The following is a 48898-nucleotide window of genomic DNA, read 5'->3' on the forward strand; positions in this document are numbered from 1 at the left end:
CCGCTTTGCATCAACACAGGTAGCGCATGGCGAACCTGTTGTGCGGCCTAATGTATCTGAAAAATTGGATTTTGAAGGCGAATTGGCGGTAATTATCGGGCAGGGTGGCCGGCATATAAGACGTGATGATGCTTATCAGCATGTCGCCGGTTATGCCTGTTATAACGATGCCAGTATTCGAGACTGGCAGATGCATACCGGACAGTTTACTCCGGGCAAGAACTTTGATAATAGCGGCGCTTTTGGCCCGTGGATGGTAACACCTGATGAAATGACTGATCTTGAATCCCATACGGTGACAACACGTCTGAATGGCGAGCAAGTTCAGCATGCTCCTTTCTCTGATTTGATTTTTGATATACCGGCGTTAATCGAATATATATCGACTTTTTGCACGCTGGTGGCAGGTGATGTCATCGTTACCGGCACTCCGGGCGGCGTGGGCGTTAAACGTAAGCCACGGCTCTATATGAAGCCTGGTGACGTGATTGAAGTCGAAATTACTGGGGTCGGGGTGTTGCGGAACCCGGTGGTTCAGGAGCAGTAATTAGTTCAGGAATGATTGTTGCGGTTATTATAAAAGCTGATAAAACCTCATAAAAAAGGCCATTGAATCTGCATTCAATGGCCTTTTGCAGCTATCTAGCCGCTGCTTTTATTGCGTTAAAACTTATACAGCAAAGTTTTCGTTAGCGAAGTCCCAGTTTACCAAAGCCCAGTAGCCTTTCAGGTAATCAGGACGTACGTTACGGTAATCGATGTAGTAAGCGTGTTCCCACAGGTCGCATGTCAAAACAGCGCGTTGGCTATTTGTCATTGGCGTGCCTGCGTTGCTGGTGTTAACGATTTCCAGAGAGAAGTCATCGTTTTTAACTAACCACGTCCAGCTAGAACCGAAGTTGTTAACTGCTTTGTCGTTGAACGCTTCCTGGAATGCCGCGAAAGAACCCCATTTAGCCTTGATCGCATCAGCGATTGGGCCAGTAGGCTCGCCACCACCGTTTGGAGACAGGCTGTTCCAGTAAAAAGTGTGGTTCCAGATCTGAGCAGCGTTGTTGAAAACGCCGCCAGCAGGTGCAGACAGGATAATCTCTTCCAGAGATTTACCTTCAAATTCAGTACCAGGAACCAAACCGTTCAGTTTAGTAACGTAAGTGTTGTGGTGCTTGCCGTGGTGGAAGTCCAGCGTTTCAGCAGAAATGTGTGGTTCCAGGGCATCCTTTGCAAAAGGCAGTGCAGGTAGTTCAAAGCTCATATCGATTCACCTTCTTGTCGGCACGTTCAGCATAACTGTTGTTATGGACATCTTTTGTTATATGGACATAGGCCAGATGGCCTACGACTTATTAGTGCATTAGATGATATCACCCTTGGATTGTCTTTTCATGACACAATTTGTGTGGGAATAGGTGGGCTTACGACTAAAGTTGGCTGCAATTTAGCGGGTCTCACCCTAAAATAACGGGCCTTCAGTTTCGCTGAAGCTCCATTAACGAAAATAAGAACAGATAATTTATTATGGCTAAAGTGTTTCTTTGGATCTCAGCAGTGATGTTGGCGATCTTTGTAATCAAAACTCAGTATTTGACGTCAAAAACATACGAGCCATTCATTGCCGGCTGTGTCGCATCGGGCAATGCGACACCGGAGCAATGCACGTGTTTGTCTGATTACGTACATAAGCGTTACAGCGATAATGAAGTGCAGGCGGTTATGGATAACCGGCTGGGTGATGCTCTCTCACAAAGAAAGGTTGAGCAGGATATTCTCCGCGGATCACAGCTTTGCGCTAACGAACAGTAATCACGCCGCTGGCTAGTGTGGCAAAGCACAGGAAAGTCGCTCCTCTATTGAGATACAGGAAGCGACTCTCTTTTTTACTTTCTTAGCCCAGACTTTTGTTCAAGCATTTTTACAAGAGTCTCGTTCAAACTTCTTTTTCCAGAAAGCTGCGTGTCATATATAACGCAGCGATAGCACGGCCTTCTGTAAAGTCTGGGAGTGCTACCAACTCATCAATCCGTGACATTGGCCAGCGAGTGACTTCCATTGGTTCTGGTTCGTCGCCTTCCAGTTTGCAGGGATAAAGGTCACGGGCAATAATAGCCTTGATGCGGTGACCCATGTAGTTGGGTGCGGAAGTCATCTCTTTCAGAAAATCAAGACGCCTGGCGCCAAAACCTGCTTCTTCTTTGAGCTCGCGGTCGGCAGCGATTTCGGGTGTTTCGCCAGGGTCGATCAGCCCCTTGGGTAATGTCAGCGTATAATCGTCTATTCCACCGGCGTATTCACGAATCAGGATGACATTATCTTCTGCATCAACGGCGATGATCATTACCGCGCCATTACCACGCGTTGCTAAGCGCTCATATGTCCGTTCGACCCCGTTACTGAATCTTAATTGCAACTCTTCAACGGCGAAAAGACGACTGCTGGCGGTTTGAGTAACCTTCAAAATTTCGGGTTTCACGGGCATACTGTTAACCATTCTGTTTGGATTAATAAAAAAGGCATTGACGTGATTGTACCTGCTACGCTTGATTGGTCCAGTATTGATACTGTTTTGTTAGATATGGATGGCACATTACTGGATCTGCATTTTGATTCTTACTTTTGGCTGGAGCATCTGCCGGTTCGATACGCGGATATTCACCAGATGGATGCGAAGGCAGCACGGGAGTGGTTGCATCAGCGCATTATGCAGGAGCAGGGGACGTTAAATTGGTATTGTTTAGACTATTGGTCGCGTGAGCTGAATGTTGATATCGTCGCCTTAAAAGCAGAAGTAGCTGATCGCATTGCTTTCAGGCCCCATGTTCAGGGCTTTCTTCAGCAAGTAAGAGAGGCCGGACTGCGGTCAGTGATCGTGACCAACGCGCATAGAGGAAGCCTGTCTTTGAAGTTGGCGAGGACAGATCTGGCGGATCGGGTTGACGCTATTGTTTGTTCTCATGATTTTGGTGTGCCGAAAGAAGAGCAGATTTTCTGGTCAACACTGCAAGAAGTTGAACCTTTTAACCCTCAACGAACTCTGTTGATAGATGATAGTTTGGCAGTGCTCGCGTCGGCGAAACAGTATGGTATCCGCTATTTGTTAGCGATTAGGCAGCCTGACAGCCAGAGCCCAATCAGAGATATTAACGAATTTGGGGCAGTGGATCAGTTTAATGAGCTTGTGCCCAGAGGTTTAAAAGATGTCTGAATCGACAAAAACACGTCTGGATAAGTGGTTATGGGCAGCGCGTTTTTATAAAACCCGTGCTGTTGCAAAGCAGATGGTTGAAGGTGGCAAGGTGCATTACGAAGGGCAGCGGGCAAAGTGCAGCAAAGTAGTTGAACTGGGCGCTACGTTGCAAATTCGACAGGGCTTTGAACAGCGTGTGGTGATCGTTAAAGCGTTATCTGAACAGCGACAGGGTGCGGCTCAGGCCCAGTTGTTGTATGAAGAAACGGCAGATAGTGTGGAGCGTCGGGAAAAAGAAGCGCTGCAACGAAAAGCTCAGAAAGGGGTGGAGTTAAGCCCCGGGCATAAGCCTGACAAACGCAGTCGCCGTCAGTTAATGAATGTAAAAGAACTGCAGCGAGGGTGAGTGTACGCGTGTGTAGTAAAGGCGGTGATACCGTAACCCATGAACGTTTGTTGTAAATGATTTATGGTAAAGTTTGTCGTAAACGCTTGTGGTAAAATACCGCGCAATGATTTCGTTATCATCTCTATTTTTAAGTGAGAAACTGGCTATATGAGTAACCCTGATCAAATCCAGCGTATTTTATTTGATAATCTTGATATCCGGGGAGTGTTGGTTGGGTTGGAAAAGACCTATCAGGATATCCTGGATCTGCATCAATATCCGCCCGCTATTCGCAATGCGTTGGGTGAAATGCTCGCCGCCGCCGTACTCATGAGTACCACTTTGAAGTTTGATGGGCGTCTGTTATTACAGGCTCAGGGTAGTGGTAATGTGAGTGCATTGATGGCAGAAGTTAATAATAAGCAGGAATGTCGTGGTATCGCCCGATATGAAGGCGACATTGATGACGATGCCAGTATTATTGATTTAATTGGTGACGGGCACTTAGTGATTACTATCGAACCGGAAGTCGGACAGCGTTATCAGGGTATTGTACCTTTAGAAAAAGAGACACTGGCCGGTTGTCTGACAGATTATTTTTTGAGATCCGAACAGTTGTCTACGCAGATACATTTGGTTGCTGATGAACATCGCGCTGCCGGCTTCCTGTTGCAGGTGATGCCCGCCGCAGGTACTGCCGAAAACGATTGGGAGCACATCGCGACAATCGGTTCGACGCTGAGCGGGGGCGAGTTATTGACGCTGGATAATGATGCATTACTCTTTCGTCTATTTCATCAGGAGGAATGTCGTCTTTATGATCCTGACCCTGTGATCTTTAAATGCGATTGCTCGCGTGAACGTAGCGCTAATACGCTCCAGTTCATGACCCAGGATGAACTTCTTGAATTGATTGAAAAACAAGGAGTTATTGATGTTGGTTGCCAGTTTTGTCATGCCAATTATCAGTTTGATGAAACCGATATTCGTGCCATGTTCTCTGATTCGGCACATGTGACTCAATCGGATCAGCTGCATTGAGCCTATAATAATTGGTGATGAAGCGTGCGTGTAGTGTTTTGCGCATGGCATAAATCACAACTTTTTGTAATAATATGCGTCCCCAAATAATTACTCATTGTCGCTTATACGCAGAATAAAGGGGCTTTTTGCTTTTTAGGTAACGTTTTTTGGCGCTGAGCCAAGGGAATCCAGTAATGACCAAAGAAACTGAGAATACCGTACACTTTAATCTGAGCCGTGCTGAGCTCGTTGAGCAGGCCGTTCGTCGTGGTGAAGGTACGTTGGCAGATAGCGGCGCTCTGGTCGTCACTACAGGGACGCGCACAGGCCGCTCTCCGATGGATCGTTTCATCGTAGAAGAGCCGAGTACAGCTGATGCAATTGAATGGGGTGGTGTAAATCGTCCATTCAATGCAGACAAATTTGATGCATTATGGAATCGTGTAGAAGAGTACCTGACAAGTAAAGAGCACTTTGTTGCTAATGTTCATGTGGGCTCGGATCCTAATCAGTACTTGCCGGTAAAAATGTCCACAGAGACCGCCTGGCAGAACCTTTTTGGTCAGAATCTGTTTATCCATCCGCACGCGTACAATCCTAAAGCAAAAGAAGAGTGGCAGATTATTAATGCCGTTGATTTTGAATGCGTCCCTGAACGCGACGGTACTAACAGTGAAGGCTGTGTCATTCTTAACTTTGCAAAACGTAAAGTCCTGTTGGCAGGTATGCGTTATGCCGGTGAGATGAAAAAAGCGATGTTTTCTGTACAGAACTTTTTACTGCCGGAAAAAGATGTTTTACCTATGCATTGCTCTGCAAACATCGATGAAGAGGGCAATACGACGTTGTTTTTCGGTTTGTCCGGTACCGGTAAAACTACCTTGTCTGCTGACCCTACCTGTTATCTGATTGGCGATGATGAACACGGCTGGGGAAAAGGTGTTGTTTTTAATCTGGAAGGTGGTTGTTATGCGAAAACCATTAACCTGAGCAAGAAAAACGAGCCTATCATTTGGGATGCTATTCGTTTTGGCGCTATTGTTGAAAACGTTACTCTGGATGAAAACCGTACAGCTGACTATGATGATACGTCGTTAACTGAAAATGGCCGTTGCGCTTACCCGCTTGAACATGTTGAAAAACGTTCAGAAACTAATATGGGTGGCGAGCCTAAGGCTGCGATTTTCCTGACGTGCGATCTTACAGGCGTATTGCCTCCGGTTTCTATCCTGAGCAAAGAAGCCGCTGCCTATCACTTCTTGTCGGGCTATACGGCGCTTGTCGGTTCAACAGAAATGGGTTCGGGTGAGGGTATTAAGTCTACTTTCTCGACATGCTTCGGTGCACCGTTTTTCCCGCGTCCTGCACGCGTGTACGCTGAGTTGCTGATAAAGCGTGTAGAAGAGTTCGGTTCACAAGTCTATCTGGTTAATACGGGTTGGACGGGTGGTTCTTACGGTACAGGCAAACGTTTCAGTATTCCTACCACACGTGCCGTGATTGCCGCCATCCAGAGTGGGGCGTTGAAAGATGTTGAGACTCAGCAGTTGCCTGGCATCAATTTAACCGTTCCTACGTCAGTGCCTGGTGTTGATTCAGTGTTATTGAATCCTCGCGATACATGGGCTGATAAAGATGCGTACGATGCAGCTGCGCGTACTTTGATTTCTCAGTTTGTTAATAACTTTACTAAGTTTGAAGGTGTTTCTGCTGATATTATTGAAGCAGGTCCACATCTTTAATCGATTATTGTATTAACATAGAGTACTAAAAAATCGTTAAAAAATGCCCCGGCTTTTTTGAAAAAGCCGGGGCATTTTTATTGGCGTTATGAGCACATAAAATCGTGTTAGTTAATGCTTAGTTTTATATCCGCATTTTTCAAATATTCTATTTCTTGCTCAAGATCAGCCTGCGTTAATGGGTAGTTTGTAAGGACGCCTTCTTCAAAACAGAGTTCGAGTTTTTTCCCCTCTGCTTTTAAAGTAAAAGCGGGTAGGTCTGTACTGCTGCGGCTGCGGTGAAAAATCACGGAGAGTCTTAATAGTACGCAGAGCCGTTTATAGGCTTCTTTACTGCTTTCAGGTAGTTGTTTGTATTCTTCTTTAGGAAACTTACGACGGTTGCCACGTGCAAGAAAGGCTAGCAGTAACTGTTCTGGATTTGTGAAGCCGGCAAGATCAGAATGTTGCAGTAAGTAGGCGCTGTGTTTATGAAACTGGTTGTGTGCAATCGTTAAACCTATTTCATGCGTGCGAGCGGCCCAGCTTAACATTTCATGATAATCCGGATGCTTCAGCCCCCAGGTATGCTTCACTTGATCAAGCGCGGATAGCGCGGTCTGCTCAATACGTTGAGCGTGCGCTTCATTAACATGATAACGTTGGATTAATGCTGAAATAGAGCGCTCACGAACATCTTCGTGGCGTAAGCGGCCTGCCATGTCATACAGTAATCCTTCACGTAGTGCGCCTTCTGAGAAAGTCATCTCAGTAATATTAAGTGAGTTAAAAAGCGCTGTTAATATTGCCAAACCTGCAGGCAGAATAGCGGCTCTTTCCTGTTTTACACCTGCTATGTCTACCTCAGAAAGGTTGTTAAAACTCAGTACTTTCTCTTTTAGTTGGTGTAATGCGTCCCGGGTAATGTTTTCTTCGCTAAAGCCGCTGGCTATGCAGGCGTTTTTGATCGCTTTAATGGTACCCGAAGATCCAACGCTACTTGTCCAACCTAGTTTTTTGTAAGTTTCACGGATAGACAGTAATTCGCGCATCGCTGCATATTCGGCTTGGCGGAAGTTCTTTTCACTAATAATGCCGTCGACAAAGAAAAGCTGTGTATACGAGACGCAGCCCATATGCAGGCTTTCTAATTCGATTGGTTCGAAATGTTCACCGATAATGCATTCGGTACTACCGCCGCCGATATCTATGACTAATCTGGCACCCTGGGTATTAGCCAGCGTGTGGGATACGCCGAGATAAATCAGGCGGGCTTCTTCGCGTCCGGCAATAATCTCAATAGGCACGCCGAGAATTTTTTCAGCTCGCTCTGTAAATACGCGTCGATTAACAGCTTCGCGAAGTGCGTTGGTAGCCACGATCTTAACAGCGTCAGGAGGGTAGTCGTTCAGTGGTTGAGCAAAGCGGCTTAAGCAGGTAAGTCCTCGTTCCATCGCTTCTGAAGACAGTCGCTTGTCTGGGCCAATGCCCGCAGCGAGTTGGACTTTTTCTGACATCATATCAACGGTAGAGAGTTCTCCCTGGGAAAGCCTGGCCACTACCATGTGGAAGCTGTTTGATCCAAGATCAATAGCGGCGAGTAACGAGTCTTCACGTGTAGGATCAGCAGGGTATTCTGGATTTAGCATCGAGCCATCTTCTATTTAGCTGCAGAAAAGTTTTAAGGGTAGCAGAAGAAGATGACAGAATCAGTGATTTACAGCATTGCTTGAAGAGAGTTCACATTTTTCTCTCGCTGATGGTATCATTAATTTTTGTTTTTAGAGCACGCGGCGTTTCTGGTGCGTTTGGAGAGGTTAAATGAGCGAAAATATCGTTAATGTTACTGATGCATCTTTTGATGAAGATGTAGTAAAAGCAGAAGGCGCGGTGCTGGTCGATTATTGGGCTGAATGGTGTGGTCCTTGCAAAATGATTGCCCCCGTTCTGGAAGAGATCGCCAAAGAATACGAAGGCCGTCTCAAAATTTGTAAATTAAACATTGATGAAAATAGCGAGACCCCTCCTAAATTTGGTATTCGCGGTATTCCAACCTTGATGCTATTTAAAGGTGGTAATGTTGAAGCGACCAAAGTAGGTGCTTTATCAAAATCTCAGCTCTCCGCTTTTATCGATGCAAATTTGTAAGCTAGCCGTCTGTCGGATTTGATGGGTCGTAGCGAGGGAAAGATCGATTTTAGACAGTTTTTGAACTATTTAGAGGCGAATAGTGGTTTTATTCAACGAGAAATGGGACCAGAAATTGCCAAAATTGGCTTCTCCGCACGACTGCATGGATGCAGGAGGTAGCGCAGCGCAGGAGCAGTTGCTGAGTAATCAGCATTAAGTCCGACAGTCTGCCAGACAAAAACGGGGAAGAAATTGTCGTTTTAGGCATTATCTTTTCCGTTTTACTAGACACTCGCTGTACAACCTTCTATATTTGTTCTGTCTGGCGCTTATAATCAGTTTTTAAGCGTTTCAGTTCGTAGTATTTATTCTTTGTACTTATCCCCTTTTTGATTTTTCATCCTACTCAGCCACTCACCTCAAAATATATGAATCTTACCGAATTAAAAACTAAAAGCGTTCCTGATCTTCTCGATATCGCACAGGAAATGGGCCTCGACAATCTTGCCCGCTCTCGTAAACAAGATGTCATTTTTGCCATTCTGAAAAAACATTCTAAGAGCGGCGAAGATATTCATGGTGATGGTGTGCTGGAAATTCTCCAGGACGGCTTCGGTTTCTTACGCTCTGCTGACTGCTCATATCTGGCTGGACCCGATGATATTTATGTTTCGCCTAGTCAGATCAGACGTTTTAATTTACGTACCGGCGATACTATTTCCGGTAAAATTCGCCCTCCTAAAGACAGCGAGCGTTATTTTGCGCTTCTCAAAGTTAATGAAATTAACTTTGATCGTCCGGAAAATGCGAAAAATAAAATTCTGTTTGAAAACCTAACACCTTTATTTGCGCAAAAGCGTTTGCGTATGGAGCTGGGTAACGGCAGTACAGAAGACATTACTGCGCGCATTCTCGATTTAGTTAGCCCGATGGGTAAAGGTCAGCGTGCTCTGATCGTATCGCCGCCAAAAGCGGGTAAGACCTTAATGCTGCAGAATATTGCAAACAGCATTACGCGTAACAACCCTGAGTGTCATTTGATCGTTCTGTTGATTGATGAACGCCCAGAGGAAGTAACTGAAATGCAGCGTACCGTGCGCGGCGAAGTGGTTGCTTCTACTTTTGATGAGCCACCAGCACGTCACGTGCAGGTCGCTGAGATGGTTATCGAGAAGGCTAAGCGTCTGACTGAGCACAAGAAGGATGTTGTCATTCTGCTTGACTCTATTACGCGTTTGGCTCGTGCTTACAACACAGTGATTCCTTCTTCTGGTAAAGTCTTAACTGGTGGTGTGGATGCACATGCACTGGAACGTCCTAAGCGTTTCTTTGGTGCTGCCCGTAACATCGAAGAAGGTGGCAGTTTAACGATTATTGCAACGGCTCTGGTCGATACTGGTTCGAAGATGGATGAAGTTATCTTTGAAGAGTTTAAAGGTACAGGTAACTCTGAAGTGCATCTGGACCGTAAAACTGCAGAGAAGCGTATCTATCCTGCCATTAACATCCGTCGTTCAGGTACGCGTCGTGAAGACTTGCTGACCTCTGAAGATGAATTGCAACGTATGTGGATCTTACGTAAGTTGCTGGATTCAATGGATGATTCGTCGGCCACTGAGTTTGTCATTGATAAACTGAAAGACTTTAAGACCAATGATGAATTCTTCCAGTCGATGCGTCGTAAATAAATTTACGAACCATTTATAGAGTCATTAAAAGGGTGAGCTTGTGCTTGCCCTTTTTTATGGGCAACGTAGTAAGTTATTTTCTACATAGCGCTTAACTGGTTGTATACAAAGGTTGCGACCGGCCGTAAAACGTTGTGGTTGGTTGTAAAAAAAGAGTGTGGCCGATGTCGAATCTCAAATATAAAGACCTGCGTGATTTTATCTCTGTGTTGGAAGCCAGAGGTGAGCTCAAGCGAATTAAACAAGAGATTGATCCGAATCTCGAAATGACTGAAATTTGCGATCGTACCTTGCGTGCGGGTGGTCCTGCATTGCTGTTTGAGAATCCCAAAGGTTACGATTATCCGGTATTAGCTAACCTGTTTGGTACACCTGAGCGTGTTGCTTTAGGTATGGGTGAAGAAAGTGTCAGTGCGCTTCGCGAAGTCGGTAAATTGCTGGCTATGTTGAAAGAGCCCGAACCACCCAAAAGCATGAAAGATGCCTGGGATAAGTTACCAATTTTCAAGCAAGTATTGAATATGGGGCCGAAGGTCGTTAAAAAAGCGGCGTGTCAGACTCATGTGCTTGAAGGTGATGCCGTTGATCTGTACAAATTACCTATCCAGACCTGTTGGCCAGGCGATGCCGGGCCATTGATTACCTGGCCTTTGGTTATCACGCGCGGTCCTAATAAAGAACGTCAAAACCTGGGTATTTATCGTCAGCAGGTTATCGGCAAAAATAAACTGATTATGCGTTGGTTAGCTCATCGGGGTGGTGCCCTGGATTTTAGAGAGTGGCAAAAACAGCATCCCGGTGAGAACTTTCCGGTGGCTGTTGCGCTCGGCGCAGATCCTGCGACTATTCTGGGAGCCGTAACGCCAGTACCAGACACCTTGTCGGAGTACGCATTTGCGGGCTTATTACGCGGCGGAAAAACCGAAGTGACGGCGTGTATTGGTAGTGATCTGCAAGTACCGGCCAGTGCTGAGTTTATTCTTGAAGGTTACATTGCACCTGATGAGATGGCAGAAGAAGGCCCGTTCGGTGACCACACCGGTTACTACAACGAAGTAGATAGCTTTCCTGTGTTTACGGTAGAGCGCATAACGCATCGTGACCGGCCTATTTATCACAGCACTTATACGGGTCGTCCACCTGATGAACCGGCCATTCTGGGCGTTGCTCTGAATGAAGTCTTTGTGCCTATTTTGCAGAAACAATTTCCTGAAATTGTAGATTTTTATCTGCCGCCAGAAGGCTGCTCCTATCGCATGGCCGTTGTGACCATGAAAAAACAGTATCCGGGGCATGCTAAGCGCGTCATGTTGGGCGTTTGGTCTTACTTACGCCAGTTTATGTATACTAAGTTCGTGATTGTTTGCGATGATGATATTAATGCGCGTGACTGGAACGATGTGATCTGGGCCATTACTACACGTATGGATCCATCACGTGATACGGTATTAATTGATAACACGCCGATTGATTATCTGGATTTTGCATCACCGGTTTCGGGTCTGGGCTCTAAAATGGGTATGGATGCGACGAATAAGTGGCCTGGTGAAACAACGCGAGAATGGGGTGAGCCTATTCAAATGTCGGATGATGTTAAGCAACGTATAGACGACATCTGGGATGAATTAGGCATTATGCCTGATGTCAGCTAACGTGAAGTGTATACGCTTGAATGATATGGCTGAGCTATTATCATGCAACCCCGACGAAACGCTACTTCAGGTAGTGGAGCGATATGGGTATCGTATGCCTCGTAGTTGCCAAAATGGTGTGTGTCAGATATGTGAATATCAATTGTTGTCGGGTGAAGTCAGGCAACACTATCCGCAAAAGTACCTTACGGCTAAGATTGGCGACAGCGGAAATAACCAAAAGACGCCATTGCTGGGCTTGGCATGTACATCTATCCCTGTGAGTGATTGCCGGATAAATATTAAAGGGCTGAAAAGTCCCGGAGAGCAAGAAGTGAAACGTTTGAATTGTGATATTGCACAGATAGAGAAGCTCAACAAGGATGTATATCGGGTATCGCTGGTGCTGCCTGCCACGGCATCGCAGTCGGTTGAGTATTATGCCGGCCAGTATCTTGAAATTGTTATGCCGGACGGTCAGCAAGCGGCGTTCTCTATCGGTAGTGCGCCTGAAGCAGGGCGTAATATTGAGTTGCATGTAAGACATGCGCCTGACAGCGTCTTGTCGACGGCTATTCTGGCGCATTTGCAAAGTTCAAAAACGGTTACCGTAGAACTGCCGCAAGGCGATTGTTATCTTCGCGCAGGCAACGTGGTTGCTGGTCAAACGATTATTTTAGCGGCAGCCAGTACCGGATTTTCTCAGATCAAAAGTATGATGGAGCATCTGCTGGCGCAGCATGTGAAAAATCCAATACATCTCTATTGGGGCGCACGGGTGGCGGCAGATTTGTATCTCTCTGAACTGCCAAAGCAGTGGGCAGCAGAAAACGATAATGTTACTTACCATCCCGTCGTGAGTGAGCCTGGTGATAGCTGTGGCTGGACAGGAAGGGTTGATTTACTACCGCGAGCTATTCAGAGCGACTTTGATAGCCTGGCGGATGTTGAGGTATACACCAGTGGCTCACCTGCAATGGTTTATGCATTACTGGATGCGTGTGAAGAAAAAGGGCTAAAGCAGGCACAAATGCATTCAGATGTATTTGCGTATGCACCTCGCCCAGAAAAATAGTGACTGATTGATATGTTAGTGTTTCCAAAACGCCGGTCATTTGATCGGCGTTTTTATGTGACTAAATTGGTAAAGGGTTTGTAGAAGATGCCCGCTAGTATGAACTTTTGTATCTAAGTGTCTGTCGAATTTAAAGTCCTGATCTATAGGGCTCAATTATCAGCTAGCTGTTTATTGAAAACATTCATCAAAAAATAGGTATCAGATAATTTCCTATCTCTAAAAAACAAAAAAGGATTTAATATGCGTATTATCTTATTAGGCATTCTGTCAATTTTTGCACTTTCTTCACCGGTATTTGCTGATAATGGCCTTGTTAATGTGAAGAGTGCTCACGATGTGAAAATGACGGCTGATCGACTTGAAGCAGTACTGGTAGAAAAAGGAATGACGGTTTTTGCGCGTATTGACCACGCCGCGGGTGCTGAGAAAGCCGGGATGCAGTTACGCCCAACAGAGTTGGTGATTTTTGGTAATCCCAAAGTTGGCACGCCACTAATGCTGTGTGATCAAAATGCCGCGATTGATCTTCCACAAAAAGCGTTAATTCATGAAGATGCAGCAGGGCAGGTCTGGTTGAGCTATAACAGTCCCGCCTACCTGGCTGAACGTCATCAGTTGAAAGAGTGCTCAGCTGTTCTGATGAAAGTTGAGAATGCGCTTAGCAACTTTGCTAAGGCTGCCACTCAGTCTTAAACTCTGGATCCTAAATAAAAATTTATGGACAATAAAAAACCGGAACAGAATTCCGGTTTTTTTATATTCAAAAAAGCAGTAGGCTTATATGCTGCTTGCAGCTTTTTCTGTGTTTTGTTCTTTATTTTGTGCTTCGGTTGAGGTTGGCAGAGGCGAGAGGTTCTCTCCCGTCAGCGCTAACCCATCTTGCATCACTTTGAGTGAACGTTCAGTTTCACCCAAGTGTTGCAGTAAGCGACTCAACTCGTTATAGGTCTCTGACGATTTTTCAAGAGTCAGGCTTTCCTCAAAATAGTCCGCTGCTTTTCCCCATTGCTCGTTGCGCATGGCCAGTCGGCCAAGGGTGAGTTTGAGTGCCGCACTATCGGGGTTCTTTTTCAGCCAGCCTTTGGCTACCTCAAGCTGTTTATGTGCATTTTCACCCTTAATGCGACCATAAAGCTTAACCAGTTCTTCATCCCATTGATGTTTGATCTGATCTCGTAAAAAGCTTTCTGCTTTATCTTCTGAATCAGCGGTAATCAGCTGTTCAATATACTGTCGAACCATAGAGGTGTCATGTGACAATCTGGAAGGAATACTCTGCCACTCTTTTGTGAGTGCTTTCAGGCGGGTGTTGTTATCTGCTTCTACAGGCAAATTGGTGAGAGTGCTGTTGAGCAGGCTTGAATAGCAGGCTTGTTCCAGTTCAGAAATCTCTTCTTCTTTCAGTACTTTCAGTTTGCGCAGTTCAGGAATCAGATTGGTCAGCCCGTGCCAGTCCTGCAGTCGCAGATATACATCTTTGAGCAGGCGCAGCACATAAGTATGTTTCGGCGCTAAGCGACGTAAGCGCAGCAGGGTTGCGAGGCAAGGTTCAAGCTGACCGCGTTCCAGCTGAATTTGCACTTGAGCGATACCAATAGCAACTTCAGCCTGAGGAACACAGCTAAGTGCTTTTTGCAGCAGGTCATCGGCGGCCTGATCTTCGCCTTGTTCATGAGCGGCGCGGGCGGCAGCGATGTAGTTAATCAGCGGTTGGGCGGAGTTCTCAGCTGATTGACTGAGTAATCGCTGAGCTTTCGACCAGCGGCCTTCCGACAATGCCAGCAGGCCTTTGAGGGTTTTCCCCTGAGCATGGCTAGCATCACGGCGCTCGCGCCATGCGCGGAATTTACCGGTGGGAAGACGAGCTTTGAAGAACAGGTTCACTGCCCAGTGTATTGCTACAAAGCCAATAAAGAGAATAACCAGCAAAACCCACAGACTGGTTTCAATAGTGCTTTCATTATAAGCAACCAGAACATAGCCGGGATCCTGAACCATTTTTTCGCCGATCCAGGCGCCAGCCGCCAAAATGAGCAGCAGCAGCAAAAGTAATCTTTTCATTATGCTGCTCCTTCTTCCTTAAGTTTTGTGACCTGTTGAAGATAGCTCTTCAGGGCGTTCAATGATCCACTGATGTCTGGCATCACGGGTGCAATTTTCAGCTCTCTTAGTTCGGTGATCCCACGGAGCAGTGCTTGTGTAGTCGCATCCTTCGCTTCAAAATAAGTACTAAGCCATTCTTCTGCTCTGGAAAGGCTGTAATCAAAAGCGGTTTGGTTTTTCTGCAATAATGCTAATTGAGCTTGTTCCAGCATTAAGTGAAGGTTCTGTTGAAGGTAGTAATTCTGTGCGGGTGAGAGCAGCGGTTCTATTGCCTCATCACGATGCTGAATCACGACCAGTTGTTCTACTTTATCAACGGCTTTTGCCCAAGACTCTTTTAGACCACTGGTCCAGGTGCTGCTCATGGATTCAGGTGTGATCTCTTCGATTAGAGACGGTAATTGATTTTTATCTGTGAGTGGTATTAGCCGTAGGTGTCCCACTTGCTCATTGAGTGCGGCTAGTTTCAGATAAGAGCCTTCAATATCATAGGTCGGTACTGATTCAAGGGCAGCAATATCAGTGGCAAGCGATTTGCGAACAGCATAGATGGACACATCATCGGTTTCTTTCAGTATTTTGTCTGCCGACTTCAGCAGTGTGAGTGCGCCGTTCGATGTGTTCTCCATCAATATACGTTGGTTCGCTAGTCTTAACAGGTATTCAACTTCAGCCAATAGCCAATCTTTGCGTGAATTGCTCTGTTTAGCGGTAACTTGCTGGATGCTTTGGGTCAGGCGTTGCTGTAGTTCTTCAATACCCTTTTGTTCTTTAGACGACTGGGATTGTAGTAACGTAAGATTTTGATTAACAGAAGAAACCTGAGAGGCAACTAATGACTTGGTATCTGTCATCTGTGTTGTTGCATCAGCGACAGCCTTAGCTACTTCTTGCTTAAGGTTTTCAATAATCGCGCTGTCATTCTGCTGGGTTTGTAGTGATTGCCAGTACAGGTAGCCACTGCCGCCCAATGCAATAATAGATATTACAAGTGCGAGCTTGCCTGGCCAGGTTGCGCTCTGTTTCTCTTGATTTTGCATAATAGATGTCGTCGCTGCAATTGTCGGCTCTTCTTTTACAGGTGTCGTGCGTTTGCCTGATGTGGCATTACGTGCGGATTTTTTTTCCTGCTGTGGAGTCTTCTTTGTTGTGTTTGGTTCAACCCTTTGCTCGTTCTGTGCCGTTTCTTCGGGCGATACTGTAGTTGCGTTATCAGTTCTTTCGGCAGGTACTTCAGACGCCGTTTCAACTTTAGTTTTAGTAACATCAACCGTCGTTTCAGGTGAAGTTTTTGGCGAGTCCTGACCCGTCGTAGCTTTTGCTGCGTCTTGTCCGATGGCTTCTGCTGTCGGCTCAGCCGGTTTGTTTTTGGTCGTGGTATTAGTTTTGTTCTCGGTATTTTTCATTCGTCGGCTTCCGAGTCGTTAGCTGAATTTAGCGCTGTTACCATGGATAGATCATCCGGTCCTTGCGCTACCGTTATTCGCGAAAATCCTACTTGTCGAGCCTGAGCGGCAATCCGTTCGCTGGGCACTACAAGGCAGATAGAATGTAGTGAATCGGTACTGAATTGCTGTTGGCTACCTTGGGCAACTGTAACAAAATTGTTCAGGGCCTCGCCACTGGTAATCAGGATAGACGATAAGGGAAAGTTATAAATAGTACTTTTGATATGGGTATCGTCGTATTTCGGGCATGTTCTGTCGTAGAGGTTGGCATATTCCACCTCAGCACCCCGCGCGGATAAGGTATCGGCTAACTCGTTTCGGCCGCCAGTTCCCCGCAAAATCAGGATCTTCTTATCCTTGATGCCTTGTAAGTCCGGCATGGTCAGCATCGCTTCTGAGTCAAAACCGGCTGTGGAATAGGTGGCAGGGATGTCATAGTCGTTCAGGACTTGCGATGTTTTATGACCGATGGCGTACCATTGAATACCTTCAGGAAGCTGCGGCCAGTACTGATCAATCCAGTCGATAGCGAAATGGGCGGCATTAGGGCTGATGCAGATAATAATGCCATACATATCCAGGTTCATTATCTGGCTGCGTAGCGCCGCATAACGGGAGTCTTCTTCGGCAATCGGCCGTATCTCAAGTGCTGGCAGATGCAGGGCTTGTGCCCCGCAGCTTTCAAGCAGTTGAATTTGTTGTGTCGCCTGATGTTGCGGGCGTGTCACCAAAATCCGTTGGCCCTGTAAATCAGGCAGGTTAGCTGATGTTGAATGCATATACTTCACTCAGGATTTCGCCTGCTCCGGCGGCCAGCAAGCGTTCGGCAACAGTAATGCCGATTGCTTCAGCCTGGTCTGGGTGTCCGCGCATTTCATCCCTCAGAACAGTGGTGCCATCAGGACGGGCAACGAGTCCGCGTAAGTAAACTTCATCCTGCGCTTCATTAAGTGTTGCATAGCAGGCAATAGGTACCTGGCAGCCGCCTTCAAGACGCTTGTTAAGAGCCCGTTCGGCGAGAACACACCATGCGGTAGCCTGATGATGCAAAGGTGCCAGTAACGCGATGGTTTCTGCGTCATCCATACGGCATTCAATACCGACAGCGCCCTGTCCGCCTGCGGGTAAGCAAATATCGTCTGGAAGTTCACAGCGAATGCGTTCTTCCAGTTTCAAGCGAATCAGACCGGCAGAGGCAAGAATAATTGCGTCGTATTGCCCATCATCCAGTTTGCCGAGGCGGGTCTGAACATTGCCGCGCAGATCCTTAATTTCAAGATCGGGACGTTGTTCTTTTAATAGTGCCTGGCGTCTGAGTGATGATGTTCCGACGATGGCGCCCTGTGGCAGATCAGAGAGGGAGCTGAATTTGTTGGACACAAACGCATCGCTGGGTGTCTCACGCGGGCAGATAACGGCTAAACCAAGCCCTTCGGGAAACGCCATAGGGACATCTTTCATCGAGTGAACGGCGATATCGGCACGATTTTCCTGTATGGCAATTTCGAGCTCTTTAACAAATAAACCTTTGCCGCCAACTTTAGCCAGCGGAGTATCCAGAATTTTGTCACCCCGGGTTGTCATGCCTAGTAATTCCACCTGAATGCCCGGATGAAACTTTTCCAGTTCAGCTTTTACGTATTCAGCTTGCCAGAGTGCAAGTAGGCTTTTCCGGGTCGCAATGCGTACAACTTTTTTCTGCATAGTTCTGTCCTGAAATTCTTTTCTGAAATAAAAACGGCAATAGGCCTTATCTGATCAATGAACCGATTGTAACAGATCATTAGGATTCTGGGACTTGCATATATCAAGAGAGCACGCGTTTGAGCGCCAATACTGCTATAATCCCCCGCAAATTAAGACCAAAAAGGTCTGTAAAGTTTCAATAATGAGGTCCTGAATATGAGCAATAAAACCAACCAGCAATGGGGTGGTCGTTTTAATGAACCAACGGATGCCTTTGTTGCACGCTTTACTGCGTCAGTAGAATTTGATCAGCGCATGTACCGTCAGGATATTCAAGGTTCAGTTGCTCATGCCACGATGCTAACCGAAGCGGGCGTTCTGACGACTGACGAACGCGATATGATTCTTCAGGGATTGTCTGAAATTCAGCAGGATATCGAAGCAGGGCGCTTTGAGTGGTCTATCGCACTTGAAGACGTGCATATGAATATCGAAGCGGCATTGACCAATAAAATTGGTAACACCGGCAAAAAACTGCATACAGGACGTTCGCGTAACGATCAGGTAGCCACGGATATTCGCTTGTATTTGCGTGATGAAATTGATCTGATTCTGTTAGAAATAACACGCTTGCAGCAGGGATTACTGGGGTTGGCTGAACAAGAAGCCGATACCATTATGCCGGGCTTTACACATTTACAAACCGCCCAACCCGTTACGTTCGGGCATCATCTGATGGCCTGGTTTGAAATGCTCAGCCGTGATTATGAGCGTTTTACAGACACGCGCAAACGCGTCAATATTATGCCTTTAGGGGCTGCAGCACTGGCGGGCACCACGTATCCGATTCGACGTGATATTACCTGTCAATTGCTAGGCTTTGATGCGCCCGCCGAAAACTCGCTGGATGCTGTTTCAGATCGGGATTTCGCCATTGAGTTTTGTGCAGCGTCGAGCGTTCTGATGATGCATATGACACGTATGTCTGAAGAGCTGGTGCTATGGACATCAGCGCAGTTCAACTTTATTAACTTGCCAGACCGTTTCTGCACAGGCTCCTCAATTATGCCGCAGAAAAAAAATCCAGATGTGCCTGAACTGGTGCGAGGTAAAAGTGGACGAGTGTATGGTCACTTGTTTAGTTTGTTAACCTTGATGAAGTCGCAACCACTGGCTTACAACAAAGATAACCAAGAAGATAAAGAGCCGTTGTTCGATACGATCGATACGCTAAAAGGCTGTTTGCGTGCGTACGCTGATATGGTGCCAGCGCTTGAATCCCGCAAGGAATATATGCGCGAAGCGGCGCTACGTGGCTTTTCCACAGCAACTGATTTGGCAGATTATCTGGTCAGACAAGGTATGCCATTCCGAGATGCGCATGAGGTTGTCGGGAAATCTGTCGCGTACGGTATCAACACAGGTAAAGATCTGGGTGAGATGTCATTGGCTGAGCTGCAAACATTTTCTGATACCATTGCGGATGATGTTTTTGAAGTGCTGACGCTGGAAGGATCGGTCGCCGCGCGTAACCATCTTGGCGGTACGGCACCCAACCAGGTGCGAGCAGCCGTGGCACGCGGCCAGGAAAAACTAAAGCAGCGTTGATAATCATTAACGCTATTGAAAAGCGGGCATAATGCCCGCTTTTTCGTATCAGACGGGGACCAATTTTGTGCAGCTATAACACATCAGTGTTTATGTTTATGTGATAAAGCTAAATGCTTAACAAACCCAGCTAGTTAATTCAGCGTGATATCAACCATAAGGTCGCTGGCAATTGCTTCTAGCGCACTCTGTAAATCATCAAAATCCATGTTGTCTGGAGCTAACAGATGCGCTTCTGCTTTAAAGAGTAGTTCTGCAGACATGGATCCGGAAACGAGTTCAGTCGTTAGATTTTCAACATTGATATGTCGATGTGCCAGTGCTTGCGATATATCACGAACGATACCGGGTTTGTCGTGACCAATCAGCTCTAACGTAAATGCCTGTAATGTATCAGGTCGTTCCTGTTCGTCAGCAGCCTCAGCAATGATTTTTAATCCTGAGTTTTGCAGTGCTTGCAGCGCGTCTGTTAGCGCAGTAACCTTCGTTTCCGGTACAGTAATGACAAGAATGCCAGCGAACTTCCCACCCAGCCGGGAAAGCGATGACTCGAGCCAATTACCTTCATGTTGTGCGATAGTGTGTGACAAGCGTTCGACTAACCCAGGTTTATCGGGTCCGATGATAGTAAGTATGAGAGCAGTCATACAGTAGGCTCCTTCTTAGGCAGGATCAGATTATTAAGAATGATCAGAAAATTATCACTGCGATTAAAGTTATTATCTAGAAGCTGTTCTTTAGAAGCTATGGTCTAGAAGTTATTATTTAAAAGCTGTGATTTAAATTATTCATACTCAGGATAGTACACAAATATGGTTTCAGTGCTAAGTGCTTTATGGCCGGTTTTTGCATTATTGATTTTAGGGTTTGTCGCGCGAAGGACCGATTTTCCGGGCGATGCTTTCTGGGAGCCTGCTGAGAAGCTTACGTACTTTGTGCTTTTTCCAGTGCTCTTGGTTAATAAGCTGGGCGCGGCTGACATGTCGGATGTTGCCGTTGTTGATATTGCAGTAGCAGTGAGTGTGTTATTGCTGTCAGGTACCCTGTTCTGTTTTATTGCTCGTTACTGGATGGGGCTCTCGTCTGCTGGTTTTACATCGTTCTATCAGGGCTCTGTGCGCTTTAATACCTATGTGGCACTAGCGACAGCCGCCGCTGTTTATGGTGATGCTGCTGTCGCCATCTCGGCGGTTATTATTGCCTTCATGATTCCCTTGATAAATTTGCTGTGCGTGATGGTTTTTTCCATGTTCACCTCTAATGCGCCAACACTGAGTTCCTTGTTGAAAAACCTGATAAAAAATCCATTGATCATGAGTTGTTTAGTAGGCATCAGCTTAAATGTCAGTGGAATAGGTATTCATAAAGAGTTTGCCTCTGTTGCCGGGTTGTTGGGAGCAATGGCTTTGCCGTTGGGGCTGTTGGCGGTAGGTGCTGGCCTTAATATACATGCTTTACGAACCGCGCAATTAGCCGTGTGGTGTTCCTCGCTTATAAAGTTGTTGCTGTTGCCATTTGTGATGTACTGTTTCTGTATATTTATGGGTTTTTCTTCGTTAATAACAGGCCTGTTATTGATATTTTCTTCTGTGCCGACAGCACCATCAGGATATATTTTGGCGCGCCAGCTAGGTGGGGATGCATCCATGATGGCCGCCATCATTACAGGGCAGACATTATTATCAATGCTGACTCTGCCGTTTATATTGAGCACGTTTATGTAATATGACCGAGGTGCTAAATTGTTCATAAACTCCTGAAAGATTCATAATTTCAGCAGTTTTTATAGTAATTTAAGGTTTTTTCAGGAAAAACCTTAATTTGTAGCTATAATTTTGAGTAAAGGCTTGAATATTTCTGCGACTATGAAAAACTTGCATCGGCTTTTTGCCACAGATATAAAATGTTCACTGAGAATAAGAAGTTAAAGGTAAGTATGAAGAAAGGTCCTGACTTAGTAGTAATAGTAGTGATGGCATTTGTTGTGGGCTCTGTCCTGACAGGTGTGTTTTCCCAAACAGATTTTCAGTTTGCCTCGCTTGTAGAACAAGTGTTTAATCGACAGGGTTGATAATTGTAAAAAGATCTGAGGCGGTAGGTATTTTAAATCTAATAAAAACCGCCATCGGTTACCACTCCGGTGAGCGGCACATCCCAACTCTCCACGGGTAGTTTTTCTACTTTTTGTAACTCATGAGCTAACCCTATTAAACGAGGTTTTTGGGCATTGTATTGCCTGATAAAGCTAAACGTTCGGTCATAATATCCCCCTCCCATCCCAAGTCTGCCACCGTTTTTGTCGAAAGCTACCAAAGGCAGTAATACTATATCCAGCATCTTAGCGGGACGAATAAAACGGTAGGGTGTTGTAGGCTCAAGGATTCCGTATAGGTTCCGCGTCATCGGCGTGTATTGTGTATAGCGGACAAACCATAGCCGGTTATGTGAAAGAGGATGTAGTACCGGTAAATAAACGGTTTTTTTTTGTTGCCAGCACCATTGTATAATCGGAGTAGGATCAAGTTCGCCGTCATTGGGTAAGTATAGGGCCAGATGCTTGGCTTTTTGAATGAGAGGGCGTTTTTTGATCTCGGCCAGAAGCCTTCGTGCAGCGATGTTTTGCTGTTTAGGAGATAACGCACGTCGTTTTTGGCGCATTGACTGGCGAAGAGCCTGACGTACATTCATGTTTTTAGAAAGACTCCCCAAGATGCCGCTACTGGTTGTGGCCCTGAACCCGAAGGTTCAAGGAGGAGATCTCCGAAGTGTATCAGGCTTTCCGAAGACGGACATGCACACAACACTCACAAGAAAAATCCAAACTGCTAGTTATCGGCTCAAGGGACGTAACCAATGGGCAAACACCTCAGGGAGCCCCTGTAGTATAACGTGTTTAGCAGTAAAGTCAGCCCTTGTAATTATTTAAAAAGCTGCTATGGAATGAGTTCAACTATTTGAAATACTTACAATAAATCGACAATTAAAGATTATCCGGATGCTTTTTAGCCAGGTTAGCCATTGAGTTGTCAATTTTGTCGCCCAGTTTTTGGATACGTGCCTCAATTTGATCCCGCTGAGCTCCTTTCTGTATCATTAGCTCGTGAGATAAGTTGAGCGCTGTCATGACGGCGACGCGCTCAAGTCCTAAAACTTTACCTGAATCCCTGATTTCCCTCATTTTTTTATCCAGATAATCAGCGGAGGCGAACAATTCAGCTTCCGTGCCTTCCGGGCAGCCAATCAAATATTCCTTATCCATTATTTTAATGGAAACTTTGTGGCCAGTGTCTTTGCTCATTAACTTTGCTCCAGTGTTTTCAAGCGCTGAATCATTTTTTCAACCTGTACGCGGGTCTGATCATTTACCTGGAGAAGGCGTGCTTTTTCTTGTCTTGTCTGTAAGCCGCTAGCACGAAGTTGCTGGTTTTCTAGTTCAAGCTGTTCGCAGCGGGCGAGCAGTCGATCAATTTTTTGTTCAAGTGCGATAAAGTAATGGTCTGTCATTCGGGAATCCAACATAAAATCTAAAGTGGACTATAAACAGGCTGCCTTAGAGGGTCAATCAGGTCTGCATAGCTCTGTATAGATTACAATGCTAGGATAATCAAAAATATTTAGACAAATGTTCATATAAAATAGAGAAGAGAAGAGTAAATGATGCTGGAAGTAAATGAAGATCTGATCGGTTTTGAAGTGATTGCTAATTTGCTTGTGTCAGAAAATGTGTTCATCGTGTCGCCTGCGGAATTACATGGATTGCTGGCGGGTCAGCTGGCATCAGGTGCGCGAATGGTACCGGATATGTGGTTGAAAACGGTATCTGAATTATTAGAGATTGATGGATTAGTGCAGGAAACCAGTAAAGTTGGATTGATTGGGTTATATCAGCAAGCACTGAAACAGCTGGAAAGCTTTGGGTTGGAATTCTCGATGCTGTTGCCTGATGATGACGCTACGCTAGAGCAACGGGTTGAATCTTTAGGGCGCTGGTGTCAGGGATTTATGACCGGGTTTGGCTATCAGGGTAAGCAAACCGACAAATCGTTGTCGGACGAAGCTAAAGATGTATTACGTGATTTGTCGCAAATTTCACAAATTGCGAACGAAGTCGATGAAGGTGAAGACAGCGAAGCGGATTTGATGGAGTTGGAAGAGTATGTCCGCATGGCCGTATTAATGTTATTCGCTGAATGTAATGTGTCGAATGAATCTTTCAGCGCTGATAATGCCCCGCAAGTGCACTAATGGATAAGAATAAGATGAAGCAGCTCTGTATTAGTCAGCGTGAATTTGCCGAACGGCGCGCCAGTCTTGTCGCACAATTACCAACTAATAGCGTGGCTATTGTTCCCTCGGCAACACTGCAATATCGAAACAGTGATGTCGACTCGCCGTTTCGTCAGGATAGTGATTTTTATTATCTCAGCGGTTTTGATGAGCCGGATGCGTTAATGGTTCTACTCAAACGAGAATCACTTGTCACTTATCACCTGTTTTGCCAGCCAAGAGACCCAGAAATGGAGATCTGGAATGGTTATCGTGCCGGCCCTGAGGGTGCTCAGACTGATTATATGGTCGATAAGGCATTCTCCATTAATACGTTGGATGAGCAGCTACCCGTATTGTTGGATGGTATTGAATCTGTCTATTTCTGTATGGGCACACGCCATAAGATCGAATCCAGAATTGAGCAGTGTTTGCAGACGATGCGTAAGAAGCGGCGTCAGGGTATGCGTGCGCCTACCAAATTAATTGAGCTCAGTTCCCTGTTACATGAAATGCGCCTGATTAAGTCAACGCAGGAAGCACAAGTGATGCGTGCAGCGGGTGAGATATCGGCTCAGGCACATATTCGTGCCATGCAGGCTTGTCGTCCCGGATTGATGGAATATCAGTTAGAAGCAGAAATTATTTATCATTTCATGCAGCAAGGTTGCCGTTTGCCTGCCTACTCCAGCATTGTTGGCGGCGGTAACAATGGCTGTGTATTGCATTATGTGTCGAATAATTCTGAGCTTAAAGATGGCGACCTGGTACTGATTGATGCAGGGTGCGAGTGCGACTACTACGCAGGAGATATTACCCGCACGTTTCCCGTTAATGGACGTTTCTCGGATGCTCAGCGTGCGTTGTATGAGTTGGTATTGAAGGCGCAGCTGGCCTGCTTAGCAGAAATTAAGCCCGGTATTCCCTGGGAGCACACACAGGACATCTCGGTTCGGGTGATTACCGAAGGTCTGGTTGAATTGGGTATCCTGACAGGCCGACCGCAGGATTTGATTGCTTGCGGTGCTTACAAAGCATTTTATATGCATCGCCTGGGGCACTGGCTGGGGATGGATGTACATGATGTCGGTGATTATAAAGTTGAGGGTGAATGGCGATTATTGGAACCCGGCATGGTGATGACGGTTGAACCTGGTATTTATATTGCGCCGGATAATGAAAATGTAGAGCCCTGCTGGCGCGGTATCGGCATCCGTATAGAAGATGATGTGCTGATTACACACGATGGTTGTGAGGTTCTGAGCGCGTCCGTCCCCAAAACAGTGGATGCGATTGAAGCGTTGATGGCAACCGCGAGAAACAGATGAAAGCACATTACGATATTGTCATCATTGGGGGTGGAATGGTCGGCGCCAGCTTGGCTGCAGCGCTACTCCCGATTGCAAAAGAACTGAATTTGCAGATAGCAGTGATCGAGTCGATGGCTATGCCGTCAGATGATTTGACCTGTTACCAGCCCAGTTATGATGCGCGTGCGACGGCGCTGTCTTATGGTACGCGTAAACTCTACGAGCAGATGGGTGTGTGGTCTGCTATTGCTGAACATGCGACGCCGATTCAGCATATTCATGTGTCAGATAAAGGTCACTTCGGCGCAACGCGATTACACGCCGAAGATGAACATGTACCAGCGCTAGGCTACGTGGTAGAAAATCATTGGCTGGGACGTGTGTTGCTGAATCATATGCAAACCCATGCGGATGCAGACCAGCTTACATATTGCTGCCCTGCGGAGGTGATGAATGTCACGCCTGTGCCACAAGGTATGCAACTGGAGATACAGAGGGAGGGTGAGTCATTCCAGGTGTCTGCAGATTTAGTGGTTATGGCCGATGGCGGGCGATCAGCCCTGCGCGAAAAAATGGGCATAAGCTATCAGCAAGTGACCTATGAGCAACATGCGGTTGTAGCAAACATTAGCCCCGACCGTCCTCATAAAAATATTGCCTATGAGCGTTTTACCGATAGCGGGCCTCTGGCGCTGCTGCCGTTGCAGGATCAGGATGATATGGCACGTTGTGGTCTGGTATGGACGGTACCTGATGCTGAGCTGGATAGCGTGATGTGTTTAGATGATGCTGCTTTTATGGCGCAGGTGCAGGAACGTTTCGGATATCGTTCGGGTCGGTTCATTCATGCCGGTGAACGTTTTAGTTATCCCTTAAAGCTAGTGCTGGCAGACGAACAGGTCCGGCCGGGGCTGGCGGTGTTGGGGAATGCGGCACATGCATTACACCCTATTGCCGGTCAGGGCTACAATCTGGCATTGCGCGGTGTTGTTGATTTAGCGCAGCATATTATTGATGCACGACGAGCGGCTATTTCTGTGGGTGATTTGGAAATGCTGCAGGCTTACCATCAGTCCCGGGTTGCTGATCAGCGGCGCACCATTGGTTTAAGCGACCAGACTATGAAATTGTTCTCTAATCGTAATCCTCTGCTGGCACTGGGGAGAGATCTCGGCTTGCAGTTAATGGATATATGTCCTCCCGTTAAAACAGTTTTTGCGCGTGCCGCGATGGGGCTTGATGTGCCAGCTCCGCGTCTCAAATAAGGTGAACAGATGAGCACACAGTCAGCAGATATTATCATTGTAGGCGGCGGAATGGTCGGTTTGACCGCCGCATTGGCGCTGGCCAACTCCGGGCTGAAGATCGTTTTATTAGAAAGCCATGATGTAGCTCCCGGCGGAATGTCGGCCGACGTTATCGCCCAACAGCAGCGCGGCTATGATCCACGTGTGAGTGCGCTTACCTGTGCCTCGCAGCAATTATTGTCGCATTTGGGTGCCTGGCCTTTGATGCAACAGTGCCGGGTTAATCCTTATACCGATATGGATGTATGGGACGGCGAGGGTAGTGGTCATATCCATTTTTCTTCCAGAGATCTGCATGAACTGGCGTTGGGGCACATTGTAGAAAATCGAGTGACCGTTGCAGCGCTTTATCAAGTAGCTAGTCAGGTAGACAATCTGACGGTGGTCACGGGTACTTCTGTCTCTCAACTCTCTGAGCCCGAATCAGAGTCAGAAGTAGAGCTAAAAGTAGAGTCTGGCCGCGATAGCGGTAGGGTTTTTCGTACCCTGACCTGTGCGGATGGTTCTTGTTGGCGAGCGTCGTTGGTCGTGGCAGCGGATGGTGCGATGTCGAAAATTCGTCAGTTAGCCTCAATACCTATGTGGGAATGGGATTACGGTCACCATGCGATCGTCACTACCGTACGCACTGAAAAACCCCACCAAGACACCGCATGGCAGCGGTTTACCGAAGACGGCCCGTTAGCATTTTTACCCCTGAGCGATCCTTATTTATGCTCGATTGTCTGGTCTACCTCGCCGGATCACGCTATACGCCTGATGGAGCTGGATGAGATCGCGTTTTGTGCCGCCTTGAGTCGGGAGTTTGAATGTCGTTTGGGTGAAGTGCAATGGACGGATCAACGTCATGTATTTCCCTTACGGCAGCGCCATGCGCAGTATTATGTACAGACTGGGTTAGCGGTCATCGGCGATGCCGCGCATACCATACATCCCTTGGCAGGACAGGGGGTTAATCTTGGCTTAATGGATGCAGCCGCGCTGGCTGAGCAGGTGCTATCCGCTCTTAAGCGTGGCGAATCGATAGGCAGTGAAGCGGTTCTCAAGCGTTTTCAGCGCCAGCGCCAGGGCGCTAATCTACAGATGGCAGCGGGTATGGAAGCCTTTAAGCAGCTGTTCGGACACCAGCAACCCTGGCTGAAATTATTGCGTAATATTGGGATGAATGCACTGGATAAGCTCTCGCCTGTTAAACAGCATGTGGTTATGCAGGCGATGGGGTTAAGCGGTGACGTGCCTTTACTGGCAAAAAGATCTGTTGATCAATAGGTCTTTTTGTCAGGGGTTAGTTCGGTGGTGTAAGGGATTGTTTTTTAAATAATAGATATGTTTCGGCCTGCGTTTGACTGCTTTGGGTCGTTTTCGACTTAACGGGCTTAGACGAGGCCGGTCCAGCGTTTGGGCAGGTGCCAAATATAGTCTTTCAAGCTTGAATATCTATACTTAGGTTGTTCAGGTTATGTGTTCGTCATATACGACTATCGTGCCATCATCATTTCAATGATTTCCGCTTTTCTTTCGATATGACGAATACCCTTTGCTCGCAAACGAATACTTGATTGTTAATTAGCTTTTTTAAGTGATGCCTCAAATTCCTCAATCGGCACAGGTTTGCCAAATAGATACCCTTGATAGTGTGTACAACCCTTAGTCAATAATCGTTGCTGCTGTTCTTTCGTCTCTACACCTTCAGCAATAACACTTAATCCCAAACTATGCGCCATCGCAATGATAGTACGAACAATAGCCTGGTCATTATTATCAGTAACAAGTGTATCAACAAATGATTTGTCGATCTTAAGTTGATAGAGCGGTAACCGCTTTAGATATTGCAAAGACGAATAACCTGTACCAAAGTCATCCAATGAGAATTGAATGCCAATCTCTGCCAATGTATTCATTTTGGCAACCGTGTCTTCAATATCGCCTAGCAATAAACTCTCCGTCAGTTCTAACTTAAGACGAGCAGGATTAATATTATGCTGTTGAATGATCATTATGACTTGCGAGACGAAATCAGTCTGATGAAATTGCTTAGCACTGACGTTGACCGATAAGGTTAAATATCGAGTGAGTGCATTTTGCTGCCAGACTTTAAGTTGGGCACAGGCGCTATTGAGTACCCATTGACCTATTGCCAAAATAGTTCCATTTTTCTCGGCAAGTGGAATAAAATTTAAAGGCGGGATTAAGCCACGTTCTGGGTGAATCCAACGAATTAGTGCTTCAGCGCCTAATGGATAATCTGAACTATCCATTTGTACTTGATAATACAATTGGAATTGTTGATGTTTTATCGCCTGGTTTAGTTCTTTTTCAAGTTCGGCACGTGCTGTGATAGTTGACTGCATTTGAGGATCGAAGAAACGGAGTGTATTGCGTCCGTCATCTTTTGCCTGATACATGGCGATGTCTGCTTGTTTTAACAGATCCTCCCCATCAGATTGATGAGCCCTGAATAGTATAATGCCCATACTGGTGCTACTGGTGTAAGGGTGACCAGCAAGCTTGTAAGGGATGCTGATGGAAGACAAAATCTTGTTGGCAATTTCTTCTGTTTGCGTGGCAGCTTCAATCGACTCGGCACATAACCCTTCTAACAATACAACAAACTCATCACCACCAAAACGAGAAACAGTGTCTTCTTCACGTATACAGCCCGTCAGACGCTCAGCAATTTGCTGTAGCAATAGGTCACCCATATCATGACCCAGTGTGTCATTAAGGGTCTTAAAGTGATCAATATCGAGATAGAGCAAGGCGCATTCATTACCGGTTCGCGTACTCGTTGCCATGGCATGATGAATGCGGTCAATCATCAGTCGGCGGTTGGGTAAGTGCGTAAGCGGATCGTAGTAAGCCAAATCTTCAATTTCATGTTCAGCATTTTTTCTCAAAGTAATATCGGAAAGCGTCCCGACATAATTAGTAACAATGCCATTTGAATCTTTTGCAGCGGTAATGGTGAGTTTCTCGGGGTAGATTTCACCGTTTTTACGCTTATTCCAAACTTCACCTTCCCAGTAGCCGACGCTATCTATTTTTTGCCACATTTCGTCATAAAAAATCTTGTCATGTCGTCCCGAAGACAGCATATTTGCATTGTTACCGCATGCTTCTTCTGCGTTATAGCCAGTAATGATTGTGAATGCATTATTGACCCGCAGGATAACCTTATTGGCATCAGTGATTATCATGCCTTCTTGTGATTCGAAAGCCGTGGCTGCGAGGCGCAATTCGTTCTCAGCCTGCTTGCGCTGAGTAATGTCGTTCAACGTGATGCGTAGGCCTGACGTATTACTCACACAATCAAGCAGCGCCTGAAATACCGTACCATTGCCATGCTGTAAGGATAGCTCGATACTGAGCTTTTCCGTCTGCTTCCTCGCGACCATTAAATGCTGAACCCATCTACTCTGATCTTCGGTAATCACCAGCGTGCGCAAGCTTGTATTGATTAGCTTGTTGCGCTCTTGTCCCAGAAGAGTGACGCCGGTAAGGTTGATCTCGGTGATTAACCCTTTATCACTCAGCGTGAGATAACCAACGGGGGCAAATTCATACAGATCAATATAGCGGTCGCGCGATTCTTCCAAGGCCTGTTGTGTTTGCCGCAAGGCTTCATTTTGCATCTCCAGCTCGATCTGATGCACGTGCAACTCATGCAGTAGTTCTTCACTAGACCGTGCCATGGGTTCGGGCGGCAGACTATTAACCAGCTGTGCCTCGGCCGCTGGCCTCAGAGAGTGATCAGTAAGCATCTTATCGTGCAGTTTTTTGCTCATAGATCGCCCTTAATTTCTATCTCCACCATCGCCAGCAGAATTAGCTCGGTATCGCCTAGCGAGCTTTTGATACGACGTGCGTTGAGCACCATGCGGCGCTTGCCCAGCTCAGGAAAATCATGTTCCACCTCAAAGCCTTCTATCGTCTGGTGCTGAGGGAGGATCTCTTCAAGCAGTTCACGTAAGCAGGGGATGTTCCATTGGCCGTTACCCAGTTCGTAGATTTTATACCCTATGGTCTGCTCGGCCGTCACCATGAAGTGTTGCAAGAAAGCCCTGCTGGCCCTGACAACCTGCAAATCACTATTCAACACAATAAGTGGCTCAACAACGGTATTGACGATGCCCTCAGTCAACTGTTGCACTAACTCAAGCTCAGTCAGTTTGATGGTTGTTTGACGCAACGCGTCGATGTTAGTTAAGGATATCACCACGCCTTCGATCACGTTATCACTGGTGCGATAGGGTTGGATACGTGCCAGATAATAAATACCATCATGGGTTTGAACTTCGATTTCTTGCGGGATCAGCGTTTTCAGCACAGTGTGTAGTTCGGCTAACAGATTTCCGCCTTGCAGATTGGAGGTGATGTCGTCCAACGGCCGTCCTATATCCGTGGTGATGAGGCGGTAGGCTTTAACCGCCTCGAACGTATAACTGCGAATATTCAGGGCGTAGTCCAGAAACACGATGCCCGTGTTCACGTTATCCATTAGATTCTTCAGGTCGTTTTGCGAAATGCTTAATTGCTCGACCTTGGTGTTTAGCTCATTGTTGGCCGTGATCGCTTCTTCATTCAGCGATTGCAGTTCTTCTTTGGATGTCTCTAATTCTTCATTGGAAGACTGTAATTCTTCGATGGTGGACTGTAATTCCTCGTTCGACGATTTAAGCTCTTCGTTGGTCGCCTGCATCTCTTCGATAGTGGCTTGCTGATTTTCATGAGCGTATACCAAATCACGCTCCAGCTGTTCGTTGCGGCGATGCTCTTCTGAGCTTGTAACAGGTTTACGACGCTGACGTTTGGCCACAGACTGGCCAACCACGTCTTGAAAGCTGATCAGTAGTAATGAGTCATCGCCGTTGGCTTCAGTTATGGGCAGCGTTAGTCGACGCACATTAAAGTTAACCCTAAGCACGCCCTCTTTTGTGTTAATGGTCACTTCACGGCTCAAGGTAGGGTCGCCTTGCATCGCGGATTGCAGTGCGGTGCGCAGTGCCAGTTGCAATCCTGAACGCGCCATATCAACCACATTGGTGGTGACCGGGCCAGAGGGAGTGCTCAGGTAAGGGCTGGTGTCGCCATGTATGTAAAGGATGTTGCCCTTAGTATCTGTGGTGACCGAGGCGGGTGCGTAAGATTGGAGTAGGGTGCGATTAGTTAAAGCAGCGACGCTAATGGAGGATACATTGCTGATGGTGATTTTCTGCTGCACGGGTGTGTCTTTGTTGGGCATGGTGATGCTCTCGAATTGGGTCAGACTGAGCGTTGTCTCGGCTTTCTGCGCTTGGTAAAACTTCCATTTGCGATTGAGTTGTTTGAACAGATACAGATGGTTGATGATGCTTTCTGAATTGGATAGAAACAGCACTCCGCCCGATTTTAGAGCAAAATGAAAAATAGGGATCAGTCGATTTTGTTGTTCCTGTTCCAGATAAATCATCAAATTGCGGCAACTGAGCAGATCGAGTCTGGTGAACGGTGGGTCTTTGATAACACTCTGCACGGCAAACACCACCATCTGGCGGATCTCTTTGTTAATCTTGTAGCCATGGTCGTGAAGGGTGAAAAAGCGGAGCAGGCGTTCAGGTTCAACATCCTGCGCAATACCAACGGGATAGTTGCCGTCGCGCGCGCGGTTAATCACATCATCGTCCAGATCAGTGGCGTAGATTAGTATTTTAAAATCTTTATGCATTTCATCCATCAACTCGCGGAACACGATGGCGATGGAATAGGCTTCTTCGCCACTAGAGCAACCCGCCACCCAAATGCGAAATACATAGTCATCCGGCTTGTCTGCCAGCAATGCGGGCAGAATTTGTTGCTTAAGCGTAACGAAAGCTTCTGCATCGCGAAAAAAGCTCGTGACGTTAATCAGCATGTCACGAAATAAGCCACGTACTTCATTTGAATTCTGTTTGAGGAAACGTGCATACACTGCGATGTCATCGATGTTGTTCAGTGCCATTCTGCGCGCAATACGGCGACCGATAGTGCTCTTTTTATAGAGAGAGAAATCATGACCGGTGCTGCTGCGAATTTGCAGGAATATTTGGTTCAGGCTACTCAATGTATTGGTCGGTACGAGTGGAGGCACTAGTATGCGGTAGCCTGACTGACGCGAGAGTTCCTGCAACATCGCTGGCATGGCTTCCACATTCAGGATATGTGTGACATATCCTGAATTGATAGCGCTTTGCGGCATACCGTCAAACTTAGCGGTGGCTGGTGTTTGTACCATGCACACACCGCCGGCACAGAGTATGGCGCGTAGCCCCAGCGTGCCATCTGATGCTGTACCTGAGAGGATGATGCCGATGGCTCGCTCGGCTTGATCGTCTGCCAGCGAGCGAAAAAATCCGTCAATCGGCAAATGCAGGCCACGCGCCGTGTTAGTTTGCGAGAGTTGCAGCGCGCCATTAAGGATGGCCATTTCCTGGCCGGGCGGGATAATGTAGACGTGATTGGGGGCGACTCGCTCCTGATCAGCCGCTTGTGCCACCGGCATGCGGGTGATGCGTTGCAGTATCTCGGTGAGCAGGCTGTGATGATCGGGAGAAAGGTGCGACACCAACACGAAGGCCATGCCGGTATCTGCCGGACACGCTTTGAAGAACCCCTCAAATGCTTCTAAGCCACCCGCGGAGGCTCCGATACCTACAATGGGGAAGTGAGCGGCAGTCACTTGTTGATCTTCAGCTATGACAGACTCGGTTGTAGTAGATGCGTGGTTCTGATTGTTTTGTTTGTTGGACGCCATCAAAACCTCTGTAGTCTGTATAAACAGTTAATAATACTTCATTTGCTAAATTGTTTAGTGATTGAAAAAGGTCAGCCCGGTGAAAACAGGCGGTTTAGGAAGTAAAAGTATTTGAGGCTGGCTCTATTTATAATTATAGGCTACTTCTTGTAAAAGAGCAGAAAGACAGCGTCCAGTTTGAAGATGATCGATAACCCTGTGACAGCACCTGATGCGGCAAACAGCCGTTAATGGTGGCATGACTTCCATATATTTCATGCTATATGAGAGTTTTTACTCTTCCTCTGATTCTCACGTAGTGTGAATGAGTCGATTTTTTCGGACTTTTCTATGTCAATCCAAGGGAACTTCGGCGCTGCTTTAATGATCTGCGCACAGTTAAGGTATTTGTGTCATGAGCGTGATGTATTCATGCATAAGTCTTAGGTAGGTCGTTTGGAGGCGACTAAAGATTGATCTGTCGTAAAAATCCCTATAAATTGACCTCCCTTTTTTCCGCATCCGGCTATTGTTTAGTGTTATGTGTGTTAGTTAGCGATGCGATAACTATAAGAGTTTTATAACGATGACCAATAAAACCGCTTTGTATGATCAGCATCTGGCCATGGGCGCGAAAGTCGTCGATTTTGGTGGTTGGGATATGCCTCTTAATTACGGCTCACAGATTGAAGAGCATAATAAAGTACGTCAAACTTCAGGGATGTTCGATGTCTCCCATATGACAATTGTTGATGTGACCGGTGCCGATGCTGCTGAGTATCTTCGTTACTTATTGGCGAATGACGTCGCTCGTCTCAAGGTTAAAGGTAAAGCACTTTACAGTGGTATGCTTAATGAAGACGGTAAAGTGATAGATGATCTGATTGTTTATCGTATGACCGATCCTGGCGTGTCAGGCGAATGGTTTCGTGTGGTGGTTAATTGCGCAACGCGTGAAAAAGACCTGCGTTGGATGGCCGAACAGACAGCGCGTTTGGATGTCGCATTAACCGAGCAGCCAGAGCTATCAATGGTCGCCATACAGGGGCCTGAAGCGATAGAAAAGGTGAAGTCAGTATTGAATGAGTCACGTGGCCGTTTGATTGATGGCCTGAGTATTTTTCAGGGGCAGGAGTCTGAAGGGTGGTTTATCGCCAGAACAGGCTACAGCGGCGAAGACGGCTTAGAAATTATTGTGCCTGAAGATGAAATATCGGAGTTTTGGGCCGCCTTGGCTGACGCCGGTGTTTCACCTTGCGGCTTAGGTGCGCGTGATACCTTGCGATTAGAAGCGGGTATGAATCTTTATGGCGCTGATATGGATGAGACGGTATCACCGTTAGTGTCGGGTATGGGTTGGACTATTGCCTGGGAGCCGGAAAGCCGTCATTTCTGTGGACGTGCGGCGCTTGAGGCTGAGAAAGCTGCCGGCGTTGCACAAAAAATGGTAGGTTTGGTGATGCAATCACGCGGTGTTCTACGGGGTCATCAGAAAGTCATCGTAGAAGGTGTTGGCGAAGGTGAGATTACCAGCGGTACATTTTCGCCTACACTGAATCTGTCGATTGCACTCGCGCGTGTTCCTGTCGGAACAGGTGATCATGCGATGGTCGATATTCGTGGGAAGCTTGTACCCGTTAGTGTGGTGCGTCCCCCGTTTGTACGTCATGGTAAAAAAGTATTTTCTTAACACCCTGGATTAGGAATCGGAAGATGAGTGATATTCGTAACGAGCTGAAATATGTTGCCAGTCATGAGTGGATTCGCGATGAAGGCGATGGCACGGTAACAATAGGCATCACCGATCATGCGCAAGATCTGCTGGGTGATGTGGTCTTTGTTGAGCTGCCTGACGTAGGCACTGATGTAGCCGCAGGAGATGACGCAGGTGTTGTGGAGTCTGTAAAAGCCGCTTCCGATGTCTACGTGCCTCTTTCTGGTGAAGTTGTTGAGGTTAATGAGCAGCTGGAAGAGTCGCCTGAGCTGGTGAACAGTGATCCTTATGGGGATGGCTGGTTTTTCCGTATTAAGCTCTCTGATGTCGCTGAGCTTGATGATTTACTGGATGCAGACGCTTACGGTGAGTTGTGTGAGGGCGAATCCTGATCGACTCAATTCCCTTCAACGGGTAAGCTATACAGATTGATAATTCACTGTCCCGGCATCTGGCCGGGACAGTTATTTTTACTGCCTACAGAGAGTCCCATGTTATTAAATACGCTTATTCTCAACCAAGGTGCAGAGCGCCGTTTACGCGCCGGCCATGTATGGATTTATAGCAACGAAGTCGATAATAAGCGCACGCCGATTAAGAATTTTCAATTGGGAGAGCAGGTTCTGGTTGAAGCGAGTAATGGTAAGTCTTTGGGCGTTGCTTACGTCAACCCCAATACCTTAATCTGTGGCCGACTGCTCTGCCGTGACACCAAATTGAGACTGGATCGCTCACTGCTGGTACATCGTATCAATATTGCGTTGTCTTTACGTGAGGCTTGCTTTGATAAGCCCTGCTATCGTTTGGTCTTCGGCGATAGTGATGGTTTGCCGGGATTGGTGATTGATCGGTATTTTGATATTTTTGTGGTACAGATCTCCACCGCTGGTATGGAAGCGGTTGTCGAAGAAATTATTTCTGCACTGAATAAAATTTTTACGCCAACCGCTATCGTGTTGCGTTGTGACGGAAAAATGCGCAGTACCGAAGGGCTGGAAAGTTATATCGAAGTCGCGCAGGGTGAAGTGCCTGAGTTATGTCCGTTTGAAGAAAATGGTGTGCCCTTGCTGGCGCCCGTTTTAACGGGCCAAAAAACGGGTTGGTTTTATGATCACCGCGATAGTCGGGCAGCGATGCAGAAACATGTTAAAGGCAAACGCGTGCTGGATCTTTTCAGTTATGTGGGTGGATGGGGTGTGCAGGCATTAGCGGCGGGCGCAACGGAAGTGATATGTGTCGATGCCTCTGAAACTGCATTAGATGTGGCGTTGGAAAATGCACGCCTTAACAATGCAGAAGATCGTTTTGCCGCTATTCAGGGTGATGCTTTTGATGCTTGTAAAGAGTTGATTAATGATCAGGAAAAATTCGATGTGGTTATCGTCGATCCTCCTGCATTTATTCAGCGCCGTAAAGATATTAAAAACGGTGAGCGCGCTTATTCACGGATTAATAATCTGGCTATGCGCTTGTTGGAGCGAAATGGTGTTTTGGTGAGTGCCTCCTGTTCCAGTCATCTGGAACGTGCCAGTTTGGTGGATATCATTCGTTCGAATGCGCGCGAATTGGATCGTACCGCACAGATTTTTCATCAAGGGCATCAGGGAGCTGATCATCCTGTACATCCTGCGATTCCAGAAACCGACTACCTGAAATCTTTTTGTGTCAGAGTATTACCAAGTAGCTAATTAATCTTTAAGGATACCTCTATGCATTATCGCACACTGGGAAATAGTGATCTGAAGGTTAGTCGGATCTGTCTGGGAACCATGACCTTTGGGAATCAAAACAGTGAAGCTGACGCGCATCAGCAGCTGGATTATGCCATTTCTCAGGGTGTGAATTTTTTCGACCTTGCTGAGATGTACCCAGTACCAACGGCGGCTGAATTGCAAGGACGCACCGAGCAGTATATGGGTAACTGGATGCGGCAGCGAAATAACCGGGATCAGTTAGTGATTGCCACAAAAGCGGCAGGACCTGCAGACATGGTGAGCTACTTACGCCCTGATATCTGTTTTGATCGTCGCAATATCCGGGCGGCAATCGAAGGTAGTTTGCAGCGCTTACAGACAGAGTATATTGATCTTTACCAGCTGCATTGGCCTGATAGGGGAACCAATTTTTTTGGTCAGTTAGATTATAAGCATGATGCATCCAAAGACGGTACGCCTATTATTGAAACCCTCAAGGTGCTGAAAGAGCTGGTTGACGAAGGGAAAATTCGTTATATCGGGCTTTCTAATGAGTCTCCCTGGGGTGTGATGACCTTTTTGAAATATGCCGAGATGTATGACTTACCCCGTGTTATCTCAGTGCAAAATCCATACTCTTTACTGAATCGCAAGGATGAAATAGGTCTGACAGAAGTCTTGCAGCGTGAGCAGGTTGATCTGCTGGCGTATTCGCCCTTAGGTTTTGGTGTGTTGTCTGGGAAATACCTGAACGACCAGCGCCCGGAAGGGGCGCGTTTAACCTTGTTTCCGAGTTATGCGCGTTATATAAAGCCTAACGGGATTGTAGCAACGCAGGCCTACGTCACGCTGGCGCGTGAGCATGGGTTAGATCCGGCGCAGATGGCGCTGGCTTATGTGAATAGCCGGGGATTTGTCGGTGCGACGATTATCGGCGCTACCACGCTGGCGCAGTTGAAAATCAATATAGATGCTGATTCGCTAGTGCTCAGTGATGATGTTGTGCAAAGTATTGAGGCTATACATGAGAGTGCGCCAAACCCTAGTCCTTAATAATCTACCTTGTGTATGCAGGTAATCTACAGGGTGGATAAAACCACCCATGTTAGAGCGCTAGATTGGAATGCTAACCGGAATTATCGCAGGCTGATGATAGGCCAGCCGTTTTTTTGTGCGGTGAGTGTGAGTGTTTCATCCGCATCGACAGCAATGGGGTTGTCTACTAATTCAAGTAAAGGCAGGTCATTGCGCGAATCACTGTAAAAAGAGCTGCCAAGCAGCGTATGTTGGGTTTCTTTTAGCCAGTGATGTAATCGAGTTACTTTGCCTGATTGAAAGCAGGGAGTGCCGGCTACTTTGCCGGTATAGTTACCGTCGATAATTTCTGGATCCGTAGCAAGAATAGCATCCACACCTAAGCGTTCGGCAATAGGGTGTGTGACAAAGCTATTAGTCGCCGTGATGATCAGCAGAAAATCTCCTTGATCACGGTGCTTCTGCAGGAGTGCCAGTGATTTGCTTAAGATCATAGGTTCGATCTTTTCCTGCATAAAGGTCGCATGCAGTTCGACTAGTTGTTGTGCTGGCAGATTAGCGAGCGGACGCAGTGCAAACTCCAGAAATTCATAGATATCCAGAGTGCCCTGTTGATATTGTTGGTAAAAATAATCGTTAGCCTGGCTGTACTCAGTCGCATCAACAATGCCATGTTCGCATAGGAACTCGCCCCAGGCATGATCACTGTCGCCATTCAATAAGGTGTTATCAAGATCAAAAATTGCCAGACTCACGAATTATACTCCCAATAGTTACGCAGCCAAGCATAGAGTGAACTCTCCTTGTTTTCAAATTTTGTCTTTTTTCTGATCCCATAGACAAGCTGTTTGCGGATTGGAGGAAGTATGGAACAATAGGGCCATTGTAGTTATAGGATTTTCAACGTGATTGATTCAGACGGGTTTAGACCGAATGTAGGTATCATTCTGGCAAACCCACTGGGTCAGGTGCTTTGGGCGCGTCGTATCGGACAAGATGCCTGGCAGTTTCCACAAGGGGGAATAAACCCTGATGAAACGCCCGAACAGGCGATGTACCGTGAATTAAGAGAGGAGATCGGCCTCGGCGCGAATGATGTTGAAGTGGTGGCTGTTACGCGTGGTTGGCTCCGCTATCGATTACCCAGGCGCATGATCCGCAGACACTCGCACCCCATTTGTGTGGGTCAGAAGCAGAAGTGGTTTTTGCTCAGAATGCTGAGCCAGGATGATGCCGTAGCCATAGATAAGACTGACTCGCCAGAGTTTGACGGTTGGCAGTGGGTGAGTTATTGGTATCCCTTGGGACAGGTTATTTCGTTTAAGCGTGAAGTTTATCGCAAAGCGATGAAGGAATTATCGCCAAAGCTATCGCGTGTTATTGTTATTCAGCGCCAACGCTAACGCTAACGACAAAAGGATCGTAGAGATGCTGGAATTATTGCGCAAGATTGTACAAGAGGTCAGTACAGCACCGGATGTGGATGCTGTGCTAGATTTGATCGTGCGCAGAATTCAGCGGGGCATGTGTACCGAAGTTTGTTCGGTGTTCTTGTTTGAGAGCGTTTCTCAGCGCTATGTTTTACGTGCATCGCAGGGGTTGAATCGCGAAGCTGTGGGGCGTGTCTCGCTTTCCTCTTCAGAAGGTATTGTGGGATTGGTTGCGCAGCGTGCGGAGCCGATTAATTTGGAGGATGCAGAAGCACATCCGGCCTTTTGTTATCTTCAGGATACCGGTGAAGAGCGCTTTCATGCTTTTTTGGGCGTGCCGATCATTCATCAAAAGAAAGTGTTGGGTGTGTTGGTGGTGCAGCAACAGGAGTGTCGTCGTTTTGATGAAAGTGAAGAAGCGTTTCTGATTACGATTTCTGCACAGTTGGCAGGCGTTATTGCGCATGCTGAAGCGACAGGGGCTATCCAGAAAATCTCATGGAAAAGCCAGAAGAGTGTTAATCATCGTTTTGAGGGTGTTCCAGGTGCGCCGGGTGTCGCGATTGGCCGGGTAGTAGTGATTGCTCCGCAGGCTGATATTGATTCGGTTCCGGAAAAAGAAATAACTGATCTAGCACTGGAGATTTCACGTTTTGAGACCGCGCTGGAGCGTGTCAGGGCAGATATCCGCAAGGTGAGTGCGAAGCTTGCCAAGCGTTTGCGTTATGATGAACAGGCGTTATTCGATGTCTATCTCAAAATGCTTGATGATAATGCTTTGGCAGGAGAAGTGGTCGAGCAGATTAAGCAGGGGAACTGGGCGCAAGGAGCCTTGAGTCGGGTAATAACAACAAATGCCCGCCAGTTTTCACTGATGGATGACCCTTATTTAAGAGAGCGTGCAACGGATGTGCGTGATCTGGGGCGGCGTGTACTGGGTTATCTGCAGGAAGAGAGTAGTTCGCAGGATATTGAGCTTCCTGAGAATGGAATTCTTGTGGCAGATGAGCTTTCTCCGGCAATATTGGGTGAGGTCTCTGCTGAGAAGCTTGCAGGACTGGTGTCTGTTCATGGCTCAGGGAATTCGCATGCGGCCATTCTGGCGCGTTCGATGGGTATTCCCACCGTGATGGGGATGGTGGATCTTCCGTATCGCCAGCTGGATGGCCGTGAAGTTATATTAGATGGTTATGCCGGGCGCTTGTACATAGACCCCTCAGAGGATTTGCTGCGGGTGTATCGTGAGATATTACGCGAGCAGGACGAGGTGGCTGCCGAGCTGGCAACGTTGCGTGATCTGCCGGCAGTAACGACGGATGGTAAGCATATACCGCTATGGGTTAACACCGGGTTGATCGCTGATGTGTCGCGTTCATTGGAACGAGGTGCTGAAGGCATTGGTCTGTATCGAACCGAAATTCCATTTATGGTAAGAGATTTTTTCCCCAGTGAATATGAGCAGATGCAAATTTACCGTCGACAGTTGGAGGCTTTTGCACCATTGCCCGTGACGATGCGAACATTGGATATCGGTGGAGATAAAGCGCTTCCTTATTTTCCGATTAAAGAAGACAACCCCTTTCTTGGCTGGCGTGGAATTCGGGTAACACTGGATCATCCTGAAATTTTTCTGGTGCAGATCAGGGCGATGCTTCGGGCCAATGAAGGATTAGGCAATCTGCGTATTATGTTGCCAATGGTCTCTAGTGTGCATGAGGTTGATGAAGCTAATAATCTACTGGATCGTGCCATCGCTGAGTTGCAGGAAGAGGGATATATCATAGAACGTCCCTCTGTTGGAGTTATGATAGAAGTTCCGGCAGCGGTTTATCAGTTGCGGCGTTTTGCCAAACGGGTTGATTTTATTTCAGTCGGCTCTAATGATTTGACGCAGTATTTGCTCGCGGTTGATCGCAATAATCCACGCGTAGCAGATCTGTATGTAGCTTATCATCCGGCTGTGCTGATGGTGCTTGCTTACATTGCTAAAGAAGCTCGTAGAGTGGGTATTCAAGTGTCTATTTGTGGCGAGATGGCGTCTGAACCCGGTGGCGCTTTATTGTTGATGGCGATGGGCTACGACGCGTTATCGATGAATGCGACGAATCTTCCGAAAATAAAGTCGACAATACGCAGTGTATCAATGAAGCAGGCCGCTGAGCTTCTCGACATGGTCATGGGCATGGATGATGCGGTTAAGGTTCAGGTAGTGATGACTCAAGCCTTGCAGGCGTTGGGGATAAGTCAGCTAAGTAGTCCTGTGCTGCCAGAAGAAGTGCTGCCGCAATAGTGTCTACTCAGATTGGCAGTCCAGGCGGTTTATCCTATGAGCGGTATGTCTAGTGTGAAAAACTGCTCGCCAATTTTACCTGTTTGATCAAATTGAAATTCAGCCAGTTGAGTGACCCCCTGTTTGTTTTGTAACAGTACGCTAGTGGCACGTGTGCCATAGACGCCAGAGTTGATAAAACATGACGACAGCAGTTTTTCAAATGCGTAACTGACACCCGTATCAGGCAGTGAGTTATCCTCGGCAGTGTGGTTTGAGCTTAGCGTTCGGGCTAGTTTTTTTATCGTTATATCTCCGTGAAGTATTTGTTGAAGTTGTTGTTTTGCCTCCATTACTTTGGGCCAGGGTGTATCTAAAAATGCATTGCTAAGACCGTAAATACCAGGAGCTAACTGGCGTGATGCAGCGCCTTTGTTGGAGCAGTAATAAAGGCCTCTGGAGTCGCCCAGTAGTAGATTAAATCCCCCGTACTGATCACCCGTAGTCTGTAGTTGTTGCTGATAAGCCTTCGCACTGTTGTCTTGGGTCAGGAAGTCGCGAGTCAGATGACCTCTTGATTTTAGTTCTCCTGCTTTGTTATTCCCTTCCCTGAAATTTGTTACTGCCGTTAACTTGCCTGTTTTACTCATACCCAGCCACGTGCCTCTCTGCTCAAGATCACGTCCGGCAAGAATATTCGGGTGATCTTGCCAATAGTGCATTTTCATAGTTGGGCGAGCATAGAACTCGTCCCGATTGGCAACCATGATGAGCGGGTATTCAGGATGTTGTTGGTAGGCGAAGGTAATCAGGCACATGAGTATTTCTTTATCCTTTGTTTGCAGTACTTCGCTTTGCAGTGCTTCGTAAGGGTTAATTCGATAAACTAGCACATTATCATGAGAAAAAAGATGGATTTGAACGCATGTTGCTGGCTCTTTTGCTCTATTTGGTGCTCGGTGCTGCTGCAGGAATTGTAGCGGGCTTGTTTGGTATTGGTGGCGGTTTATTGATTGTCCCCGTCCTGATATTTAGTTTTGGGCTGCAGGGTATGTCTCCGGAAGTTCTGACCCATGCAGCGGTCGCCACATCACTGGCGACTATTGTGGTGACGTCCATTAGCTCTATTCGGGCGCACCATAAACGCAGAGCCGTACGCTGGGAGCTGTTTAAGCCCTTGGCTGTGGGTATTCTTGTGGGTGCATTTATTGGAGTATTTACCGCAGGGTTGATGAAAGGTACACATTTGCAGATTGCGATTGGTGTATTCGCAATGGTTGTTTCTATTCAGATGGCGTTTGGTCTTAAGCCAAAAGCGGGACAAGAGGCGCCTTCTGATAAAGGGCTGGTAGGTGCGGGTGGTATTATTGGTTGGGCTTCAGCGCTCTTTGGTATCGGAGGTGGAACCCTGACGGTTCCTTATCTGAGCTGGAGGCAGGTCTCCATGCAGGAAGCCGTTGCGACTTCAGCTGCCTGTGGGTTGCCGATTGCCTGTATGGGTGCATTAACTAATATCTATACCGGTTGGGGTGAAGAGGGCTTGGCAGATTGGAGCCTGGGTTATATATATCTTCCGGCTTTTATCGGGATTGTGGCCAGTAGCTCTTTGTGTGCAAAAATTGGTGTTAAGTGGGCACATAGCCTGCCACCTGATGTGTTGAAAAAAATATTCGCTGGTTTTCTTGCGCTGGTGGCTGCCCGGTTTTTATTGTCTAATTTATTTTAAGGGAAATTATGTGGGTTCATAACATTGATCCGGTAGCGCTGGATTTAGGTTTTATTCAGGTTCACTGGTACGGTTTGATGTATCTGATTGGCTTCGGTGGTGCTTTCTGGTTGGGTAGCTATCGAGCTAAGCAGGCAGGCTCCGGTTGGACAGAGGAACAGGTATCAGACCTCATTTTTTGGGGGGCGATGGGTGTGGTGTTAGGTGGCCGCATGGGTTACGTGCTGTTCTATAATTTTGATCAGTTTCTCTCGGATCCCCTGTGGTTATTTGCGGTGTGGGAAGGCGGGATGTCCTTTCACGGCGGCCTGCTGGGTGTGATGGTGATGCTCTGGTTATTTGGCAAAAAGCACGGTAAAAGCTTTATGGAGATGGGTGATTTTGTCGCACCGCTAGTGCCGCTTGGTCTGGGTGCCGGACGCGTAGGGAATTTTATTGGCGGAGAATTGTGGGGTCGTGCCGCCGATGTGCCCTGGGCGGTGGTGTTTCCGCGAACCGGCGACGGTATTGCACGGCATCCCTCGCAGCTCTATGAGGCGCTGCTCGAAGGTGTAGTTATGTTTATTGTGCTGTGGTGGTTCTCGTCAAAGCCGCGTCCCCGTATGGCCGTCTCTGCGTTATTTTTAATTTTGTATGGCGTGTTCCGGTCCAGCATAGAGTTTTTCCGTGAACCTGATGCACATATCGGTTATATCGCTTTTGGCTGGCTAACCGAAGGCCAGTTGTTGTCATTGCCGATGATTATTGTCGGCACATTGTTATTGCTGTGGGCGTATAAACAAAAATCATCGGTGGTTGCGACTCACCCGCGTTAGGAAAGCAAATGAAGCAATATTTAGATCTTTGTCATCGTCTGATTCAGCAAGGTCATTGGGTTGAGAATGAGCGCACAGGAAAGCGCTGCCTGACCGTTATTAATGCTGATATGGTTTACGATGTTCAGAACAATCAGCTGCCGTTGCTGACGACACGTAAATCCTTCTGGAAGTCAGCGATTGCTGAACTGCTTGGCTATTTGCGTGGATATGATAATGCGGCAGACTTTCGCGCTATAGGGACAAAAACCTGGGACGCGAATGCGAATGAAAACGGCGCGTGGCTGAATAATCCTCATCGTAAAGGTGTGGACGATATGGGACGGGTATACGGAGTTCAGGGGCGGGGCTGGAGAAAACCGGATGGCGGTAGCGTTGATCAGTTGCGTAAGCTGGTGGATGACTTGTCGCGTGGCGTAGATGATCGCGGTGAAATTTTGAGTTTTTATAACCCGGGTGAATTTCACATGGGGTGCCTGCGGCCCTGTATGCACACGCATAATTTTTCATTGTTAGGGGATAGGCTCTATCTGACCTCTTACCAGCGTTCATGTGATGTACCACTTGGACTGGTGTTTAACCAGGTGCAGGTGTTTGCCTTTTTGAAAATCATTGCGCAGATTACCGGACATAAGCCGGGGCAGGCATTTCATAAAATTGTGAATGCCCATATTTATGAAGATCAAATCGAATTGATGCGTGATGTTCAGTTACAAAGAGAGCCCTACGAGTTGCCGCAATTGCATATCAATCCTGATATTAAGTCGCTTGAAGATTTAGAAACCTGGGTGACGATGGCTGACTTTGAAGTCAGTGGTTATCAGTTTCATGATCCTATTCAATATCCATTCTCGGTATAGATTAAGGGAATAACGTTAACGATTGGAGTTTACTTTATGAGCCAGCAAGCATTTCAAGACTGTTATCCTGAAGAATTAAGTCATTGTTATGGGTGTGGCGTTAATAACGCAAAGGGGCATCAGCTGAAAAGTTATTGGCTGGATGAGGAGAGTGGCGAAACGATTGCACATTTCACGCCTAAGGCTTGTCATACAGCAGTCCCCGGTTTTGTCTATGGAGGTTTGATTGCTTCTTTAATTGATTGTCATGGTACAGGCAGTGCTTCAGCAGCGGCTTATCGGGCTGAGGGGCGCGTTATTGGTTCTGATCCCGCCCTTAGGTTTGTCACTGGTGCGTTGAATGTGAGCTTTTTGGCGCCGACGCCGCTGGGTGTGGAATTAACGCTCCATGGGAGAATTACCGAGATAAAAGAGCGTAAAGTGATCGTTGAAATTACGTTATTAGCCAACGATATTACCTGTGTTAAAGGCTCTGTTGTTGCAGTTAAAATGCCAGCAACTATGGGATAGACGGTTTTTTATTTTATTGTTTGCTGTGTGTTCGAATAGCGGCAGAAGCTTACTAAAGGTGTATTTCTATGAGATTGTCCATGATTGTCGCTCAAGCCCAAAATCGAGTGATAGGCAGGCAGAACAAGCTTCCCTGGTATCTGCCGGGAGATCTGAAATATTTTAAGCTAGCCACCATGGGTAAGCCTTTGATCATGGGTCGTAAAACGTATGATTCTATTGGTCGGCCATTGCCCGGGCGGCTGAATATCGTAATCACGCGTGATACGACGTATACGCTCGAAGGGGCTAAGGTTGTACATTCCTTAGCGGAAGCGATTGAGTTGGCCGCCAGTCAGGCGTTTATTGATGGTGCAGAAGAGGCAATGGTAATTGGTGGTGAGCAGATTTATGCAGAAGCATTGCCATTGGTTGAGCGTTTGTACGTAACTGAAGTACATGCTGTGGTCGACGGTGATGCTTATTTCCCCTCATTTGCTGTAGACGAATGGCAAGAGCTGGGAAGAGAGGATTTTAAAGCGGAAGGCCCGAATCCGTATGATTATAGCTTCGTTGTTTATCAGCGGGCGAGCTAGATGATAGATGACAGGTTATTGGCTGCACTATCGGATGGTTATTTTCATTCAGGGCAGGAGTTAGGCCGGCTTTTAGGGGTAAGTCGTAGTGCTATCTGGAAGCAGATGAAAGAGTTGGAATTACTGGGTGTGGATATTTATAGCATTCGCGGCCGCGGTTATCGTATTCCCGGAGGATTAGATCTGTTATGTGAAAAGCAGATCGCGACGGGATGTTCTGCGCTTGCCAGTAGTCGTTTGAGTACTATCTCCCTGGAAAGGATCGTTGACTCAACTAATATGATGGCGATGCGGGAGATACATCAGCAAGGCGTTATCTCCGGTCGCTTATATCTAGCTGAATATCAGACGGCAGGTAAAGGTCGACGTGGTCGTACCTGGGTGAGCCCGTTCGCAAAAAATTTATACTTTTCACTGGTGTGGCGATTTACTCAAGGCGCCGCTGCGCTCGAGGGGTTGAGTTTGGTGGTGGGTTTGGCGTTAGTGAAAACACTCAATACGCTGGGGATATCGCAGGTACAAGTTAAGTGGCCCAATGATCTGCTGGTACATTCCAGAAAGCTAGCGGGCATCTTATTAGAAATGCATGGCGATGCATCAGGTGAGTGTCAGGTGGTGATTGGTGTCGGTGTGAATGTTGCCATGCCAGAGCATGCGGAAGAAGCGATTGGTCAGCCATGGACGGATTTAAAAAGACTTTCTGCGGGTGCTATTTCTCGAAATCAGCTGATGTCTGAAATACTCAATCATCTGATCCCGGAATTGGATCGCTTTAGCGAGCATGGTTTTGCGGTATTTCGGGATGAATGGCAGGAGATACATGCGTACCAAAACCAGACGGTACGTTTGATATCGGGCGTTAAGGAAATAATTGGAGAGTGTCATGGGGTTGATGAGCATGGCGCGCTGGTACTAAGCCATAGTGGAATCGTTGAGCATTTCTATGCAGGAGAAATTAGTTTGAGGCAGCATGATGCGTCTTGAAATTGATGCAGGTAATACTTTTCTGAAATGGCGATTAATGGATGCGCAGCGCCTGGTTGAAAGTAATTCTATATTAACAAAAGATTTCAAAGCGCAATCGATGGCATCTCTGGCTACTTATGCGGTGCAGCAGATATTAGTTGGATCGGTAGCAGGCGTGGAGAATAATCATCAGGTGCAGGCTGCCTGTATTAGCTTGTGGGGTATTGATCCAATATTTGCAAAGACAAGTAATAATTGCGCGGGTGTGAAAAATAGCTATCTGGACGCCTCTAAAATGGGTGTTGATCGGTGGTTGGCGATGATAGCAGCGTATAAGAAAGTGAATAGGTCGGTTATTGTCGTGGATTGTGGTAGTGCTATCACCGTGGATTATGTGTCTGCAAAGGGGGTGCATCAGGGAGGTTATATCATTCCTGGATTGAGGCTCATGAGAGAGTCATTATTGCGCAATACCGCACAGGTGCGATTTGATCAGGATCACACAGGTATGGCAATGCGTCCTGGAGTTAATACGACAGAGGCTGTTATGCATGGGTGTTCTTATTTATTTCAGTCTTTAGCGCATTCGTTAAAAGACGAAGCGGATGCTGAAACCGAGCTGTTTATAACAGGAGGTGATGGGGAGCTTATGCATAGCATGATGGCATCAGGTCTGTTTGAACCTGATTTGGTGATGGAAGGTCTTGTTTGGGTTTGTCGATAATGCGGAAATGGGTAGTTATTTTTCTGCTATTAGCGAATGTTGTTACTTTCTTTGGTTTTACTATGCTTAATAATGAATCGTCTCAAAGCGTTGATATGGAAATTGAGCAGGCGTTTGAACTTAGATTGGTGAGTGAAGTATCGCCGCAAAGTCTGATTAAAATATCGGATCAAAAAGCGTCACAGCTGTCGTCGCTTTATTCCTCCATAGATGCCAAATGTATACAGTATGAAGGGATTAAAGATCAAAATGAGGCAGATAAAATTGTCGATTTTATGCTGGGTCAGGGGTTGGATCCGATAATTCTGGTGGGGTATTCCGAGGATATTCGCTACGAGTTGGTGTTGCCCGTTCCGCTATCCAGTGCTTCAGAAAAAGGCTTGGTTGAGCTCTTTCGTAAGAATAATATTTTATTAGCGCCGAGTAATAATTTCGCAGAAAAGTATCTGACTGTCGGTATTTATTCAAATCTCGCAGCCGCTCAGAAACGTATAGATGATCTGTTGATGGTTTCAACAGCATTGGAAATAAAGCAAACCATAGGTCGAGTGGAGTCTTATTTAATACAATTAAAAGGAAATATTGATCGTAAATTGATCAATAAAATCAATGACGTGATAAAAAATACATATAAAACGATAAAAATAGAGAAAAAAGAGTGCAAAGGGGTTGCAACAGTAAAACCTGATCAGTAATATGTGCGCCACTTCGTTAAGCCGGTATAGCTCAGCTGGTAGAGCAACTGACTTGTAATCAGTAGGTCCCGAGTTCGACTCTTGGTGCCGGCACCAACGAAGATGGTAAGGTGGGGTTCCCGAGTGGCTAAAGGGATCAGACTGTAAATCTGACGCGCAAGCTTCGGTGGTTCGAATCCACCCCCCACCACCATTTTAAAAGCTTAGTCGCGGGTATGGTATAGTGGCTATTACCTCAGCCTTCCAAGCTGAAGAGGTGGGTTCGATTCCCACTACCCGCTCCAGAGCTGGCAAGCCTGAAGGCAAATATGTTGATAAGACTTGCTCATGTAGCTCAGGGGTAGAGCACACCCTTGGTAAGGGTGAGGTCGGCGGTTCAAATCCGCCCATGAGCTCCATATATTCGAGAGGGTAGATATAGAGATATGTCTGCCCTTTGTTGCATTTGTGATCTTGCGGTTCTTAATTGACCGGTTTGGAGATAATAACGATGGCTAAAAAAGCATTTGAGCGTAACCTGCCGCACGTCAACGTAGGCACAATTGGCCACGTTGACCATGGCAAAA

47 protein-coding genes, 4 tRNA genes, 1 other RNA gene and 1 pseudogene (1 of these 53 running past the window's edge) are annotated in these 48898 nt (G+C 46.8%); 37 read left to right on the forward strand and 16 right to left on the reverse strand.

Annotation, left to right across the window (positions count from 1 at the left end; translation table 11 throughout):
• Window positions 1-547, forward strand: partial view of a fumarylacetoacetate hydrolase family protein gene (locus Nant_RS04595; protein WP_054340468.1) — the 3' portion only. It extends 302 nt beyond the left edge of the window; 547 of the gene's 849 nt are visible here — the last part of the coding sequence; the start codon falls outside the window, past its left edge; it ends in the stop codon at window positions 545-547.
• Between the two features lie 123 nt (window positions 548-670).
• On the opposite strand, the gene Nant_RS04600 is transcribed toward Nant_RS04595, so the two are convergent.
• On the reverse strand, window positions 671-1255 hold the full coding sequence (locus Nant_RS04600) for a superoxide dismutase (RefSeq protein WP_054340469.1): 585 nt from the start codon (window positions 1253-1255) through the stop codon (window positions 671-673).
• Between the two features lie 263 nt (window positions 1256-1518).
• On the opposite strand from Nant_RS04600, the gene Nant_RS04605 reads away from it, so the two are divergent.
• Window positions 1519-1803, forward strand: a complete 285-nt coding sequence (locus tag Nant_RS04605; RefSeq protein WP_054340470.1) for a hypothetical protein — start codon at window positions 1519-1521, stop codon at window positions 1801-1803.
• Between the two features lie 124 nt (window positions 1804-1927).
• Here the strand turns inward: Nant_RS04605 and nudE are convergent, their stop codons facing one another.
• Window positions 1928-2476, reverse strand: coding sequence for an ADP compounds hydrolase NudE (nudE, locus tag Nant_RS04610; RefSeq protein WP_054340471.1), 549 nt, complete (start codon window positions 2474-2476; stop codon window positions 1928-1930).
• Between the two features lie 96 nt (window positions 2477-2572).
• Between nudE and yrfG the strand changes: the two genes are divergently transcribed.
• The 4 genes from yrfG (at window position 2573) to Nant_RS04630 (ending at window position 6337) form a co-directional block, all read left to right on the forward strand.
• On the forward strand, window positions 2573-3202 hold the full coding sequence (gene yrfG, locus Nant_RS04615; protein ID WP_054340518.1) for a GMP/IMP nucleotidase: 630 nt from the start codon (window positions 2573-2575) through the stop codon (window positions 3200-3202).
• Window positions 3195-3590, forward strand: coding sequence for a ribosome-associated heat shock protein Hsp15 (gene hslR / locus Nant_RS04620; RefSeq protein ID WP_054340472.1), 396 nt, complete (start codon window positions 3195-3197; stop codon window positions 3588-3590). Before yrfG ends, hslR begins: the two co-directional genes overlap by 8 nt.
• A gap of 150 nt (window positions 3591-3740) precedes the next feature.
• Entirely contained in the window at window positions 3741-4613 is an 873-nt protein-coding gene (gene hslO / locus Nant_RS04625; protein ID WP_054340473.1) for an Hsp33 family molecular chaperone HslO, read from the forward strand.
• A 176-nt stretch (window positions 4614-4789) separates the two neighbouring features.
• Complete coding sequence (locus Nant_RS04630; RefSeq protein ID WP_054340474.1) at window positions 4790-6337, forward strand: phosphoenolpyruvate carboxykinase; 1548 nt, start codon at window positions 4790-4792, stop codon at window positions 6335-6337.
• Window positions 6338-6444: 107 nt separating this feature from the next.
• Here the strand turns inward: Nant_RS04630 and ppx are convergent, their stop codons facing one another.
• Complete coding sequence (gene ppx, locus Nant_RS04635) at window positions 6445-7965, reverse strand: exopolyphosphatase (protein WP_054340475.1); 1521 nt, start codon at window positions 7963-7965, stop codon at window positions 6445-6447.
• Between the two features lie 172 nt (window positions 7966-8137).
• Between ppx and trxA the strand changes: the two genes are divergently transcribed.
• From trxA to Nant_RS04660, 5 genes are all read left to right on the forward strand, one after another.
• Window positions 8138-8464 (forward strand): thioredoxin TrxA, encoded by a 327-nt coding sequence (gene trxA / locus Nant_RS04640; protein ID WP_054340476.1) that lies wholly within the window; start codon window positions 8138-8140, stop codon window positions 8462-8464.
• 410 nt (window positions 8465-8874) lie between these two features.
• Window positions 8875-10134 (forward strand): transcription termination factor Rho, encoded by a 1260-nt coding sequence (gene rho, locus Nant_RS04645; protein ID WP_054340477.1) that lies wholly within the window; start codon window positions 8875-8877, stop codon window positions 10132-10134.
• Between the two features lie 164 nt (window positions 10135-10298).
• Entirely contained in the window at window positions 10299-11786 is a 1488-nt protein-coding gene (ubiD, locus tag Nant_RS04650; protein ID WP_054340478.1) for a 4-hydroxy-3-polyprenylbenzoate decarboxylase, read from the forward strand.
• Window positions 11776-12840 (forward strand): 2Fe-2S iron-sulfur cluster-binding protein, encoded by a 1065-nt coding sequence (locus Nant_RS04655; RefSeq protein ID WP_082400076.1) that lies wholly within the window; start codon window positions 11776-11778, stop codon window positions 12838-12840. Before ubiD ends, Nant_RS04655 begins: the two co-directional genes overlap by 11 nt.
• 243 nt (window positions 12841-13083) lie before the next feature.
• The gene (locus Nant_RS04660) at window positions 13084-13536 is read left to right on the forward strand and encodes a DUF302 domain-containing protein (RefSeq protein WP_054340479.1); all 453 of its coding nucleotides are present in this window, start codon (window positions 13084-13086) and stop codon (window positions 13534-13536) included.
• 84 nt (window positions 13537-13620) lie between these two features.
• Here the strand turns inward: Nant_RS04660 and Nant_RS04665 are convergent, their stop codons facing one another.
• The 4 genes from Nant_RS04665 to hemC are packed head-to-tail and all read right to left on the reverse strand — an operon-like array spanning window position 13621 to window position 18098.
• Window positions 13621-14904, reverse strand: coding sequence for a heme biosynthesis HemY N-terminal domain-containing protein (locus tag Nant_RS04665; RefSeq protein WP_054340480.1), 1284 nt, complete (start codon window positions 14902-14904; stop codon window positions 13621-13623).
• Window positions 14904-16352: a uroporphyrinogen-III C-methyltransferase gene (locus Nant_RS04670; protein ID WP_054340481.1), complete on the reverse strand. Its 1449-nt coding sequence runs from the start codon at window positions 16350-16352 to the stop codon at window positions 14904-14906. The genes Nant_RS04665 and Nant_RS04670 overlap by 1 nt, the downstream gene beginning before the upstream one ends.
• On the reverse strand, window positions 16349-17173 hold the full coding sequence (locus tag Nant_RS04675) for a uroporphyrinogen-III synthase (RefSeq protein ID WP_054340482.1): 825 nt from the start codon (window positions 17171-17173) through the stop codon (window positions 16349-16351). Before Nant_RS04675 ends, Nant_RS04670 begins: the two co-directional genes overlap by 4 nt.
• The gene (gene hemC, locus Nant_RS04680; protein WP_054340483.1) at window positions 17154-18098 is read right to left on the reverse strand and encodes a hydroxymethylbilane synthase; all 945 of its coding nucleotides are present in this window, start codon (window positions 18096-18098) and stop codon (window positions 17154-17156) included. The genes Nant_RS04675 and hemC overlap by 20 nt, the downstream gene beginning before the upstream one ends.
• A gap of 198 nt (window positions 18099-18296) precedes the next feature.
• On the opposite strand from hemC, the gene argH reads away from it, so the two are divergent.
• Window positions 18297-19688 carry an argininosuccinate lyase gene (argH, locus tag Nant_RS04685; protein ID WP_054340484.1) on the forward strand — a complete coding sequence of 464 codons (1392 nt, stop codon included), beginning with the start codon at window positions 18297-18299 and terminating at the stop codon, window positions 19686-19688.
• Between the two features lie 134 nt (window positions 19689-19822).
• Here the strand turns inward: argH and Nant_RS04690 are convergent, their stop codons facing one another.
• Window positions 19823-20335 (reverse strand): glycine cleavage system transcriptional repressor, encoded by a 513-nt coding sequence (locus tag Nant_RS04690; protein ID WP_054340485.1) that lies wholly within the window; start codon window positions 20333-20335, stop codon window positions 19823-19825.
• Window positions 20336-20500: 165 nt separating this feature from the next.
• Between Nant_RS04690 and Nant_RS04695 the strand changes: the two genes are divergently transcribed.
• A complete protein-coding gene (locus tag Nant_RS04695; RefSeq protein WP_054340486.1) occupies window positions 20501-21412 on the forward strand; it encodes an AEC family transporter in 912 nt (303 codons plus the stop codon).
• 212 nt (window positions 21413-21624) lie between these two features.
• Window positions 21625-21759, forward strand: a complete 135-nt coding sequence (locus Nant_RS21790; RefSeq protein ID WP_274378317.1) for a hypothetical protein — start codon at window positions 21625-21627, stop codon at window positions 21757-21759.
• 38 nt (window positions 21760-21797) lie between these two features.
• Here the strand turns inward: Nant_RS21790 and Nant_RS04700 are convergent, their stop codons facing one another.
• The 4 genes from Nant_RS04700 to Nant_RS04710 form a co-directional block, all read right to left on the reverse strand.
• Window positions 21798-22376, reverse strand: coding sequence for a 5-formyltetrahydrofolate cyclo-ligase (locus tag Nant_RS04700; RefSeq protein ID WP_054340487.1), 579 nt, complete (start codon window positions 22374-22376; stop codon window positions 21798-21800).
• Window positions 22377-22386: 10 nt separating this feature from the next.
• Window positions 22387-22564, reverse strand: a non-coding RNA gene (gene ssrS, locus Nant_RS20970) — 6S RNA.
• 104 nt (window positions 22565-22668) lie between these two features.
• Window positions 22669-22986: a cell division protein ZapA gene (locus tag Nant_RS04705; RefSeq protein WP_054340488.1), complete on the reverse strand. Its 318-nt coding sequence runs from the start codon at window positions 22984-22986 to the stop codon at window positions 22669-22671.
• Window positions 22986-23192, reverse strand: a complete 207-nt coding sequence (locus tag Nant_RS04710) for a TIGR02449 family protein (protein WP_054340489.1) — start codon at window positions 23190-23192, stop codon at window positions 22986-22988. The genes Nant_RS04705 and Nant_RS04710 overlap by 1 nt, the downstream gene beginning before the upstream one ends.
• 150 nt (window positions 23193-23342) lie before the next feature.
• Between Nant_RS04710 and Nant_RS04715 the strand changes: the two genes are divergently transcribed.
• Genes Nant_RS04715 through Nant_RS04730 form a run of 4 tightly spaced genes read left to right on the forward strand, consistent with a single transcriptional unit; the run spans window position 23343 to window position 27840 of the window.
• Window positions 23343-23933 (forward strand): UPF0149 family protein, encoded by a 591-nt coding sequence (locus Nant_RS04715; RefSeq protein ID WP_143773551.1) that lies wholly within the window; start codon window positions 23343-23345, stop codon window positions 23931-23933.
• Window positions 23933-25282 carry a Xaa-Pro aminopeptidase gene (gene pepP, locus Nant_RS04720; protein ID WP_238377068.1) on the forward strand — a complete coding sequence of 450 codons (1350 nt, stop codon included), beginning with the start codon at window positions 23933-23935 and terminating at the stop codon, window positions 25280-25282. The genes Nant_RS04715 and pepP overlap by 1 nt, the downstream gene beginning before the upstream one ends.
• Window positions 25279-26529: a 2-octaprenyl-6-methoxyphenyl hydroxylase gene (gene ubiH / locus Nant_RS04725; RefSeq protein ID WP_054340490.1), complete on the forward strand. Its 1251-nt coding sequence runs from the start codon at window positions 25279-25281 to the stop codon at window positions 26527-26529. Before pepP ends, ubiH begins: the two co-directional genes overlap by 4 nt.
• 9 nt (window positions 26530-26538) lie before the next feature.
• Complete coding sequence (locus Nant_RS04730) at window positions 26539-27840, forward strand: UbiH/UbiF/VisC/COQ6 family ubiquinone biosynthesis hydroxylase (protein ID WP_054340491.1); 1302 nt, start codon at window positions 26539-26541, stop codon at window positions 27838-27840.
• Window positions 27841-28133: 293 nt separating this feature from the next.
• Here the strand turns inward: Nant_RS04730 and Nant_RS04735 are convergent, their stop codons facing one another.
• Both Nant_RS04735 and Nant_RS04740 read right to left on the reverse strand, forming a co-directional pair.
• Window positions 28134-30356 carry a sensor domain-containing protein gene (locus Nant_RS04735; protein WP_054340492.1) on the reverse strand — a complete coding sequence of 741 codons (2223 nt, stop codon included), beginning with the start codon at window positions 30354-30356 and terminating at the stop codon, window positions 28134-28136.
• Window positions 30353-33340 (reverse strand): chemotaxis protein CheB, encoded by a 2988-nt coding sequence (locus Nant_RS04740; protein ID WP_076496047.1) that lies wholly within the window; start codon window positions 33338-33340, stop codon window positions 30353-30355. The genes Nant_RS04735 and Nant_RS04740 overlap by 4 nt, the downstream gene beginning before the upstream one ends.
• 565 nt (window positions 33341-33905) lie before the next feature.
• Between Nant_RS04740 and gcvT the strand changes: the two genes are divergently transcribed.
• The 4 genes from gcvT (at window position 33906) to Nant_RS04760 (ending at window position 37780) form a co-directional block, all read left to right on the forward strand.
• Window positions 33906-35009, forward strand: coding sequence for a glycine cleavage system aminomethyltransferase GcvT (gcvT, locus tag Nant_RS04745; protein WP_054340493.1), 1104 nt, complete (start codon window positions 33906-33908; stop codon window positions 35007-35009).
• A 23-nt stretch (window positions 35010-35032) separates the two neighbouring features.
• Entirely contained in the window at window positions 35033-35425 is a 393-nt protein-coding gene (gene gcvH / locus Nant_RS04750) for a glycine cleavage system protein GcvH (RefSeq protein WP_054340494.1), read from the forward strand.
• A gap of 99 nt (window positions 35426-35524) precedes the next feature.
• Window positions 35525-36721, forward strand: a complete 1197-nt coding sequence (locus Nant_RS04755; RefSeq protein WP_054340495.1) for a class I SAM-dependent rRNA methyltransferase — start codon at window positions 35525-35527, stop codon at window positions 36719-36721.
• Window positions 36722-36742: 21 nt separating this feature from the next.
• Window positions 36743-37780, forward strand: coding sequence for an NADP(H)-dependent aldo-keto reductase (locus Nant_RS04760; protein WP_054340496.1), 1038 nt, complete (start codon window positions 36743-36745; stop codon window positions 37778-37780).
• An 83-nt stretch (window positions 37781-37863) separates the two neighbouring features.
• Here the strand turns inward: Nant_RS04760 and Nant_RS04765 are convergent, their stop codons facing one another.
• Window positions 37864-38517 carry a histidinol-phosphatase gene (locus Nant_RS04765; RefSeq protein WP_054340497.1) on the reverse strand — a complete coding sequence of 218 codons (654 nt, stop codon included), beginning with the start codon at window positions 38515-38517 and terminating at the stop codon, window positions 37864-37866.
• A gap of 150 nt (window positions 38518-38667) precedes the next feature.
• Here Nant_RS04765 and Nant_RS04770 point away from each other — a divergent pair, with 150 nt between their 5' ends.
• Both Nant_RS04770 and ptsP read left to right on the forward strand, forming a co-directional pair.
• Window positions 38668-39165, forward strand: a complete 498-nt coding sequence (locus Nant_RS04770; RefSeq protein WP_054340498.1) for an RNA pyrophosphohydrolase — start codon at window positions 38668-38670, stop codon at window positions 39163-39165.
• Window positions 39166-39190: 25 nt separating this feature from the next.
• Entirely contained in the window at window positions 39191-41482 is a 2292-nt protein-coding gene (ptsP, locus tag Nant_RS04775; RefSeq protein ID WP_054340499.1) for a phosphoenolpyruvate--protein phosphotransferase, read from the forward strand.
• Window positions 41483-41511: 29 nt separating this feature from the next.
• Here ptsP and Nant_RS04780 read toward each other — a convergent pair whose 3' ends face one another.
• Window positions 41512-42354, reverse strand: a complete 843-nt coding sequence (locus Nant_RS04780; protein ID WP_143773550.1) for an NRDE family protein — start codon at window positions 42352-42354, stop codon at window positions 41512-41514.
• 32 nt (window positions 42355-42386) lie between these two features.
• Here Nant_RS04780 and Nant_RS04785 point away from each other — a divergent pair, with 32 nt between their 5' ends.
• From Nant_RS04785 to Nant_RS21225, 13 genes and pseudogenes are all read left to right on the forward strand, one after another.
• On the forward strand, window positions 42387-43187 hold the full coding sequence (locus Nant_RS04785) for a sulfite exporter TauE/SafE family protein (RefSeq protein ID WP_054340501.1): 801 nt from the start codon (window positions 42387-42389) through the stop codon (window positions 43185-43187).
• 8 nt (window positions 43188-43195) lie between these two features.
• Complete coding sequence (gene lgt / locus Nant_RS04790; protein ID WP_054340502.1) at window positions 43196-44002, forward strand: prolipoprotein diacylglyceryl transferase; 807 nt, start codon at window positions 43196-43198, stop codon at window positions 44000-44002.
• An 8-nt stretch (window positions 44003-44010) separates the two neighbouring features.
• Window positions 44011-44862 (forward strand): thymidylate synthase, encoded by an 852-nt coding sequence (locus tag Nant_RS04795; RefSeq protein WP_054340503.1) that lies wholly within the window; start codon window positions 44011-44013, stop codon window positions 44860-44862.
• A gap of 36 nt (window positions 44863-44898) precedes the next feature.
• On the forward strand, window positions 44899-45372 hold the full coding sequence (locus Nant_RS04800) for a PaaI family thioesterase (RefSeq protein ID WP_054340504.1): 474 nt from the start codon (window positions 44899-44901) through the stop codon (window positions 45370-45372).
• Window positions 45373-45440: 68 nt separating this feature from the next.
• Entirely contained in the window at window positions 45441-45947 is a 507-nt protein-coding gene (locus tag Nant_RS04805; RefSeq protein WP_054340505.1) for a dihydrofolate reductase, read from the forward strand.
• Window positions 45948-46931 (forward strand): bifunctional biotin--[acetyl-CoA-carboxylase] ligase/biotin operon repressor BirA, encoded by a 984-nt coding sequence (gene birA, locus Nant_RS04810; protein WP_054340506.1) that lies wholly within the window; start codon window positions 45948-45950, stop codon window positions 46929-46931.
• On the forward strand, window positions 46918-47637 hold the full coding sequence (locus Nant_RS04815) for a type III pantothenate kinase (RefSeq protein ID WP_054340507.1): 720 nt from the start codon (window positions 46918-46920) through the stop codon (window positions 47635-47637). Before birA ends, Nant_RS04815 begins: the two co-directional genes overlap by 14 nt.
• A complete protein-coding gene (locus tag Nant_RS04820) occupies window positions 47637-48332 on the forward strand; it encodes a hypothetical protein (RefSeq protein ID WP_054340508.1) in 696 nt (231 codons plus the stop codon). The genes Nant_RS04815 and Nant_RS04820 overlap by 1 nt, the downstream gene beginning before the upstream one ends.
• Before the next feature lie 20 nt (window positions 48333-48352).
• A tRNA-Thr gene (locus Nant_RS04825) sits at window positions 48353-48428 on the forward strand.
• A 13-nt stretch (window positions 48429-48441) separates the two neighbouring features.
• Window positions 48442-48525: transfer RNA gene (locus Nant_RS04830), tRNA-Tyr, on the forward strand.
• Between the two features lie 16 nt (window positions 48526-48541).
• Window positions 48542-48616, forward strand: a tRNA-Gly gene (locus tag Nant_RS04835).
• A 39-nt stretch (window positions 48617-48655) separates the two neighbouring features.
• A tRNA-Thr gene (locus Nant_RS04840) sits at window positions 48656-48730 on the forward strand.
• A gap of 92 nt (window positions 48731-48822) precedes the next feature.
• Window positions 48823-48898, forward strand: a pseudogene (locus Nant_RS21225) (GTP-binding protein); the annotation flags it as partial.

This window comes from Neptunomonas antarctica, from assembly GCF_001305295.1.
Taxonomy (GTDB): Bacteria; Pseudomonadota; Gammaproteobacteria; order Pseudomonadales; family Balneatricaceae; genus Neptunomonas; species Neptunomonas antarctica.

Excerpts from the sequence above, each read along its gene's own strand:
- argH (WP_054340484.1), top strand. The coding sequence starts at position 18,297 with ATGAGCAATAAAACCAACCAGCAATGGGGTGGTCGTTTTAATGAACCA.
- Nant_RS04710 (WP_054340489.1), bottom strand. The coding sequence starts at position 23,192 with ATGACAGACCATTACTTTATCGCACTTGAACAAAAAATTGATCGACTG.
- pepP (WP_238377068.1), top strand. The coding sequence starts at position 23,933 with ATGGATAAGAATAAGATGAAGCAGCTCTGTATTAGTCAGCGTGAATTT.
- Nant_RS04600 (WP_054340469.1), bottom strand. The coding sequence starts at position 1,255 with ATGAGCTTTGAACTACCTGCACTGCCTTTTGCAAAGGATGCCCTGGAA.
- ubiD (WP_054340478.1), top strand. The coding sequence starts at position 10,299 with ATGTCGAATCTCAAATATAAAGACCTGCGTGATTTTATCTCTGTGTTG.
- Nant_RS04670 (WP_054340481.1), bottom strand. The coding sequence starts at position 16,352 with ATGAAAAATACCGAGAACAAAACTAATACCACGACCAAAAACAAACCG.
- hslO (WP_054340473.1), top strand. The coding sequence starts at position 3,741 with ATGAGTAACCCTGATCAAATCCAGCGTATTTTATTTGATAATCTTGAT.
- Nant_RS04740 (WP_076496047.1), bottom strand. The coding sequence starts at position 33,340 with ATGGCGTCCAACAAACAAAACAATCAGAACCACGCATCTACTACAACC.
- Nant_RS04675 (WP_054340482.1), bottom strand. The coding sequence starts at position 17,173 with ATGCATTCAACATCAGCTAACCTGCCTGATTTACAGGGCCAACGGATT.
- rho (WP_054340477.1), top strand. The coding sequence starts at position 8,875 with ATGAATCTTACCGAATTAAAAACTAAAAGCGTTCCTGATCTTCTCGAT.
- Nant_RS04815 (WP_054340507.1), top strand. The coding sequence starts at position 46,918 with ATGATGCGTCTTGAAATTGATGCAGGTAATACTTTTCTGAAATGGCGA.
- gcvT (WP_054340493.1), top strand. The coding sequence starts at position 33,906 with ATGACCAATAAAACCGCTTTGTATGATCAGCATCTGGCCATGGGCGCG.
- Nant_RS04605 (WP_054340470.1), top strand. The coding sequence starts at position 1,519 with ATGGCTAAAGTGTTTCTTTGGATCTCAGCAGTGATGTTGGCGATCTTT.
- Nant_RS04655 (WP_082400076.1), top strand. The coding sequence starts at position 11,776 with ATGTCAGCTAACGTGAAGTGTATACGCTTGAATGATATGGCTGAGCTA.
- lgt (WP_054340502.1), top strand. The coding sequence starts at position 43,196 with ATGTGGGTTCATAACATTGATCCGGTAGCGCTGGATTTAGGTTTTATT.
- Nant_RS04665 (WP_054340480.1), bottom strand. The coding sequence starts at position 14,904 with ATGAAAAGATTACTTTTGCTGCTGCTGCTCATTTTGGCGGCTGGCGCC.
- yrfG (WP_054340518.1), top strand. The coding sequence starts at position 2,573 with ATGGATGGCACATTACTGGATCTGCATTTTGATTCTTACTTTTGGCTG.
- Nant_RS04795 (WP_054340503.1), top strand. The coding sequence starts at position 44,011 with ATGAAGCAATATTTAGATCTTTGTCATCGTCTGATTCAGCAAGGTCAT.
- hemC (WP_054340483.1), bottom strand. The coding sequence starts at position 18,098 with ATGCAGAAAAAAGTTGTACGCATTGCGACCCGGAAAAGCCTACTTGCA.
- Nant_RS04630 (WP_054340474.1), top strand. The coding sequence starts at position 4,790 with ATGACCAAAGAAACTGAGAATACCGTACACTTTAATCTGAGCCGTGCT.
- birA (WP_054340506.1), top strand. The coding sequence starts at position 45,948 with ATGATAGATGACAGGTTATTGGCTGCACTATCGGATGGTTATTTTCAT.
- Nant_RS04700 (WP_054340487.1), bottom strand. The coding sequence starts at position 22,376 with ATGAATGTACGTCAGGCTCTTCGCCAGTCAATGCGCCAAAAACGACGT.
- Nant_RS04800 (WP_054340504.1), top strand. The coding sequence starts at position 44,899 with ATGAGCCAGCAAGCATTTCAAGACTGTTATCCTGAAGAATTAAGTCAT.
- Nant_RS04755 (WP_054340495.1), top strand. The coding sequence starts at position 35,525 with ATGTTATTAAATACGCTTATTCTCAACCAAGGTGCAGAGCGCCGTTTA.
- nudE (WP_054340471.1), bottom strand. The coding sequence starts at position 2,476 with ATGCCCGTGAAACCCGAAATTTTGAAGGTTACTCAAACCGCCAGCAGT.
- Nant_RS04730 (WP_054340491.1), top strand. The coding sequence starts at position 26,539 with ATGAGCACACAGTCAGCAGATATTATCATTGTAGGCGGCGGAATGGTC.
- Nant_RS04690 (WP_054340485.1), bottom strand. The coding sequence starts at position 20,335 with ATGACTGCTCTCATACTTACTATCATCGGACCCGATAAACCTGGGTTA.
- Nant_RS04805 (WP_054340505.1), top strand. The coding sequence starts at position 45,441 with ATGAGATTGTCCATGATTGTCGCTCAAGCCCAAAATCGAGTGATAGGC.
- ubiH (WP_054340490.1), top strand. The coding sequence starts at position 25,279 with ATGAAAGCACATTACGATATTGTCATCATTGGGGGTGGAATGGTCGGC.
- Nant_RS04660 (WP_054340479.1), top strand. The coding sequence starts at position 13,084 with ATGCGTATTATCTTATTAGGCATTCTGTCAATTTTTGCACTTTCTTCA.
- Nant_RS04735 (WP_054340492.1), bottom strand. The coding sequence starts at position 30,356 with ATGAGCAAAAAACTGCACGATAAGATGCTTACTGATCACTCTCTGAGG.
- ptsP (WP_054340499.1), top strand. The coding sequence starts at position 39,191 with ATGCTGGAATTATTGCGCAAGATTGTACAAGAGGTCAGTACAGCACCG.
- Nant_RS04705 (WP_054340488.1), bottom strand. The coding sequence starts at position 22,986 with ATGAGCAAAGACACTGGCCACAAAGTTTCCATTAAAATAATGGATAAG.
- Nant_RS04785 (WP_054340501.1), top strand. The coding sequence starts at position 42,387 with ATGTTGCTGGCTCTTTTGCTCTATTTGGTGCTCGGTGCTGCTGCAGGA.
- Nant_RS21790 (WP_274378317.1), top strand. The coding sequence starts at position 21,625 with ATGAAGAAAGGTCCTGACTTAGTAGTAATAGTAGTGATGGCATTTGTT.
- hslR (WP_054340472.1), top strand. The coding sequence starts at position 3,195 with ATGTCTGAATCGACAAAAACACGTCTGGATAAGTGGTTATGGGCAGCG.
- Nant_RS04695 (WP_054340486.1), top strand. The coding sequence starts at position 20,501 with ATGGTTTCAGTGCTAAGTGCTTTATGGCCGGTTTTTGCATTATTGATT.
- ppx (WP_054340475.1), bottom strand. The coding sequence starts at position 7,965 with ATGCTAAATCCAGAATACCCTGCTGATCCTACACGTGAAGACTCGTTA.
- gcvH (WP_054340494.1), top strand. The coding sequence starts at position 35,033 with ATGAGTGATATTCGTAACGAGCTGAAATATGTTGCCAGTCATGAGTGG.
- trxA (WP_054340476.1), top strand. The coding sequence starts at position 8,138 with ATGAGCGAAAATATCGTTAATGTTACTGATGCATCTTTTGATGAAGAT.
- Nant_RS04760 (WP_054340496.1), top strand. The coding sequence starts at position 36,743 with ATGCATTATCGCACACTGGGAAATAGTGATCTGAAGGTTAGTCGGATC.
- Nant_RS04715 (WP_143773551.1), top strand. The coding sequence starts at position 23,343 with ATGATGCTGGAAGTAAATGAAGATCTGATCGGTTTTGAAGTGATTGCT.
- Nant_RS04820 (WP_054340508.1), top strand. The coding sequence starts at position 47,637 with ATGCGGAAATGGGTAGTTATTTTTCTGCTATTAGCGAATGTTGTTACT.